Genomic DNA, 53,126 nt, shown 5'->3' on the forward strand with positions numbered 1-53,126 from the left:
CAAAGGATTTTCTACTGTTCGACAAGCATGGCGACATGCTCGACAACTTTTTCAAAAACTTCTTCCGGCAATGCAAGGAACCCAGCCGCTTCGGTTTCTACCGCATAGCGGCGGATCAGGTGGATTCACTTCTGGGAGTGATGAAGGACCTGCTGCAGCATCCCTATCAGAACAAGGACATCCTTGCCCCGCACAAGGTGGACACATTCCCCTATCAGATGCAGGCGGAAGAAGAGAAAACGGAAAAGAAAGAGGAACAGGGTGAAACCCAAAAACAGGAAAACATGGAACAGAAACAGGAAAAAACGCAGGAAAAGCCTCAGACCCGACAAGGCTACCAGCCCATTGACGAGAGTTCAATCAACTGGCAGGAACTGAAAGAGAAATGGGGCATCGACCGTGAGGAGCTTGAAAAGTCCGGTGACCTGCAGAAGATGCTCAACTACGGCAAGTCGGATCTGGTGAAAGTGTCCCCAAAGTTCGGGGAGGAAACCTTTGAACTGGATGCCCGCCTGTCATTCAGGAAAAACGAGGACGGCAGCATCGGTCTTGTACCGCATTTCATCCGCAAGGAACAGAAACTTGACGAATACAAAGGACACAAGTTCTCGGAATACGACAAAAGGAACCTGAAGGCTACCGGCAACATGGGGCGTGTGATTGACCTTGTGGACAAGGAAACCGGAGAGATTATCCCCTCGTACATCAGCATTGACCGCAAGACGAACGAAATCACCGATGTCCCTGCCAGCAAGGTACGCATACCGGAAAGAATCGGAAAGACGGAAATCACCAAACAGGAGCAGGAAATGCTCCGTGCGGGGCTGCCGGTAAAAGACAAGCTGGTGGAACGCAATGACGGAAGGAAGTTCGTAACGACCCTGCAGGTGAATGTGGAACAGCGCGGTGTCGAGTTCGTGCCGGGCACCGGAAAGTCCCCGCGTACCGTACAGAAACAGGACAACACGGAACTGCCGGAACTGGAACCGGACATGAACGACGCTGAAAAGCAGGATGCGAAGCAGCAGAAAAGGAACACATGGACGAACGAGGACGGCAGCATCCGCGGCATCACCAAATGGTGCGGCAAGCCCCTGACGGAACAGCAGCAGGCGGACTACAAGGCAGGCAAGACCATCAGACTGGAGAACGTGACGGACAAGCAGGGGCAGCACGCCATCATGTATGTCAAGTTCAATCCGGAAAAGGGACGCCCATACCGCTACGATGAAAATCCGGACAATGCCCAGAAAGTCGCCCCGTCGAACGAAAGCCGGACACAGGTGGCCGTAAACAGCGAGGGCAAGACGAACGAAGCGACCAAGAATATCAAAGAGCCGCTGCAGCAGGGACAGTCAGCCCCGAAGGATGACGCACAGAAGCAGCAGCAGGAAAAGCCCAAGAAAAACAAAGGCATGAAAGTATAGTCCCGCACACCACTAAATCCAAAAACATAAAAAACAGAATCAAAACAAATCAGTATGAAAACAATCATAGCAGAAAAGCCCAGTGTGGCACGTGAAATTGCCCGCATCGTGGGTGCCGGCAAGCGAGAGGAAGGTTATCTGACCGGAAACGGTTATAATGTGACATGGGCATTCGGACATCTTGTCCAGCCCGCCATGCCGGAAGAATACAACCTGCACGGCTTTGTACGCAGCAACCTGCCCATCATTCCCGAAACCTTCACGCTTGTTCCCCGACAGGTAAGGACGGAAAAAGGATACAAGGCGGACAGCAGCGTGGTCGCCCAGATAAAAATCATTACCAGACTGTTCAAGGACAGCGAGCAGATTATTGTGGCGACCGATGCCGGCCGCGAGGGTGAGCTGATATTCCGATACCTCTATCATTATATCGGCTGTACGGTCCCGTTCGTGCGTCTGTGGATAAGCAGCCTGACGGACAAGGCTATCCGTGAGGGACTGAAACATCTTGAAGACGGAAGCAAGTATGACAACCTTTACCATGCCGCCAAAGCCCGAAGTGAAGCCGACTGGCTGGTGGGGATAAACGGAACGCAGGCACTGTCCATCGCAGCCGGACGCGGAACCTACTCGGTGGGACGTGTCCAGACGCCGACACTGGCGATGATCTGTGAACGTTATTGGGAAAACCGCCGTTTCACCCCCGAAGCCTTCTGGCAGCTGCATATCTCGGCAAAGGTACAGGACAGTGACGGAGTTGTGAAAATGCCGTCGGTGGAGAAATGGAAGGACAAGGCAACCGCAACAGCCCTATATAATAATGTAAAGGAGAGCAACACGGCTACTGTCGTGAAAGTCGAACGAAAGGAGAAAATCGAAGAAACACCGCTTCTGTATGACCTGACCACACTCCAGAAGGATGCGAACACGAAGTACGGGTTCACGGCAGAGCAAACACTCGACATCACGCAGAAACTTTATGAGAAGAAACTCGTCACCTATCCCCGAACCGGCAGCCGATACATCCCGGAAGATGTCTTTGCGGAAATACCAAAACTGCTGGCTTTCATCGGCAGGCTCTCACAATGGAGCGGCAAAATCCCGCAAAAGCCGGAGCCTACCCGAAGAAGCGTTGATGACAGCAAGGTAACAGACCATCACGCACTGCTGGTTACGGGAGAAAAGCCCCTGTTCCTTTCCGAAGATGAAAGCAAGGTGTACCATCTGATAGCGGGACGCATGATAGAAGCCTTTTCGGAAAAATGCGTGAAGGACGTGACAGCCGTCACGGTGGAATGTTCCGGCGTGGTGTTCTCAGCCAAAGGTCATGTAGTGAAACAGGCCGGATGGCGTGTCGTCTGCAAGGAAGAACAGGAAGAGACGATACTTCCGGACTGGAAAGAAGGGGAACTGCTGCACCTCAGCGGCTGTTCCATGACCGAAGGAAAGACCAAGCCCAAGCCTCTCCATACGGAAGCCACCCTGCTCTCGGCGATGGAAACGGCCGGCAGGGAAATCGAGGACGAGGAACTGCGTCAGGCACTGAAGGACTGCGGTATCGGAACTCCCGCCACCCGTGCCTCCGTCATTGAAACGCTCTTTGCCCGCGAATATGTGACAAGGCAGAAGAAATGCCTTGTGCCCACAGAAAAAGGGCTTGCCCTCTATTCCATTGTCAAGACCATGCGCATTGCCGACGTAGCCATGACCGGCGAATGGGAAAAGGAACTGGCGTGTATCGAACGCGGAGAGATGCCTGTCGGAAAGTTCCGCAAGGAGATTGAGGAATATGCGACGTCCATCACCTCCGAACTGCTGTCGTGCGAAAAGCTGTTCGGGAAAAAGGATTCAGGCTGCACGTGTCCCAAGTGCGGAACGGGCAGGATGCAGTTCTTCGGCAAGGTGGTACGATGCGACAACACGGAATGCGGCCTGCCCATATTCAGGCTGAAAGCCAACAGGATGCTTACCGACGATGAAATCAGGGAACTGCTGACAAAGGGAAAGACGGGTGTCCTGAAGGGATTCAAGAACAAGCAGGGCAAGCGTTTCGATGCCGCCCTGGTCTTTGATGCCGACTTCAACACCGGTTTTGTCTTTCCGGAAAGAAAGGACGGTGCGGCATCCGCAAAAAAGAGAAAGTGAGGAATGGGAAGTAAGGGATAATCCGCCTTTCGGATGAATTATCAGCGGAAATTATTTCGTATTTCATCCGGATTGGACTACCTTTGCCACTGATTCAAGGTTCATAAATCATCATACTGATCAAGACTTTGGATTTAGTGGTGGCACTCGGAGGGATACCGGGTGCCTTTTTCTTCCCCTTCCCCGTATATCCGGACATTTGTCAAATCACTAAATCCATTGTAAAAATGAACAAGAAGAATCTTGAACAGACCGAACTTTCCTATTACGGTCTGTATCTGCTGAACTATCTCAAGGAAAACAAGTTTGAACAGGCTTCCGATGCCGCCTTCGTGAAGGCGCGTGCCGATGAAGCCGCAGAAGCCTATGAGCGTGCAAGGCTTGAGGGGTACACTCCCGACGGTGCGCAGGAGATTGCCATGTCCGCACTCGTCCACGGCCTGCACTATTCCCGATACGCCATCCTGCGTGAAGTCGTGGAAAGCGAGTTTCATGAAGAGATTCCGGAAGACGCGCGTGAGGGCTTTGTAGAGAAACTGCTGCCGCTTGTGGGCAACGTATTCTCCATTTACGACCTGTCAGACGACCAGTTCGCCCTGTCGTCCGACTATGACCTGCTCTATACGGAGCTGACGGGAGCCGTCGTCCTTTACCTGAGGGAGTATGGCATTTAACCGCAAGCAGAAACTGCGCGACAACATCGAGGCGATACGGACGGCATTCACACTGGAGAAGGAACAGCGCACGCCCACCGCGCGTGAACGTGTGCTGCTGGAAAGGTATTGCGGCTTCGGGGGACTGAAGTGCATACTGAATCCCGCCAGAGAACTGACGGATGCCGTCCATTGGGCGAAATCTGACCTCGACCTGTTTGCCCCGACCATCGAACTGCACCGGCTGATCCGTGAGAACAGCCGGGATGAAAGGGAATACAAAAGTTATGTGGACTCGCTGAAATCATCGGTATTGACAGCCTTCTATACGCCGGCGGAGGTTACGGGTGCAATAACGGAAGCCCTGTATGACCGCAAGGTGCGTCCCGACCACGTACTGGAACCGTCCGCCGGGACGGGCGCTTTCGTGGATGCGGTGCTGCAATACCAGCCGCAGGCGGATGTGATGGCTTTCGAGAAGGACCTGCTGACGGGCAAGCTGCTGGGCTGCCTTTACCCGGAACAGAAAATCCGCACGATGGGTTTCGAGAAAATCGAAAAGCCGTTTCTGAACCATTTTGACCTTGCCATCTCCAATATCCCTTTCGGGGATTTCGGAGTGTTCGATGCGGAGTTCAGCCGCAGCGCATCCTTTGGCAGACGTTCGGCACAGAAAGCCATCCATGACTATTTCTTCCTGAAAGGTCTGGATGCGGTGCGTGACGGCGGCATCGTGGCGTTCATCACCTCGCAGGGGGTATTGAACAGCTCGAAGGTATCCGTCAGGAACGAGATGTTCAGCAAGGCGAATCTGGTATCGGCAATCCGACTGCCCAACAACCTGTTTACCGACAATGCAGGCACGGAAGCCGGCAGCGACCTGATCATCCTGCAAAAAGACCTGCAAAAGAAAGAACTGACACAGGAAGAGAGGGTACTGACCATCATACAGACGGAACATAACGGCGGACTGACGGAGAACGCCTATTTTGCCTACCACACGGAACGTATCGTACATACCGATGCGAAGAGGGGTACCGACCCGTACGGAAAGCCCGCCATGATATATACGCACAGCGGAGGTGTGGAAGGTATCGCGACAGACCTGGGCAGGATGCTTGCGGAGGACTTGCGCAAACGTCTGGACATGGAACTTTATCATGGACGCAGGACAGCGGCGGAACAGACCGTACAATCCGCCATGAGCATCTCCATGCCGGAAACTGAAACAGTGAAGGCGGAAAGGGAGGTTCCCGAACCTGACCCCGTCCGGCAGCAACCGGAGAACAGGGATGCAGCGACAGAAGAAAAGGCACAACCGGTTACGGAAAGACAGGAGACCGGGACGCATGAGCCGGAACAGGCTCCAACCGTGCAGCTGACACTCTTTGACCTGTGGGAATATACTGAAGAGGAACGCAATCAGGCCCTTTCGGGCAAAAAGAAAAAGTCCGCAGCCAAGTCAAAGGAAAAGAACGGCAAGAAGCAGGCACAGGTTACGCCGAAGGTTACGGATAAACCGGCGGCTGCATCTGCCGTTTCCCCGCAAACGGAGACTGAAGACGAAAAGGCGGAAGATGTGAAAGATGTGAAAGCGGAAGATGTGGAAGCCAAAGAAACGGCAGTCCAAGCCCATCCGGACGACATATATGCGGATATAGACTGGGAGGAAAACCCGCCCATCAACGGTTTTTACGAAACCATGATGCACCTTACCCCCGAAGTGCGTATCCAGCTCAGGCATGAGGCGGAGAAACACAGACAGGAACTGCTTGCGAAGTCCGGCATGAAAGACACCCTCGACCCGGCGTTTGTGCCATCGTCGGATTCCCGGCCGGTGCAGCAGGCTGACATGACACACGGGTCAGAACAGGCACCGGAAGATGAAAGCCCATTGCCGGAAGGTATGACCGCTACGGCTGAGAATCCGTCCGTACAATCCGGACAGACGGGAACGACTTCCGCTTCGCTGTTCCCGGAATATGATACGGAACCTGCCAAGGAGGAAACTGCCGACCTGACACCGCACCCGTACAGCGGGATGGTGGAAGCCTATCACCGTGACGGCTCAATGGTGGCGGAAGGGACCACCGTCGGGTATCTGAGGGACATCACCCCCTATGGAGCCACCTTCCACCCGCTTGACCTGAAAGGCTACCAGAAGGAAAAGGCCCTGCTGTATATATCCATCCGTGACGCCTATGAACGCCTGTACCGGAATGAGGCGGAAAACCGGACGGAGGACAGCCGTCAGCGTGAATACCTGAACGTGTCCTATGACGAGTTCGTGATGCGTTACGGCAACCTGAACGCCAGACAGAATGCAAAACTTCTGATGATGGATGCCTCCGGGCGTGACGTCCTTGCACTGGAACGTGCCGAAGAGGGGAAATTCGTGAAGGCGGACATTTTCGAGCGTCCCGTTTCCTTTTCGGTGGAAACATACGTCAATGCCGGGTCGCCCGAAGAAGCCCTGTCCGCCTCGCTCAACAGATATGGCGGCATAGACCTCGACTTCATGCGTGCCATAACCGATAGTACGGAAGAGGAACTGCTCGGAGCCCTGCAGGAACGTATCTATTACAACCCGCTGGTTTCGGGCTATGAGATAAAGGACCGATTCATTGCCGGAAACGTGATAGAGAAGGCGGAGCTTGTGGAAGAATGGATAAACGACCATCCCGGACATGAGCGGCTTGCGGATGCGGAGCAGTCTCTTGAAGCCCTGAAAGCCGCCACGCCGCAGCGTATCGGTTTTGAGGAACTGGACTTCAATTTCGGCGAGCGATGGATTCCGACAGGCATCTATGCCGCCTACATGAGCCATCTGTTTGACACGGAAGTGAAAATCTCCTATTCGCCGAGCCTTGACGAGTTTTCGGTGGCATGTGCCTACAAGAACATGAAAATATGGGAGGAGTTCTGTGTAAAGGGCTATTACCGGAACTATGACGGCATGAGTCTGCTGAAACACGCTCTGCACAACACCTGCCCCGACATGATGAAGAAGGTCGGCGAGGACGAAAACGGAAACGACATCAAGGCACGCGACAGCGAGGGCATCCAACTCGCCAACGCAAAGATTGACGAAATCCGCAACGGCTTTACTGAGTGGCTGGAGGAACAGTCGCCACAGTTCAAGGAGCGTCTGACAACCATGTATAACCGGAAGTTCAACTGCTTCGTTCGACCGAAATATGACGGCTCGCACCAGACATTTCCCGACCTGAACATGAAGGGGCTGGAAAGCCGGGGTGTGAAAAGCATCTACCCATCGCAGAAGGATTGTGTCTGGATGCTGAAACAGAACGGAGGCGGGATCTGTGACCATGAGGTTGGAACCGGCAAGACGCTGATAATGTGCATCGCAGCACATGAAATGAAACGTCTCCGGCTTGCCCACAAACCGATGATTATCGGGCTGAAGGCGAATGTCTCCGAAATTGCGGCGACCTATCAGACAGCCTATCCGAACGCACGTATCCTGTATGCCTCGGAAAAGGACTTTTCAGCCGCTAACCGCGTTCGGTTCTTCAACAACATCAAGAACAATGACTATGACTGCATCATCATGTCGCACGACCAGTTCGGAAAAATCCCGCAGTCGCCGGAACTGCAACAACGCATCCTGCAGGCAGAGCTGGATACGGTGGAGGAAAATCTGGAAGTGCTGCGCTCGCAGGGCAAGGACGTGTCGCGTGCGATGCTGAGAGGACTGGAGAAACGCAAGTTCAACCTGCAAGCCAAGCTGGACAAGGTAGAACACGCGATAAAGTCGAGGACGGACGATGTGGTGGACTTCAGGCAGATGGGCATCGACCATATTTTCATAGACGAGTCGCACCAGTTCAAGAACCTGACGTTCAACACAAGGCATGACCGTGTGGCGGGTCTGGGAAACTCGGAAGGCAGCCAGAAGGCACTGAACCTGCTGTTTGCTATCCGCACCATTCAGGAGCGGACGGGAAAAGATCTGGGAGCGACGTTCCTGTCGGGCACGACCATCAGCAACTCGCTGACGGAGCTGTACCTGCTTTTCAAGTACCTGCGTCCGAAGGAGCTGGAAAGGCAGGACATCCGATGCTTTGACGCATGGGCGGCAATTTTCGCCAAAAAAACGACGGATTTCGAGTTCAATGTGACGAACAACATCGTGCAGAAGGAACGCTTCCGCTACTTCATCAAGGTGCCGGAGCTGGCGGCGTTCTACAACGAGATAACGGACTACCGTACAGCGGAGGATGTGGGCGTGGACCGTCCGCACAAGAACGAGATACTGCACAACATACCTCCCACGCCCGACCAGGAATATTTCATCAAACAGCTGATGGAATTTGCCAAGACGGGCGATGCCACACTGCTCGGCAGATTGCCGTTGTCGGAAACGGAGGAAAAGGCGAAGATGCTCATCGCCACGGACTACGCAAGGAAGATGGCACTGGACATGCGCATGATAGACCCGGAATATGAAGACCACCCGGACAACAAAGCGAGCCACTGCGCAAGGATGATAGCGGAGTACTACCGCAGGTATGAAGCACAGAAAGGAACGCAGTTCGTGTTTTCGGATCTGGGAACCTACCAGACGGGAGAAGGCTGGAACGTGTACAGCGAAATCAAGCGCAAATTAGTGGAGGACCACGGCATACCGGCACAGGAAATCCGGTTCATACAGGAGTGCAAGACGGAAAAGGCACGCAAGGCGGTGATTGCCGCCATGAATGAAGGTTCGGTACGTGTGCTGTTCGGCTCGACGAGTATGCTGGGTACGGGTGTGAACGCACAGAAACGATGTGTGGCCATCCATCATCTTGACACACCGTGGGTGCCCGTCCGACCTTGCACAGCGTGACGGGCGTGGCGTGCGTGCGGGAAACGAGATCGCCAAGCATTTTGCCGGCAACAATGTGGATGTCATCATCTATGCGGTGGAAAAGTCGCTGGACTCGTACAAGTTCAACCTGCTGCACTGCAAGCAGACGTTCATCAGTCAGCTGAAGAGCGGTGCAATGGGCGCAAGAACCATAGACGAGGGAGCGATGGACGAGAAATCCGGCATGAATTTTTCGGAATACATGGCGATACTGTCGGGGAACACCGACCTGCTGGACAAGGCGAAGCTGGAGAAGAAGATAGCCTCGCTGGAGGGTGAACGCAAATCGTTCAACAAGGGCAGACGCGAAACCGAACGGAAACTTGAATCCAAAACCGCCACATTGTCCGACTCGATAGAGAAAGCCAGGGGTATGACGGAAGACTGGGAAAAGTTTACGGCAGCGGTACAGACCGACATGGACGGCAACCGCCTGAATCCGATACGGGTGGACGGACTGGAACAGACGGATGAAAAATCCATCGGCAAACGCCTGCAGGAGATAGCGAAGAACGCCACGACCGGCGGACAGTACAAGCGTGTGGGCGAACTGTACGGCTTCCCCATCAAGGTGGTCAGCGAAAGGACGCTCAAAGAAGGTCTGGAGTTTATCGACAACCGCTTTGTCATAGAAGGCAATTACAAGTACACCTACAACAACGGGCATCTGGCAATGGCTGACACACATGCCGCCGCCACGAATTTCCTGAACGCACTGGAAAGGATACCGGGCATCATCGACCAGTACAAGGAAAAGATCGCCACGCTGGAGCGTGAAATCCCGCAGTTGCAGGAGATAGCCGGGAAGACATGGAAGAAAGAGGACGAGCTGAAACAGCTTAAATCAGAACTCGCCGCACTGGACCGCAAGATACAGCTGGAGCTGGCTCCGCCCAGCGAGAGTGTCCCCGACGGAGAAAAGCCGTCCTTGCCGGAAGGAACCGAGGCAAAACCAGTGCCTATGGAGCCGCAGCTGCAATCTGGCTATGTAATGGGTGATTTGCAAAAGGAAAGCAAACCGAAAGGTTTGAAACTGTAATTAAAAGACGGTTGTCATAAGGCAGCCGTCTTTTATTATGAGATTATTTGTTGCAATTGTAAAGAAATACATTCTTAAATGAATGAAAATTTCTTTCTTACCGTGTCTGTGTGATTTTGAAGTTCAAAAAATGGATGAAATCGCATCAAAATGTTTTGTAAAACGTGGTAACGGACCTAAATCTTATTTGTCTAATATTAAAGGCAGCAATGCCGTTTACAAAGAATTTAAGTCGTTCATAAAACGGTTTTCTTCCATAATGAGAAAGGTAGTTATTTACCCCAATTATAAATGCTTAAGATATGGAAGAGAAACTATCTTTGGTGATAACCTTGCCTGAAAGTCTGGCAGGATTGCCTATACGATTTGAAGTTAATTCGGGTTGTAGAAATATCGCATTGAACTTAGAATCATCAACCCCTATTAAGAAAAAGTATCTGCTGATATGGAACCAGACAGATTATTTGAAAGTGGATGACGAAGATATTCTATGGATTAAGGCTGACGGAAGTTACAGTTGCATCCATTTTAGGGATGGAAACAAAATGATGGTTTCAATCAATCTGGCCAATATCATGAAAGACCTCCCTCAGAAAAAGTTTATGAGGATACATCGTTCATATATTGTAAATGTCAGAAATGTTGAAAGTATCGCTGGAAACTGTGTAAGAATGAACGGCCAATATATTCCGATAGGTCGCGAATACCGCAAAGATTTCTTTGAGCATTTCTCTTTTATCGGTGTCAGAAAGAATCCGTTGTAATGTTGTTCATAAAGGATTCCGGCAGTTCGTAAAACAAATTTGCCCCACTTATATGCCTCCCGTAAATTTACCATCGTAAACCTACAGGTTACATTAAAACAATTTATTATTAACAATTAAAAAAAGGAGGTCATTATGGCAATTGACACCACCCCTTCGCAAGTAGCAACCAGTGCACTACAAGCGATTCCCTTCGGTTCCATTATCGGAGGTCCGTTGAAAGCTGCAATCGAAGCACAGGCTATGGCAGCCCAGACATCATGGCAGTTTATTCAGGAAGTAGGTCTGACGGTTAATCCGCAGACAAATCAGAAAGAAGCCGTGAACGTATCGTTCCAGTTCATGCAGGACGGACGCATGGTACAGCTGAATGTTCCGTTGCTGACCATTGTACCTATCCCGTACATTGCAATCCAGAACGTGGACATCAACTTCAAGGCCAACATTTCTGCATCATCTTCTTCGGTTCAGGAGAACACATCTTCTGAGGCGATAGATGCCGGGGCAAACATCAAAGCCAAAGCCGGCTGGGGACCTTTCAGCGTGGAAGCAGACATGAAAGCCAACTATTCATCCAAAAAGGACTCAAAGGCTACACAGGATTCACGTTACAGTGTGGAATACACAATGGACGTGGCGGTGAAGGCCGGACAGGACAGTATGCCGGCAGGTCTGGCAAAAGTGCTTGAACTGTTGGGCAGCGCGATGGATGTCAGCAATCCAAAAGGTACACTTGAAGTCAATGCTCGCAAGTTGACTCTTGACCCGAACGGCAATGCGACTTTGATTGTCACTTACAAGAACTGCAACGGTCTGTTCGAATCTGAAAAAGTCAAAGTAACAGATGGAAACGGAAATCCTTGCAACGCTACTGAAACCAATGCAGAGAGCGCAGTCTTTGAATTGAAGGCTATCGGTGATTACACTGTTGAAGTTACTGACAATGCCGACAAAAAGCTGAATGTGAAAGTAGAACAGTAATTCAGATCATTAAAACCTAAAAAAGAATCTTATGGCTCAATTAAGTACAATTATCAGTTCAATCCTCCGCGATATGGTATCGGCACAACATGAAGCCAACATGTATGCCGCATCGCTGGAAGAGATTTACAGACGGGACGGACGTCTGGAAAGGTTTCACCTGCCTGCCATTGCGCTCGGTGAACTCGAGCTGGGCATCCAATATGGAGTAAAGGACGATTCCGCCCAAAAGGAACAGTTTGAAATCAATTATCCGGCATTGCGGACACTCTCGAAAGAGATCAGTTCGCAGCTTGCCAATACCGTATTGGCCAGTGTGCTGAAAACATTTCAGGAAGCAATGCCCGCGAACAGCGCTGAAGGGGAGGACAACCCCGTACTCATGCTGAACAGCGCTCCGGATATGAAACGTGATTTTTGTGCCTATCTGAGTCGTAAGATTCTTAAATCATTCCGTGAGTCATTCCTCACACTTATCAACGACGACGGTACTGCCAACCGGGGGCAAATCATGAAATGCGTGATTTCGACCTGCGAGGAAGAAGTACTTAACAACAAGGATTTCAATTTTCATTTTGACCAGGCGGGCGGCACTTTACTCCGCGAAAAGGTAAGGCAGGACATCCGCCAGTCGGTCAAGACGGTGCTGGACGAGTCCCTGAAGGATTTGGACTTGAAACGCAAGAAATTCGTTCCTTCTCTTGATGTAACGGTTAATTCGGAAGAAATAGCGAAACTTCCTGACGAATGTGTCCACACACTCCATCTGAAACTTGACCCTCGCGACATCAGGCTATATCAGGATGAGAACAAATAAATTCAATCGTACAACATAAAACCCCATAATCATGGCAAGTGAGAATAACCAAAAGAACATCAGCAGCCAAGTGATGGAACTGAAAGACCTTATTTCCGGCCCGTTGGTTGCCACAATAGACGCGGATACCATTTCCGCCAGAAGGTATCTGAGCTACCTGATAGAACTGGCATTTGAAGAATACGACAAGGAAACGGGCAAGGGCGGCAAGTTACGGACACTTGATTTCACATTCACGAGCCAGGATGTGAATGGCACACATCTGCAAAGAATCAGCATTCCGCTGCTGACCCTTGTCCCGCTTCCTCTGTTGCAGGTAAAAGAAGCGGATTTCGATTTCGACATACAGGTCGTAGATGCGATCAGTGCGGACAAGGATGCCACATTTTCATTTAAGAAAGGTGAACCCCAATCGGAAGAAGACAGCAACGACGGTGTCAAACTGCGTGTATCTATGGCTCCAAGCAGTGCCAGCGGCAGTGTGAAGACGACAACGCAACAATCGCTGACAGCCAATATGAAGATAAAAGTCAAGATGCAGCAGGCTGACATGCCCGGTGGTGTGGCGAACCTGCTTCATCTGACAACCAACAATCTTCAGATAGAAGATATAAACGGTCCATCTTCAGAAAAAGAAAATAAGGAGGAAGAAGGAAATGGCAAACAATAATCAACAAGAACAACGTGTTCCGGGGTTTGCCTGTCCGCAATGCGGCAGATTCATTGCCACGAGTATAACAGAATTGCTTTCGGCTACCTATCTGCAATGTCCGTTTTGCCATTTGAGACTGAACATTGACCGCCGGCAGTCTTCCAAAGCATTGAACGCCCTTGCCAAAGTGGAGGCGGCACGTCTGAATGTGGAAAAAAAGAGCAAGTTCAACAGATAAAAAACGCTCATGGAAAAAAAAGGAACATGGAAACGGGTCAAGTCCACCATACACCGATGGTACGTTGCGTTTTTGCGCTCACTGGGACTCCGGAAAGAGGAACCCTATGAGAACAGGCATACCGATACCCCGCCGGATTCTCCCGGTGTACCTCCGGTTCCGATGCCGGACATTCCGCCCCTTTCTCCTGAAGGATTCCCCGAAAGCAGCATTTCTGCCGACATCATCTGCAAACGGCTGGAACATTTGAGCAAAAAACGGCTCTTTTCCGTACGGAAGAACGGCAACCGTGCGGAATGGAAGGTACGTCCGGCAAATTTTGTGGACGCCTATCTTTTCCTGCTCAGCATACCTCGTGTAGAAGTGTCGCGGTTGACAACCCGGCGTATAGGGGACAAGACCGTAATCAGTGTCTCGTTTCAAGACGGAGGAAAAATTGAACTGATCAACAAAAAAATACTCTCGGAGAAAAAGCTTTTCCTTCGTCTGACGAAAGGGAAAGAGTGTTTGTTAACCATATATTTTATCAACTCTTAAAAAATGTAATTTATGAATCCATTTGAAAAATGTCTGGACGGACAGTCCGAAATGCTGGTGGCTTGTGCAACCATGCTGGAAAAGTATGTGTCAAAGTATCCGCAGACAAAAGGTAATGTAAAGTTCAACGATGAAGACATGAAGCTGTGGAAAGAGAAGTTCTACCCGTCATTGGTGGAAAGCGGTCCGCAACTTCCCGACAACCTGTTTTTCGACCCTTCGGGAAAGAACAAGGACATCGGTATCGGTAAGGACGGCGAGTTCAGCGCAACTGAACTGTTCCAGTTCCTTTACCGGGTATATAAAGCCCTGTATGAGGTTACAGCTATGAACAAAGGATTGATATAATGCCGTTTCATATCGTCCTGAGGAGCGTGCGGAAAAAGCATTGAGGGGCTCGCCGCTCCTTTTCATTTTAACAACATAACCATTAAAAAAAAAGATTATGCAAACAATCAGATTAAATTCGACCGGTCCGGACGTGGAACTGCTCCAACAACTTCTCTGCAAGTGGGGATATAAGGTGAACGGAACAGGTGTTTTTGACGCGGAAACGGATGCTGCCGTCCGTAAATTCCAGCGTGACGGACGACTGGACGCCGACGGCATAGTCGGCAAATGTACCTGGGACTTGCTTCAGAACGAGGATGCCCGCGCCCTTTCTTCCTATCGCATCAATGATGCCGATTATGAGAGAGCAGCCGGTCTGCTCGGCGTGGAAGTGGCAGCGGTCAAAGCCGTTCTTGAAGTGGAAACTGGCAATAAGGGCGGTTTCCTTTCCCCCGGGCATCCTACCATACTTTTTGAAGGCCACATCTTCTGGAGCCAGTTGAAGGAAAGAGGTATCGACCCGGAGAAATACCGGAAAGGAAACGAGGATATTCTTTATCCGAAGTGGGACAAAAGCCACTATAAGGGCGGCATAAAGGAATATGACCGTCTGGAGAAAGCCCGTGCCATCCATCGTGAAGCCGCCGATTCTTCCGCAAGCTGGGGGCTGGCACAGATCATGGGATTCAATTACAAGGCTTGCGGCTGCAAGAATGTAAGCGAGTTCGTCGGTGACATGACGGAAAACGAGGGCAGGCAGCTGGATCTGTTCGTCCGCTTCCTGCAAGGGAACAAATGGGACAAGTATCTCCGTACACTTGACTGGAAAGAGTTTGCCCGTCATTACAACGGTCCGTCTTATGCCCAGAACCAATATGACATGAAATTGGAAAATGCGTACAAGAAGTATAAATAATCCGGTATGTTACGCCGTCCTGCGTATGTTTATCCTGATGTTGCTTGTTTTGTCGGCAGGCGACATCAGGTCATTTGCGTCTGAGCAAGGGGATTCCGACAGCATCCTTGCCGTCCTTTTCCCGAACGGCAAGGCCATCGGTCAGCCCTATACACGCAACTGCACGGACATCAGGATGGTTCGTGTGTTCAGCGAGGACGAAGCCTACGGCATTTTCAGGCGTCTGTGCGGGAAAGAGTATATTTTTCCGGTGAGTGACGGAAGGTATCATTACCATGCGTGCCTGCTTGCCAAGCCATATACCGGTTATCTGCTTTACAGTTTTCATGTGAAGCCCGACACTTATGAGGTCGGTGTCATTTATGTGCATTCACCCGAACTTCGTAAACTCGGGATAAAGGAGCTTCATTTAGTAAAAGCCATAAAAATAAAGAAATAATCCATTGTTCTTTGACATACATATGAAAAATAAGGGGGGTAGATGATAAAAAGCTCTGATTAGAGGCCTAATACGAACGGATTTTTGTAAATTCGCAAAATTTTTAGAAATCCGAAATGATAATACAAGGTCCTGAAATATATTATGCGGCATCCTGCCTGATACTGGTCGTTACGTCACTGTTTTGTGCGTTGGTGCGTTATTTCCACATGTGCCGTCCGTTTGACGAGGAAGAAACCTATTTTTATCCGGCCCGCAAGCTCATCACGATTGTCTATGCCTGTTTTGCCTTGCCTGTGGTATGGCTTTTCCGCATGGACAGCCCGGACGCATACTTCTTTATGCGTGTTTTTCTTATGCTGCTGTTGCCCGGTGCGGGCGTGTTGTCGTTCCGCCGGTTTTTCTTCAGCAAGACAAGACACCGCAGACTGATATTTGTATTGTCCGGTATCATTCCTCTTGTCATTATACTGGTCTGTTGGATATACGGCTGGATTGGTGGAGATACCCTCCACCGCCATCGTGATATGCTTCTTCTCCTTATCGGAGGATATTCCCTGCTGCTTACAGCCATGCTGTTGCATACCACAAGCTGGCTGTTGCGCCAGATTCGCCTACACATGCAGGAAGAATATTCCAACAGTGAAGATTTTCCGGTACGTTTTGCCGGTTTTGTCGTATTCATGCCGGTGCTGTATCTGGGAGCCGCATGGTGGCTGTTTATCACCGGCGACCATAATTATAACATGTGGTTCCAGCTGGTCATTTCTGTCATGCACATCGTACTTTTGATACGGATATTGCATCCGCAACGGAAAGAATACAGGGAAGTGGTGGAAGAAGCGGAAGAACTCATAGCGGAAAAAATAGAAACGGTACTGTCCGACCGGGGAAGCGGCAGCAGCCTGCTGTCTGTTGATGCCAAGGATGAACTGGAAGCGAAAATACGGGCAGCATTGACCGAGGACAGGCTTTACCTGAATCCGAACCTGAAAATCGGCGAACTGGCAGATGCGGTAAAGAGCAACCGGAAATATGTATCCATTGTCATGAAAGAACGTTTCGGTTCCTTTTATAAGGAACTGAACCGGCTCAGGATTGAGGCCGCTGTCCGATACCGGGAAGAACACCCTTCGGCAAGCCGTGAAGACATTGCCACACATTGCGGTTTTTCCAATGTAAGGACTTACAGCCGAAACCTGAAATCCGGGATGCAGGACAAGAATACAGAAGGACAATTTAAGGAAATTCCCTGAATTGTCCCTCATTATGAGCATTTTTCCTTGAATTGTCCTTCAAATTTTCTAAGATTGTCCTCTCACTTTCCGTTAAAATCCGCTAACTTTGCAAGCGGAATTTAATAATTGAATGACAATGTATTCCGATTTACAATCAGTTTTGGGAAATAGGGTAATGTGTTCAGGCAACATTCCGTTGTCCGCTGCATCGTGCATATACCTGTATTCAAAAAAGTGTCTTGTAAATTTGGATATGTGTGAGATTTGTGTAAACACACACACACACACACACACATTGCGACCGGCGTATCTTCGCGCGTTAATATACTTATTATCATCAATACATGCAAGGGTGGAAACTCCTTTTTACGGGAGCTTTCCGCCCTTTTCCGTATTCGTATGCCCCGTTTAACCCATTAAAACAAAAGTCGTATGAATACCGAAATAACCATTATAGCAAGTATATTCCTGTTGCTGGGCGGACTGGCAGCGTTTCCGTTTACGCTCGATTACAGCAATACTTCATGGATGCCCCGTTGGATAATAGACAAATTGACGTATATTAATTAACCATAATAAATAAAAAAATGCAAGACAATAAAAAAATAACAAGCCTTGAGAGCTACGAAGCTCCCAAATGTGAGATTATTGAAATACAGAATGAAGGCGTGCTGTGCGGCAGCGATTACAGTGCCACACACCGTGGTTTTGAAGACAGCGACGAAGTGATTTGGTAAATTCTGAACAAATAAATATAACAATGAAAGCAAAAAACATGACCATCGCCGCACTGGCCCTGCTGTTGGCAGCCTGCGGCAACGAAGAAATCATTGAGAACAACGAAAGCGGCAGCACGGGGAAGGTACACATGACCTTCACCGCCGGAATGCCGCAGACACGTACCTCGCTGGGCGAGGACGGCCATGCCGTCAACTGGACGCAGGGCGACCTGGTAGCCATCTACGACGGAACGGAAACCATCTGCAAGTTTGAAGCAACCGAAGTCAGCGGCAGCACCGCCACCCTGGAAGGTGAGGCCAAAGTGACCGATACCTACACCGCCTTCTATCCCTACACCGACGACGGGACGCTGACCCTCGACAACACTGCCATCACCTTCACCCTGCCCGCCACGCAGACAGCCACGGCAGGCGGCTTTGCCGAAGGGCTGAACCCCTCGTGGGCACAGGCGACGGACGGCAGCAAAAATCTGACGTTCCATAACCTCTGCGCCCTGGCCAAGTTCACCGTGGACGCAGAGGGTGTGACGGAAGTTACCCTGACCGCCAACCAAGAAAGCGACGCACTGTCAGGCGGGCTGACCTATACCATCGCCGATGGCACGCTGGCCGCCAACGACGGCGCTTCCCGGTCGGTAACGCTGACGGGAACCTTCACGAAAGGCGAGGAGTACTACTTCGTCGTGGCTCCCGGCATGCTGACGGGCGGCATTACCCTGAACTATATGGGTGAAGGCGGCAAGACATACGTCAAGACCACCCAAAAAGAGGTGACCTTCGCCGCCGGAAAGATTACCAACCTGGGCGTACTGGATATCGCCAATTTCACCGAGGCCCTCAATGCGGCGTTTGCCAATGCCGTGAAAGAATCCAACCCAAATATCGGCTGGAGGGCGAACCCCGATGGCACCGTATCCCTGGATGAGGATAACAAATTGCAAATAATAATGAATGGGGGAACTTTCTTGGATTTGCAAAATAAAAACATTACCAGCCTTGCCGGCATTGAGTACTTCACCGATCTGGAGCATTTGGATTGCATGGGTAATCAATTGACTACCCTTGATGTAACCAAGCTGACCAATCTGAAGAATTTATTCTGCAGCGATAATCAACTGACTACCCTTGATGTAACCAAGCTGACCGATCTGGAGACTTTGGATTGCAGGGGTAATCAATTGACTACCCTTGATGTAACCAAGCTGACCAAACTGATGTTTTTGATTTGCGCCGGTAATCAACTGACTACCCTTGATGTAACCGGGCTGACCAATCTGAAGAATTTATTCTGCAGCGATAATCAACTGACTACCCTTGATGTAACCGGGCTGACCAATCTGACGGATTTGGAGTGCAACGGTAATCAACTTGTCTCGTTGGATGTCAGTACTTTGGAAGAGCTTAAAATTTTGTGGTGTCATGGCAACAAGATGACGGCTCTCGATATAACCAATAACGCATATTTGGGGGATTTGAAGTGCGGGAACCAGCAAGATAATCAGCAACTGACCCTGACATTGTGGGACACCAAGAAGGAGTTTTGGGACAGGATGTTAGACAGGTATTCAGATGAAAACAGCAATGTCACAACCAATGTTATAGAGGCTCCTGTCAATGCCGATCACGACGGCTACGAAGAGGACGGCGGAGAACCCGTATTGCAGTAAAAACAAATTGTCAACAAGTATATGGAAACGACAAAAGAGCGCTATGAAGCGCCGCTCTGCGAGGTGTTGCAGATGGATGCCGTGCAGGTGATATGCACGAGCGGAATCCATGAAGGATTCGAGGACGGCGAAACGGTCGAATGGTAAAGGGCCGCTGATGCAACCCCCTGCCTTTCTGCCGTATTGTCCCGCACCCGATGAAAGGGTATAGGAAAAGGGCAATGCCCCGAAATACGAAAGGACATCAAACAGGAACTCCCGTTTCGGGCGGGAGCATTTGTGCCCGGCAACATCATACAGACACCGCAGCCCGCTACCGTAAGGTCAGTGGGCTGCATTTTAATAAGAAGAAAAGACACTGCTGTCCGGAGAAATTTTACCATAAAGTAAGTTGTACGACAGAACCCGTCTCCGGAACACTAACGGGGACTGTCGGCTGATTAGAAAGATCCCGGATGTCCGTCCTCTGGAAGAGGACCTGCCCGATTGAGTAATATCTCTCAGACCAGCTCTGTCTGTGAACTGAGCAAAGCTCATCACCATGAACTGGTCACGGCAATTGAACTTGATTGCGTGTCGGTCACCCTTGTGTTACTGAAGTTCTAATCGGAAAATCTTCTGATGCTTGCAAGTTATTGATATTTAATAAATAAAACCTTATCGGAGATTTTTTCTCCGGACACTAGTGTAATTCGACAAAAAAGTGCTCAAACGACAATTTCCATAAAACACTGTATTTTAACAGAAAAAGTTTTTGTAATATTTTGGGCGCTGAATGGCATTTATTACCTTTGGGGAAGACAAAGATAATAAATTCAAGTTTATATGAGCAGAAAAATCACTTTTCTTACCCTGTTTCTGTGGCTGACGGCAGTAACTTTTCCTGTCTTTGCGCAGCAGAAAGCAGACACGACCTACACCTTCCGCTTCGTGCCGCAGAAGGACATGTTCTATGTTCCCTGGAACGGCAATGACATGGAACTCGCCCGTCTGCTGGAGTGCATTGAAAGCAACAAGACGGACATTCTTGACGGCAAGTTGCCGCTTTATGTCGATGGCTACTGCAATTCCTTGAATGGCGAAAAAGAAAACCTCGCGATAGCCAAAATTCGCTCGAACCGTGTGAAATCCGAACTGATTATCCGTGCGGAAATCAAGGAAGAAAACTTTATCACCCGCAACCATGCGACAGAGGGAGACTTTGTCACTGTGCGCCTAACGATGCCGGTCAAGGAAACAGCCGCGACGGATGCGGAAGCGGAAGCACGACGCAAGGCGGAAGCCGAACGACTGGAAGCCGAGAAGCGTGCCGAACAGGAACGACTTGCCGAAGAGCAGCGCAAAGCGGAAGAAGCCCGACTTGCCGCTGAAAAGGCAGAGGCAGAGAAAGCCGCTCAACAAAACACACTTGCCGACATGCCGTCGGAAACCAAAATCACAAATGATTATCATCTCTCCCTGCGTGCCAACCTGCTGCGCTGGGCCACCCTGACACCCGATTTAGGACTTGAATGGCGCATCTGCCCGTCGTGGGGCATTGCCGTAAACGGCTCGTGGACTTCTTGGAGCTGGAGCGACAAAGACCGCCGCTATGCCCTCTGGGAAGTGGCTCCGGAAGTGCGTTACTACATGGGTGAGAAGAAAGCCTGGTATCTGGGTGCTATGTTCAAGGCCGGACAGTTCAACTACAAGCTCTCCGAAACAGGCAAGCAGGGCGACCTGATGGGTGGCGGCATCACTGCCGGCTACCGGCTGCGGCTGAACAAGGCATTAGATCTTGATTTCAACCTCGGCTTGGGCTACCTGAATGCCGACTATGAGAAATATGAAGTCATCGACGGTGTGCGCGTGCGCCGTGGCAACGAGACAAAGGACTGGTGGGGCCCCATCAATGCCGGTGTGACATTGGTATGGAAGTTATTCTAACTCGGAGGAATCGAATATGAAAGCAAGACAATATATAAATATGATGGGAATGGCAGCCGCCGTGCTGCTCTCTTCCTGCGTGAAGGACACGCTTTATGACACGCCGCATCCCGACTACGGGAAGATTGCGGTGACAGCCGACTGGTCGACCCGCGGTGAGGGCATCGACATACCTGCCACATGGACGGTCAACATGGGCGACTATACGGGTACGGAGACTTCCGCCACCCATACACCCGACCATCTGTTTGCTCCGGGCAACTACACCCTTGCGGTGTGGAACCCAGCTGAAGGAATCACGGTAAGCGGCACCACCGCCACCGTTGCCGCAGCCACGGGAAACCGGGCAGGCACGGATGCCTTTGTAAACAATACTCCGGGATGGTTCTTCACCTATACGGAACAGTTGAGCATCGAGAAAGACAAGGACTATCCGCTGACCGCCGCAATGAAGCAGCAGGTACGCGAGCTGACGCTTGTCGTCGAACCGACGGGTGATGCCGCCGGACGCATCACGGAGATTATTGCCCATCTGACGGGTGCAGCCGGAACACTCGACTTCGCAACCGATACCTACGGAGCCGCTTCGAGCGTCGTACTGCCCTTCACCAAGATAACCGAAGGTGATGATGCCGGCAAGTGGAAAGCCACGGTGCGGCTGCTGGGTGTGACCGGCACGGAACAGTTGCTGACGGGCGAAATCCGCTATGCTGACGGCAACCCGACCCCCACCACGTTGAAAAGCGACCTTACGGAAGCTCTCAAGGAGTTCAACACCGGAAAGGGCGAATCGCTGACCCTCGGCGGAACGCTGGTTGAGACTCCCGAAGGCATGGAAGTGGACGGAGCCGGAATTACCGGCTGGGAAGAAGTGAAAGGTGATGATGTAAATGCCGATTTGTAACTAATAAAATGACAGATATAATGAAGACAAGATTTTTTGCACTTGCGGCGCTCGCCCTCGCACTGGCAGCCTGCAATAACGACAACGAGATTCTGAACAATGACGGTCCCGTGGCCGCCCGGTTTATCGCCGACATCGCCCCTGCCACCCGTGCCAGCGGAACCACATGGACTGGCGGAGACCGCATCGGCGTCACCGACATCGGCAACGATACCCGGTACGGCAACGTGCCTTTCATCCTGAAGAACGGAACATTTGAGGCAGAAGAAAAGGTCATCTATATCGAAGATGTAAAGACCCATACTTTCCGCGCCTACTATCCGTACAACGCAGCGGGAGGCACCCTCGCAGCCACGACCGATGCCACGGCGCAGCAGAACCAGCCTGCCATCGACTTCCTCTTTGCTTCAGGAGCCACGGGAGACAAAAACAGCCCGGTGGTGAGCTTCACCGACAAAACCGACAAAGGCGGTGCAGACAACTCCTTCCACCACCGCATGAGCCGGATAACCCTTACCTTCGAGGCGGGCGACGGCGTGGATTTCAGTATGATCAAGCCTGAACGTTACACGCTGGACGGATTGATACTCACCGGTACGTTCAACACAGCCGACGGTATTGCCACCGCAGACGACGGGGCACAGACCGGAGAACTGACCATGGAGCTGGCAGACGGCAACCTCACGTCATCGGTCATCCTCTTCCCGCAGACAGCTGCCTCCCTGCCGTTGACTGTGAATTACAGAAGTCAGAATTATCATGCCACGCTCACCGTGCCCGAAGGCGCACTGCAGGCGGGAAACAACTATACCTATACCGTCAAGGTACGCAACAAAGGCCTTGAAGTCAGCGAAGCCACCATTGCAAAGTGGAACGATGTAGACGGCGGAGAAGTGGGCGCTGACCTGTAAGACATTACTAATTAAGAATGAAGAATTATGAGACATAGATTATTTATCCCCGCAGCCACCGCGCTGCTGCTCGGCCTTGCTGCCTGCACACAGGACGAACTGGCCGACGACAACCGTCTGCCCGAAGGCGAATATCCCGTAGTCATCCGTGCCACCGGATTGTCCGTAGAGGCAACGCCGCAGGCAGCCCCATCCACCCGTGCCACCGTGGACGGCGACTGGCAAGGTGTACAGACCGTGGCTCTCAAGATGGGCGACGCGGTAAAGGAATACACCGTAACGGCTACGGATGCCGACGGATACAAGAGCGCCACGCTCTCACGCACGGACGACCCGCACTACTGGACCAGCCGCGACCCGATTACCGTATCGGCATGGTGGCCTATCGACAAGGCTGACATCACACGGATGCCTGCCGTGAAGGTGGCCGAAGACCAAAGCAAGTTGGCAGACTTCCAGAACAGCGACTTCATCTCTGCTGAAAACCAGACGGTAAAATTTGACGACCCGAAACTCACCTTTACCCACCGCACGGCACGCGTGGCAATCGAACTGAAGCCCGGCACAGGATTCACGAGCGTGGACGGTGCCACAGTGAGCCTCGTGAGCCTGTCCACCGATAACGGCAACCCGACCGCCATCCAGACCTACCACGCAAGCGGCAACAGCTACGAGGCACTGACCGCCCCGCAGACCGTTGCGAAAGGCGAGCCGTTCATCCGCGTGGAACTTGGCGGCGGCAACTTCTACTTCCGCCCGCAGAACGACGTCGTGCTGGAGGCGGGCAACCGCTATACCTACACCGTCAAGGTGAACGCCACCGGCCTGACGCTGGAGGGCTGCACCATCGGCGGCTGGGAACCCGGCCAAGGCGAGAGCGGCGCAGCCGAGGATTTGGGCTACATCTACGACAACACCACCAAGACCTACACGGTCTATAACGCAGACGGCCTGCTGGCATGGAACGAAGCCGCGCAGAGCGACCTCAGCATCAACTGCACCCTCACAGCCGACATCGACCTGACTGACGAGACATGGACACCGATAGGCAGTGGGTTCGGTCCTGATAACGGTTATCAAGGCACCTTCGACGGGCAGGGACACAGCATCACAGGACTGACCATCACCACAAACACAACAGACGGCGAGAATGCCGCATTGTTTGACGGTATCGGGAGTGACGGAACGGTGAAGAACCTGCAAGTAGAGGTGAACTACACTGTGCAGCAAAACGGTGCGGCCGGCGGCATAGCATATGCCAACTACGGTACCATTACCGCCTGCTCCGTAAAGGGAGATATTACTGCAAATAGCGGTGCTGTCGGTGGCATTGCTGTTAGTAACCTCGACACCGGCATCATCACTGCCTGTTGGTATAACGGACAGTTGAAGGAGCGCAATATAGGAGGCATAGTCAGTAACAATAATAACACCGTCACCGCTTGCTACTGGGGCGGCAATGCCGGACAAGGAGTAAATAATAATATGGGAGGAACGGTAGATGCCACGAAGGTGGAGGATACGACCACTTGGCAGGACGCTGTCGATGGCATGAACGCCGCCCTCACCGGCAACGACTATCAATGGAAACTTGGCACGGACGGCCTGCCCGTACTGCAAAAGAAACAATAACAACCCCTAAACAACACGCATCATGAAACGAACAACCATCCATATATCCGCAGCCCTCGCCCTGCTGCTCGCCCTTGCCGCCTGTACGCGGGACGAAGCGGGCTTCCTGCCGGAAGGGGCGGAAGGCACACCCATCGTCTTCACCGCCACGGGGCTGAACCCCGACGCGACCGCCACCGCCGGTACCCGTGCCCCGGTGGACGGGAACTGGGAGGGCGTGCAGAGCGTGGCAGTCCTGATGGGCGGCACGGTGAAGGCGTACGACGTGACGCCCACCACCGCCGACAACACCGGCGCCACGCTGACCTCCACCGACCCGCACTACTGGACTAACCACGATGACATCACCGTCACGGCGTGGTGGCCCTACACCGAGGGCGAGACCACCCCGCCTGCCGTGGTGGTAAGAGCCGACCAAAGTTCGCCGACTGACTTCGAGGGAAGCGACTTTATTTCCGCCGAGAACCAGCCGGTGAGCTACGGCAACCCCACGCTCCGCTTCACCCACCGCACGGCGCGGGTGACCGTCGTCCTGACGGACTACACCGAGGGGCTGGCGTCCGTCAAGCTGACCGGCCTCTCCACCGAGAACGGCAACCCGGCCGTAATCGCCCCGTATGACAAGGGCGGCGACACCTACACCGCCCTCGTCGCCCCGCAAAGTGTGGCAACGGGCACGGCCTTCATCACCTGCGCCTTCACCAACGGCAAGGTCTTCGTCTATAAGATGAAGGAGGCTACCGACTGGCAGGCGGGCGAGGAATATACCTACACCGTCTCCCTCGCTGCGGCAAAAGACCCGGGATACACCGTATCTGAGGACGGCAAGACCTACGAGGTCTACAACGCCGAGGGACTGAAGAACATCGCCAAGCTGGTGAACGACGGAAATACCGGCATCGACATCACCCTGACCGGCAACATCGACCTGAAGGGCATCGACTGGACACCGATAGGCAAAGATGATAACAAAGCATACACCGGCACCTTCGACGGCAATGGCAAGACCATCACGGGGCTGACCGTTACGGGAAGTTATAAATATGCAGGCCTGTTCGGAGATATCGACGAGAACGGCACGGTGAAGAACGTGGTGCTGGAGGGCGTACAGATAACAAGCGACAACAGTTCGGGCTATGCCGGCGGCGTGGCAGGAGATAGCTGGGGTACCATTGAAAACTGCTCGGTGTCGGGCAGCGTCAGCGGCACAACGTTCGCAGGTGGCGTGGTGGGCTCTCAATGGGGCGGTTCCATCACCGGGTGCAACTCCTCGGCCACAGTGAAGGGCGTGATCTTTGCCGGCGGCATAGCGGGAGAAACGAATAGTGGGGCCTCCCTGACCGGCTGCTACGCCACGGATGACGTGACCGTTGAAAACGACGGTACGAACAACTCCCATGCCGGCGGCGTGGTGGGATACAACGGAGGTGGCACCCTGACCGCCTGCTATGCCACGGGCAACGTGATCGGCACAGGCACCGGAACCGACCCTATCTATGTAGGCGGCGTAACGGGGTCCAACGATCTTGGCACCCTGACCGCCTGCTATCACGCTGCGGAAACAGTCAGCGGCCCGGATGGTGCCACCACAGGCGGCGTAACGGGACGGAATTTCGAGGACGCTATATTAGGTAAAGGCACCCTGACCGCCTGCTACTGGGAGAACAACCAAAAACAAGGCATTGGTGACAATCATGCAGGCACTGGCGAAACCACGAAGGTGGAGGACGACTGGACGGAAGCTATGAATACCATGAACGCCGCATTGCAGAGTGCAGGTTCAGAGTGGCGTTACGAACTCACCGGAGCATTGCCTACCTTGAAGAAACAGTGAACCGTCGGGCGGGAAAAGTTCCGCCCGAAACGGAATATAACCGAAGTATAACCCCAATAAAGAAAGGAACTCCCATTCCGGGCGGGAGTATTGTGCCCGGTAACATCATACAGACACCGCAGCCCGCTACCGTAAGGTCAGTGGGCTGCATTTTAATAAGGAGAAAAGAATAATATAAAAAATGAGGTAACCCGCATGAAACAGAAAACAATAGCAACCAGACACCTGCGCACCAAGATAGCGGCAGGATATGTGCTGATACTATTCGTCATTTTCGGCATCGTCTATATTTGGCTCAACGAACAGCACAGACGACAGGAATTAGAGATTACAAGCCAAAAGATAAGATGTTTACGCAAGGACATACACGAGGTATATGTTAAAATGGTGGATTTATCCCTTATTGGTGAGACCGTGCTGGACTGGAATGAGGAAGATATGAATATATACCATAAGAAGCGTCTGGAGGTGGACAGTCTGCTCAGCCTGTTCAAGTCCAGCTATCGCAGCGAACGTATAGACAGCGTCTGCCGGCTGCTGGCTGAAAAGGAAAATCTGCTGAATAAAATCATGCTGGTACTCAACGAACAGGAAGAAATAAAAGACAAAATAGCCCGACGGGTTCCAGTAATAGCCCGCAAGAGTTCGCAGGAAGAGCCCCCAAAAAGAAAACGGACAGGTTTCTTAGGACTGTTCGGAAAAAAGGAAGAAGCGAAACCGACTGTTACGACTTCCATGCTCAATACGCTGAACAGTGACGTGATAGCCCGCCAGAAAGAACAAAGCGAGAGGTTGAGCCAATACACCGACAGCCTTTCTGTAAGAAACAGGAAACTGAACTGCCAGTTGCAAGGAATGATTAAGAAAATGGATGCGAGAATACGGACAGACCTGCAACAGCAAGAAACAGAGTTAGCCGCCATACGCAGGCAATCGTCGGTGCAAGTAGGCGGACTGACGGCAGTTGTAGCATTACTGCTGCTGCTCTCGTATTTTATCATCCACCGGAACGTAAAACGTATCAGTCAGTATAAGAAAGAGACAAACGAACTGATAGACAAACTGCAAAAGACGGTGGAACAGAACAAACAACTGCTTACCGCCCGCCGGAAAATCATGCTGACCGTCACGCATGAACTCCGCACACCGCTGACTGCCATCAACGGTTACGGGGAACTTCTGGCACAGACTGAAAATAAGAACAAAAGAATAGAATATACCCAAAACATAAGGCAGGCGGCAGGTAGAATGACGGATATGCTGAATACCCTGCTGAACTTTTTCCGGCTTGACAGCGGGAAAGAACAGGCAAACGCTGTCCCCTTCCGCCTGAAAAATGTGATTGAAATACTTCAGACAGAATTTGAACCACGGGCTGAAGCCAAAGACCTGACCCTGCGCATTACCGGATGCAGCGACATCATTCTGATGGGTGACCGCAACCGGCTGGTACAGATCGGCAACAATCTGCTGAGCAATGCCATCAAGTTTACGGAAAGCGGTACGGTAGGACTGGACATGGCTTATGAAGCCGGGAAACTTGTACTGACCGTGCAGGATACAGGCACAGGAATGAGCCATGAACAGAAGGAAAAGATATTTGAACCTTTTGAACGCCTGCCGAATGCTGCCGTCAAAGACGGTTTCGGACTGGGACTTCCGATAGTCAAGAACACAGTCACCCTGCTGGGAGGAACAGTAGATGTAGAAAGCGAGGAAGGCAAAGGCAGCCGGTTTACCGTAAAATTGCCGATGCCTCTTGCCGACAATATCATAGAGATAGAAAAGCGCAAGGCCGGAATTTCAGCCAGACGCCATGCGGCTTTTTACTCCGTTCTGGTTCTGGACAATGATGAAATGACACTGGCCATGACCAAAGAGATGTATGGCAGCTGCAATATACGCTGTGACACATGTGCCAATACATCGGACCTGATGGAAGCCATACGGGAACGGGACTATGATTTGCTGATAACAGACCTGCGAATGCCTGAAACAAACGGATATGACGTGCTGAAACTGTTGCGCTCGTCGAATGTGGGCAACTCACAGACCATTCCGGTAATCGTCACTACGGCCTGGGGCAACTGTGATGAACAGAGCCTGCTTGACTTCGGTTTTTCGGGCTGCCTCTTCAAGCCATTCTCATTGCCAGACCTGCTGCAAATATCCGAGAAATGTGTCGGTATAAAGGAACAGGAATACTCACCGGATTTATCCCCCCTGTTGGCATACGGCAACAAGGAGGAAATGCTGGATACACTGACCCAAGCTACGGAAAAAGAAATGCAGGGAGTGAAACAGGCCGGCATGATGAAAGACCTCAAGGCTCTGGACGAATGGGTACACCATCTGCGCAGCTCATGGAGCGTGATCCGAGCCGACAAGCCGCTTTGGAAACTGCACGGGCTGTTACACAAGGAAGGTGGCAGTACGGAAGATGAAATCAGCCGGGCTGTCGATGCGGTTGTCCGCATGGGGCAAAGTATCATAGAACAGGCAAAAAAAGAAAGGAGGATACAGGATGAAGGTTTTTGTGGTTGAGGACAATCCAGTCTATTGCAAATATGTATGCAACCTGCTTGCCAGAGAAGGATTTGAAACGGAAACCGCTTCATCGCTGTCAGCCGCCCGCAAGCTGGCGGACAAGATGAAAAGTGAGGACATCATACTTGCCGACCTTCGCCTGCCCGACGGTGAATGTACCGGACTGTTGCAGTGGATGCGCAATCAGGGCAAACGGCAACGCTTCATCGTCATGACCGACTACGCCGAGGTACATACGGCAGTGGAAAGCATGAAACTCGGCTCTGAGGACTATATCCCGAAACGGCTGATAGAAGAACGGCTGCTGCCACTTGTGCAGACCATAAGGAAAGAACAGGAACGCACACGACGTGCCCCCATATTCAGACGTACCAGCGAGGCGTATCTTTCCGCAAAGCATCGCGCCAAGATTGTCGCACCAACCAATCTGAGTGTGATGATTCTGGGCGAGAACGGAACCGGAAAGGAGCATTTCGCCCAGTATATCCACGAAAAAAGCAAACGGGCGGACAAGCCGTTTGTCGCAGTGGACTGCGGTTCGTTATCCCCGGCATTGGCACAGTCCGCCTTTTTCGGACATGTGAAAGGGGCGTTTACCGGTGCGGATGCCAACCGCAGCGGATTTTTTCAGGAAGCGGAAGGCGGCACGCTGTTTCTGGATGAGGTGGGAAACCTGACCCCTGACACCCAACAAATGCTGTTGCGTGCCATACAGGAACGGCGGTACCGACCCGTAGGCGGCAAGGAAGACAAGACAGCCGATGTGCGCATTATAGCAGCCACCAACGAGGATTTGCAGAAAGCCGTATCGGAGAAGCGTTTCCGTCAAGACCTGCTATACCGCTTGCAGGAATATGCAGTAACTGTACCACCACTCCGGGAAAGCAGTGATGACATCATGCCTCTCTCGGAATTTTTCCGTGAACAGGCAAATATGGAGCTGGAACGCAACGTGAAAGGCTTCGACCAGTCGGCACGCAAAGCCCTGCTCACCCATTCATGGCCGGGCAACGTGCGTGAACTGCGTCTGACGGTACAGGCTGCGGTATTACATACGGCAGGAGATATGGTGTCTGCAAAAGATTTGGAAATAACCGGTGAACATATCTGCACTTCTTGTTGCTTTACCTTAAAAGATGAGGAACTTGAAAAAGAACGTATCTTGCGTGCATTGGAACAAGCGGAAGGTAACCGGAACATGGCTTCACAGATATTGGGTATAGGTCGTACGACATTATACCGGAAAATGATGGAATATGGACTGAAATACGGCGATAAATAGCTCCAAAATGAATATTTCCGCTGTAAAATAACATATTATCCGCACAAATTCCTATCTTTGTGGAGAAGTTTAGGAATAAAACAGGCAGTCGGATCATGTCCGGCTGTCTGCTGATATAGACATAAGAACGCAAGGTGTCCAAGCGTAAATCTGGAAAATTGACACTGAAAGGTACAAATTGCGTGGTGCTTATGCTATGCTTTGTCATAGCGTGCATTCACGTATATAACCTTTCAAGGGCTTTCCAGAGCCTACGCTTGGTGTAGCGTGGATAGCACGCTACTTTTTTATTCCAAGCGAACCGGAAAGACCAAGAAATTCAGATTATGGCGAAAATACAATTGCTGGCAATACTTTCGATAGACGGCTGTCTGGCGAATATGGACACTGAAGGACGCTGGTGGCTCCGTCCAGATTGTCATGGCATCTCAGACATATATAACAAGGCAACCTTTGAACTTTCACCGGATTATTCAATGACCACATTGATAGCCGAACATGAGAAACAAGACGACAACACCGTTTATCTGATTGAAGCGACCCATCAGAATGCCGATTTTATCAATGCACTGCTGAATATGCGTATCGTTGATGAAATTATTATCTACACCGTACCGTTCATAGCAGGTACCGGTTTCTTTCTGTTTCAAAAAAAATTGCCAATATCCTATTGGAAACTGATCGAACAGAAAAGTATGCCGGGAGCCTTGCGACACATATACCGTAAGGTGGATGTGGAAGATAATTAGCCGTATCATGTTCCAAAATGGAACGTGAAATGCGGATTCAGTTGTTTCAAAATGAAACGCGGTTTCATCTTGAAACAGTTTTTTTGGCCGTTTATACAATGGCTGAAAAATATTTTATCTCTATTCTATTGTATAACAGCAGGATACAAAATCCTGCCGTTTTTTTTCTGTTTGCGGAAAAGCATTTGTACTCATAGTTCATGTGCGCACACTGATAATCAAAGTGTATCATTCAAACAGAAAAATATGAATTACCTTATATTGACAGAAACCGAATTTTTTGGTCTTATAAACGGAAATGATGAGACAATCAATCTGAATGCTGCCTATGGGTGTTTTGTCAAGGCGGTTGTCGAACTGCTGTCCGATAACGATACGGACGGTGTAAAGATTGCACTGGCGTATGCCGAGAACGAACTGGAATATCACAACACGCAGTATCTTGCAGGTGGGGTGAAAAGCCATACCGACCTATTTGTCCGCAAAGCCTTGTCTTTTGTCCGCAAGATGCAAAAGCAAATCTCCACAAGCCGCTTACAAGTGCCACCACTATCTCCTTCCTATCCAAGTCCTCCTTCTGCTGCCCATTCAGTTCCTACATTGAAATGGACCGGCAATGCCATTGACCTTGTGGAAATGATTTATGGCATCAGCGAGATGGGCTGCATCAATGACGGGGAAATTCCGTTGAAAGAACTTGCACCTGTCTTATACTCTTTTTTCGGCGTAAACTCCAAAGATTGCTACCGCTTCTATACGGACATCAAACGCAGAAAAAATGACAGCCGTACTTATTTTCTTGACCGTATGCAAAAGAAGCTGAATGAAAAAATGCAGCGGGATGACGAGCTGGAACGCATGAGGAGATAAACTCCGTTTCCAGAATGTTTTTAAGGGATTGCATCACGCAATCCTTTATTTTTTGCTGTCTGCAAAGAATTTCCGTCGTTCGCAAAACGGATTGGGAAGGCAGATAGGATGAATTTATCTTTGCCATGTAGGTTTACAACGGAGGGGCCGAAAATCCGAATATTAAATAGAGTAGGAAGAAAAAAATGATAAGAAATGAAAATATTGTCATGGAATGCTCAAGGCTATGATGGGCAGGCGAGAAAGCCCGAATTTATCAGGAATTTGTTAAATACCGGTGAATACGATTTAATATGCATACAAGAAGCGGGACATGCTTTAGGTAGTTTTGATCAAAAAAAACAGGACGGCAATCCTATGATATTGGAATGTAAACAGCCATCTCGCACAAGAGGGGTATCTCAATTACATAATTATTATGCGATATATTATGAATGGGGAAACACTAATTTCAGATGCAGTATGGTAACGTATGTAAAAAAGTGTTTGTATTCTAAAGACAATGTTTACATTCCGCCAATGACTCGTAATATTCGTGGCGGTCTTATTACAACGATCAATCCGGGTCATGGATTAGTAAATGTATGTAATATACATCTTCAATCTGGTGATCTAGACTTTGCATTGCAGCAATTTCAAGAAATCTTAGTGTATATGCGAGGAAAGACATATCCCTTTATAATCATTGGTGATTTTAATATAGATGCTATTAGAAATCAACCTCTTATATCTCCGCAAAATCATTTTTATCCTATAATAATAAACAATCAAATTATAATAACGCAGAAATCTGGTGGGTGCTTAGATTATGCATATTCTGAGATGTATCCTCCATTAGAATATGGAAGACTGGCATACCCCGAAGAATTGTCAGACCATGCACCTGTTGTTTATATTTTCTAAAAGCAAGTATAATCAGCTGTTTTTTTGTCCGACAAAACAAATGGGCGGAACAGGATTTAACTTGCTCCGCCCGTTTTCTTTTTCAGTTGCCAGCTATGGATTCGTCTGTATTGCAATCTCATAGTTTTCATTCATTTATTCTTGAAACTCACTTAAAAGCAGTACCTTTGCATGAAATTTGTGCAATAGGAACATGGAAATATATAACAAACCACCATTGACATACACGGAGCAAGTGGAATTGCTGAAGTCGAGAGGAATGACCGTTCCCGACGAAAAGCGTGCAGAGAGGTTGCTTGCCAACATCAGTTATTACCGGTTGAGCGCATATATGCTGCCATATAAGCTGCGTGAGAATGGAACGATTCTTGACGCATTCAAGGAAGGTACGACTTGGGATATGGTGTATGACCTGTACATATTCGACAGAAAGCTGCGACTGCTGGTCTTTGACGCGATTGAACGGCTGGAGGTGGCAATACGCGCCCAGATTATCTACCAGTTAAGCCACAAGTACGGGGCACATTGGCAGGATAGGCAGGATATTTTCAATCCCCCGGAAACAATAACGCTACGTGACGGTAGAACCGTCACCATAGACGTGTATGGTGACATCCAGAAACATATCAAGGAGCAACTGCATAACAACAAGGCGGAGGTGTTCATACAGCATTATCGGAACAAGTATGACACGCCGGAAAACCCACCCTCTTGGATGAGCGTTGAAATCATGTATTTCAATCACCTGTCACGGATATGTACAGGATTGAAACAACGTGCCGACATCAACGGCATAGCCTCCTATTTCGTGCTCCCGCCACGGACATTCTGCTCGTGGCTTCACACCGTAAACTATGTGCGCAACATCTGTGCGCATCATGCAAGGCTTTGGAACCGCGACCTGAACATCGTGCCGGAACGTCTTTCATTCTCCAAGCGGCTTGATTGGATAAGCCATCCCGAAACGGCGAAAAGAAGCAAGATATACTATTTCCTGTGTATGCTGAACTATATGTTGCAGACAGCCAACCCTACATCGCCACTCAAAAAACGCCTGAAAGGACTGTTGGATGAATACGCAGGGGTAATATCCCTGAATGCTATGGGCTTCCCACCCGATTGGGAAAGTGAAAAAATCTGGAAAGATGAAAAATAGTCCGTCCGAAGTATTGCGGATTGAGAAAAAAAACGTACCTTTGCAACATCTGAACAAGATAGTTTGTTAAACTCAAAGATAATAAGCCTTCCGGGCGCGTCGCAAGACAGCATACTTGGGAGGCGTTCTTCATTTTAAGAGGTGGCGGTTCTATGGATTCCGCCACCTCTTTTTGATTATTTCTGCTGCAACAAATGGCTCAGGTTCTCGTCACCCGCGATACGCTCCAGCTCGTCGGCGACAATCTTTTTCACCTCTTCCTTGATGCGGTTATAGTTTTCCTGCACCTTTTCCTGCATACAGTCATTGCCGTTCTCGTCGGTAAAATCCGTAATGACGGGAATAGGCTTGTAAGCCTTCGTTTCAGCCGCCACCTTCGCATTGTCCACGACAATCTCCGCATGGAAAATCTTCTGTTCGATACGTTCATTGAAATTGTCGGACACCGAACCGACAAACATGCCCTGCGTCAGGCCGGAAATCTTGCTCGGCGGGATAAGGCTGTCCATCTGCGTGTTAATGGAGGTGGAAACGTCCTGCCGGTTGATGGATATGGACTGACGCTTCTGCAAGACCTTTCCGAACCTCTCCGAAAGCGTCTTGGCGGTTTCGCCCACCACCTGACCGGAGAAGATGTTGCCGACAGTGTTCATCACCACCTTCGCTTCCTTGTCCCCATAGTCACGTACAAGCTGTGAGAAATCCTGAAATCCCAGACATACGGCGACCTTGTTGCTTCGTGCCGTGGCAATCAGGTTGTCCAGCCCCTTGAAATAGATGGTGGGTAGCTCGTCAATAATCACCGAAGACTTGAGCATACCCTTCTTGTTTATCAGCTTGACGATACGTGAGTTATACAAACCCAGTGCCGCACCGTAGATGTTCTGGCGGTCGGGATTGTTCCCGACACACAGGACTTTCGGCTCTTCAGGATTGTTGATGTCGAGCGTAAACTCGCTGTCGCTCATCACCCAGTACAGTTGCGGTGAAATCATGCGTGAAAGCGGGATTTTCGCCGATGCAATCTGACCCATCAGCTGCTCGGCAGCCCCTCCCAGCCATGCATCCATAAAGGGACTGAGGTAGTTCTCCAGCTCCGGATATGAGGTAAGGATGGGGAAAATATCCTCGTACCTGCGGTTCAGGAACTCAATGGCATGGGGAAAGGTACAGTATCTACCGTTCTGATAGATTTTGAGATACCATATAATCGCCGCAAAAAGGATGATTGGTGACTCCACAAAGAAGTCCCCCTGCTTCTGCACCCACGTTTTATTGAGGTTGAGCATGATGGTATATGCCGATTCATAAGCATCCGAGATGTCCGTCATGAAATCCGGGTGAATGGGATTGCAGCGATGGCTCCTTCGCGGGTCGTCAAAGTTTATCACATAGAACTTCGGCTTTACCTTGTATGCGTCAAGGTGGTTGAGCAGGTGGTTATAGGCAATCGTTGAAAGGTCAGGATACTTGAAATCATAGATATATTGACTATACCCCTTCTCAATCTGCTGCTTGATGAAGCTGTTTACCACGGCATAGGATTTTCCGGAACCCGGAGTACCCAGCACGATGGTTGCACGGAAGGGATTGACCACATTGATCCATCCCTGATGCCACTTCTTCCTGTAATAAAAACGGGTGGGCAGATTCACGGAATAGTCATTCTCCAGCAGACGGGTTTCCTGCATGAAACTCTCGTTCTCGTTGTTGAACACATCGTCCATGAGATTGTGCTTCAGCAGGCGTGACATCCACAGTCCGCCCATCAGCAGACAGATATATCCTGCCGAAAGGGTAAGGATATACAGAAAGGCGACCGTCGCGACATGAAACGGAAGCTCCAGTATCCACCAGTTCAGGAAAAACAGCACAAAGCCTGCGGCAAGAGCCGTCCATATCCTGCGCCAGGTGATTTTCTCACCTTTCACGCCCTTGGTTCCCAGACACGAGAGTGCCAGCAGAAGGACTGCGAACAGCTTCGTGTAAAGGACGGAACGGAACAGACCGGCGGTACGGTTGAAATTCACCAGTATCCTGTCCACCACGCCGATGTCAATCCCCCAGAGGCGTATGGCCTCATAGCAGAACCAATACACGTTCATGACCACTAAAATAATACTCACGGCACGAAGAAAATCCATGATTTTCGCAAGTGCCCTCAAATCATCTTCCTGTTGTGACATTTGATTGAAATTGTTTAACGGTTAAAAATCTGATTACATACCCAAGCCCCTGCGCTTCTTCTTTTTCTTCTTACGCTGCATGGCTCGGATAAAGGCTTCCTCTTCGGCATTGACCGCCGGACCTTCGGGAGTGAACAGCCCCATGCCGCCCGGATAATCTACACTATCGGAAGCATCGCGCGTATAAGCCGCCTCGCGTTCTTCCGCCGGAACGGAGAGCCGGATCGGCGGGAGTCCTGCATACGGCAGGGTGAAATGTTCCTGCAAGGCATTTGCGGAAAGTTCCTTGCCCATGCGTGAGCCGTTTAGCACACAGCCGGTGCGGTGGTCGATGAAGGTGGCTCCGTAGATGCGTCCTTCCTCCGTGTGGCGCAGCACGGTGTCGATGCCCTTCTCTTTGAGCCGGGAAATGAACTTCTCCTTGTCATACGTTTCTCCCAGTACGGCAAGTACGGTGCGTTTTGTCACGTCCGCCAGCTTCCTGTCCCTGATGTCCTGTCCGGAACAGGCGAACTTCTTCTGCACGGCATCATAGCCGACCGTCTTTCCGAAGAGCGAGGACTTGAACGGATTGCCGACCTTGTTCCCGTCGCCGTCCGTGGCGGAATAGACCAGTCCGCGGTACTCACGTCCGCGCACGTTTCCCTGAGTTTCCTCGACGGTCACATTATAAAGGGAAAGAAGGGCACGGTATTCGCCCATCGTCTGGAAACGGTATTGCCTGCATACCGCCTTCACGGTGTTGCCGACCTGCCTCTTGACATCACCGGCGGAAACGTCCACCCCGCGCAGCGGATTTTCAAGACGCTCGCTCCGGCATTCTGCCGGACGAAGCCCGTATTTCTCCTCCAGCTCCCGGCGTATGCGGTCACTGCGGCGAAAAAGGAAATCGCAGTTGAGCCGCCTGCCGTTCTCATCCACATTGACCGTCACGATATGCACATGGTGGCGGTCTATATCCTCGTGCTTATATATCATATAAGGCTGCTCCCCGAAACCGAGCTTCTCCAGATATTCCCTTGCGATGTTCTGCAGGTCCGTATCCGTGAGCCTGTCCTCCGGGTGCGGATTGAGCGATATATGCACCACCGGTTTCTCCACCCTTGTCTGTGAGGGCATGTAAAGCAGAAAGTCGTTCAACGCACGTCCGATGTCCACCGTGCCTGTACCGTCGTTATAGATCTTGTTGGTAGCAAGGAGCTTTCCCCTTGCCTCGTTGATTTTCTCCCCGTTGTAGGCAAGTGCGCCGTACAACGAGCTTCCCATGCTGATTTTTGCTACCATCACCCCTGATTTTTGTCGTTCTCCAATCCCGTTTCCATGACGGCATTCTTCGCCGCCCATTCTTTCAGTTCCTCAGAAAGCCCTACAATCTGACGGCTCAGCTTCACAAGTTCGATGGTGTCCTGCTCCAGCCGGAAGAGCAGCGCCATCGCCTTCTTCTCGGAAAAGTGCATCCTCAGTTCCTTGACCACCTGATTGTAATTGGTTCCCACTGCCCGGAACTGGGCATGAAAATCGGACAGTCTGGTGCAATATTCCACCAGTGTCTTGTCCACTTTCAGCACCTTGAACGGTCTTCCGAAGAAGTGTTCCTTGAGGAATACGGATCTGGCATAGACACCCGATTTCTCGAACATGGCGAGGAAACGGTTGTGCTCCACCTCGTTGAAACGGACGGTGTAGCGGTACACCGCCGGGTCGATTTTGGGATTTCTCCCGGTCTTTCCGCCCTTTTTCGGCGGACTGTTCTTCTTTTTCTCAATCATATTACTTAGGATTTAGCGGTTACACGGCACAAGCCCCGCCTTGGGGACATTCCACCGCAGGTTTTTCAGGCTTCCCGACTTCGGAGAGGAAGCCCGCCCCCTGCAAGGGCAAGTGCTTTTCAGGGATGCTCAAATCATTTTGAGCCGCTGAAAAGACATCTTGCTGTTGGCTGGAGCCAACAAAAATCCGTCGGGGACGGATTGGAAAGGAAACCTTCAGACCCACGGCTTCGCCCGTAGCGGGAAACCCTGCCGTTCGGGGGCAAAGTTACGGTGATAAACGGTTGTGGAATAGTATATTAAGTAAGCCAATCGCTGCCTATCGGCGCAACATGCTGCCAGTTGTCCGGGAAGTGATACAACTTCCATTATTTCCATGTTTATTTGCATCGTGATTCAAAAAAACAGTGATTTGAAGATATGAGAAATGACATCATCCAATACCCGAAAATTCAAACCGGCAAACATTTGCCGAAACGGTTATCCGGTTCAGCAGATAACTGCATATTCAATGATCCGGTGACTTACAGATTCAATGATTTCATGACGTACTGTCGTCAGTCACCAATTATCCGAAACATTGTTTCACCAATGAACCGGATACGTGATGAACCGCCTGTTTGCAGATTCATTGAAGCGGAAACGGAAATCACCGGTTCTGTATGGAAACAACAAATCATTTTATCAATAACTTAAATATCTATGACAATGAGTAATGAAATCTTCGTTGCATTCGCAACACAGAAAGGCGGTATCGGAAAATCCACCATTACGGCGCTTGCCGCCAACTATCTCCACAACGTGAAAGGTTACAATGTAGCCGTGATAGACTGCGATGCCCCGCAGCACAGCATCTACGGACTCCGTGAGCGCGAAACAAAACTGATTGACGAGAGCCGGTACTTCAAGGCACTCGCCTGCGAGCATTTCCGCAAGCTGAAAAGGAATGCCTATCCGGTCATTGCCAGCGATGCGGTGAACGCCCTTGATGACGCGGAAAAGCTGATAAGCGGGGAAGCGGTCAAGCCGGACATCGTGTTTTTTGACATGCCGGGAACGCTCAAAAGCAACGGCGTGGTGAAAACCCTGTCGCAAATGGACTATATCTTCGCCCCCATGAGTGCCGACCGCTTTGTCGTGGAAAGTACGCTGCAATTCGCCGCTATGTTCCGTAACAACCTCATGACGACGGGGCGGTCGAAAACCAAAGGACTGTACCTGTTCTGGACGATGGTGGACGGCAGGGAGAAGAACGGGCTGTATGATGTTTATGAGGACGTCATAGCGGACATGGGACTTTCGATACTCTCGACCCGCCTGCCGGACAGCAAGAAATTCCGACGCGACCTTTCGGAAGAACGAAAAAGCGTGTTCCGCTCGACCATATTCCCCACTGAGGCGTCACTCCTGAAAGGGAGCGGCATCCGCGAGTTTTCGGAAGAGATATGTAAAATCATTACCGGGCGTTGAGCATGGGCAGCAGGAAAGTGAATACGGAGGACATTGACGAGGAACTGTTGATCGCCTCTATCGGCAGACGCACGCAGGACGGCAACACACGGCCTGCACAGGAACCTCCTGCCGTTCCGGCCGAAGAAAGTACAGGCGGAACGGAACCGCCGGCGGCAAAGGAGAAAACGTCAAGGGAAAGCAGCCGACGGAAACGGCAGGAGGAAGACTATATGATGTTTCTGCGCCGCAATGAGCTGAAAACCCGCCAGTGTGTCTATATCAGCCGCGACGTACACAGCAAGATTCTGAAAATCGTGAATGACATTGCCGGACGTGAGATAACTGTCGGCGGCTACGTGGACACCGTACTGCGGCAACATCTGGAACAGCACAAGGAACAGATCAACGAACTGTACAAGAAACAAAGAGATGATTTAATCTAAAAATCAACGACAATGGAACATAAAAAAAGAAAAGCAAGACCGCATGACAGCGGCAAGGAAATGATTACCGTCGGGATACAGACGAACGTGGAAATCGTGTCGTCCTCACCGGCAAGGGGCAAATACAGCGAAAAGGAGTATGAACGGCTGTTCATCCGGGAGTCCGGGATGCGGGCACGCGACGGGAAAATGACATATATACGCCGTGAATACCATAACCGCATCAGGCGTATCATACGGGTCATCGGACATGACCGGCTCTCGATGTCGGCCTACATCGACCATGTGCTGACCCTGCATTTCGGGCAGTCCGACGAGGCAATAAAAAGCCTGTACGAGAAGAATTATGAAAAGGAATATCAACCATAAGAATGAAACGATGAAAAGAAGACAGGAAAACAGAAAATGCGCGAGTGAGAAACATAAGTCCAACATAAACGACGGAAAACGCCCATGAGCCTGACCACAATCCTATTGACCGTATCGGTCGCCTGCAACGTATGGTTCGTGTTCCTGCTCATGTATGACCGGATCATGGAAACGAGGCTGTTCCGCTTCTTCGGGAAACTGGCAGGCATCTGGAAGTCACTCCATGCAGAGGAAAAGGACAGCAGCCCGGAAGCGGATGCGTCCGCCACCGCCACGGCACCGGAAATCATCGGCAAGAGCCGTTTCAGAATGACGGTAACCCGGACAATGACTACCGTACCGAAGCCACAAGCTGCCACTTCGGATAAAGGCGAGGAAGTGCAGAGTGATGATGTTACCTTTGCCGACGAAGCCGAAAGGAAGACGGCACGGGTACCGGAAGAGAAGTTCGACGAAGTATTCAGCAACATACCTCCTGAAGAGGTTGAGTACGGCGAAGGTGAACCGGAAGAGGAAACCCCGGACAGACGTCAGGCTTCCGGCAGCAGCTTTGACGAGATTGAAAAGGCCGTCAAGACCGCCCGAAATCCAGATGCGACACGGACGGAACGTGAACAGGCTGCAAAGGTATTTGTCGAAATGGAGGGTACGGAGCTGTATGACATGCTTATGGAAGGTTCCACCGAAATGAGCGTCCGTATCAAGGGGCTGATTGAAATCCGGTTGAAAGAGCAGGAAGTCGAGTTTCTGGTACCCGACAACATCGACGAGTTTGACATCCGCAAATATGCAACGACAACCAAAAAGGAATGAAGAAAGAACAGTAGTACCGACCCCCGGAAAGCGGATACAAGGTAACCGCCTGCCGGAACGGACAATCCCAAGTCCGTGGAACCAAAAGGGAGACCACTAAACCAAAAACAAAATCAGTATGAACCGCCGGAAGAAGGACTATCCACCCTTTGACGGCACAAACAAAAAGTATTTATGAACAGAAACATCAAGAACAGCAAGAAAATCATCCTTTCGGCAGCACTTCTCATCGCTGCCGCATCATCCGCTTTCGCACAGGACAACGGACTGGCAGGCATCAACGAGGCCACTTCAATGGTCACTTCCTATTTTGACCCCGGAACGAAGCTGATATACGCCATCGGCGCCGTTGTCGGTCTGATAGGCGGCGTAAAGGTCTATGGCAAATTCTCGTCCGGTGATCCTGACACCAGCAAGACCGCCGCTTCGTGGTTCGGTGCGTGTATCTTCCTGATTGTGGCGGCGACAATCCTCCGTTCATTCTTCCTTTAATATACGGTATGGCTGAATATCCGATCAACAAGGGTATCGGCCGTTCGGTTGAGTTCAAGGGACTAAAGGCACAATACCTGTTCATCTTCGTGGGCGGGCTTCTGGCCCTCTTTGTCCTGTTCGTCATCCTCTATATGGTCGGAACCGACCAGTGGATATGTATCGGCATCGGTGCGGCAGGCGCCTCCGTCCTTGTATGGCAGACCTTCGCGCTGAATGCCCGGTACGGCGAACACGGGCTGATGAAGCTGGGTGCCGCAAGAAGCCATCCCCGTTACCTGACCAACCGTCGGCGCATTGCCCGGCTGCTTAAACGAAAAAGAAAGGAAGAGAAAATATGAGAAACGTATCAAGAATAACTACACTGGAAAACAAGTTCCCCCTGCTTGCAGTGGAACACGGCTGCATCGTATCAAAGGATGCCGACCTGACGGTCGCCTACGAAGTCGAACTGCCGGAGCTTTACACGGTCACGGGTGCGGAGTACGAGGCGATACACGGGTGCTGGTGCAAGGCCATCAAGGTGCTGCCGGACTTCTCCATCGTCCACAAGCAGGACTGGTTCATCCGTGAGACGTACAGACCGGAACTGCAAAAGGAGGACATGAGCTTCCTCTCGCGCAGCTTCGAGCGTCATTTCAACGAGCGACCCTATCTGCGCCACACCTGCTACCTGTACCTGACGAAAACGACCAGGGAACGCAACCGGATGCAGAGCAACTTCAGCACGCTGTGCAGGGGGCACATCATCCCGAAGGAACTGGACAGGGAAACATCGGAAAAGTTTCTGGAGGCAACAGAACAGTTCGCCCGTATCATGAACGACAGCGGCTTTGTCCGACTGCGCCGGCTCGGTACGAATGAGATAGTCGGCACAGACGACAGGAAGGGACTGTTGGAACGCTATTTTTCGCTGATGTCTGAAAACGACGTCGCCCTGCAGGACATCGACCTTTCGGCAAAGGGGATGCGTATCGGTGACAATTACCTGTGCCTGCACACGCTTTCCGACACGGAGGACCTGCCCGGCAAGGTGGCTACCGACAGCCGCTATGAGCGTCTTTCCACCGACCGCTCGGACTGCCGTCTTTCGTTTGCCAGTCCCGTGGGACTGCTGCTTCCATGCAACCATGCCTATAACCAGTATGTGATACTGGACAACAGCGAGGAGAACCTGCGTAAGTTCGAGAAGTCCGCCCGCAACATGCAATCCCTGTCCCGCTATTCAAGGAGCAACAGCATCAACCGTGAATGGATAGACCAGTACCTGAACGAAGCCCATTCCTACGGGCTGACCTCGGTACGCGCACATTTCAATGTCATGGCGTGGAGCGATGATGCGGAGGAACTCCGGCACATCAAAAATGACGTGGGCAGCCAGCTGGCAAGCATGGAGTGTATGCCCCGGCACAACACCGTTGACTGTCCGACCCTGTTCTGGGCGGCCATACCTGGCAATGCCGCCGATTTCCCTGCTGAAGAGAGCTTCTACACCTTCACCGAACAGGCGGTATGCTTCTTTACGGAAGAGACCAACTACCGCAGCTCGCTTTCGCCTTTCGGTATAAAGATGGTGGACCGTCTGACGGGAAAGCCGCTGCACATCGACATTTCCGACCTTCCGATGAAACGCGGCATCACGACCAACCGCAACAAGTTCGTGCTGGGACCGAGCGGCAGCGGCAAGTCGTTCTTCATGAACCATCTTGTCCGGCAGTATTATGAACAGGGAACGCACGTTGTCCTTGTGGATACCGGAAACTCGTATCAGGGATTGTGCGAAATGATCCGGCGCAAGACACACGGCGAAGACGGCGTATATTATACCTACACAGAGGAAAAGCCCATTTCGTTCAATCCGTTCTATACGGACGACTATGTGTTTGACGTGGAGAAGAAGGACAGCATCAAGACCCTGCTGCTGACCATCTGGAAATCGGAGGACGACAAAGTATCAAAGACCGAAAGCGGAGAGCTGGGCAGCGCCGTGAACGCCTACATAGAGCGTATCAAGGCAGACCGGAGCATCGTCCCCTCGTTCAACACCTTTTACGAATACATGCGCGATGACTACCGCCGTGAACTGGCCGGACGTGAAATCAAGGTAGAGAAGTCCGACTTCAACATTGACAACATGCTGACCACCATGAGGCAATACTACAGGGGCGGACGCTATGACTTCCTGCTGAACTCGGAGGAAAACATCGACCTGCTGAACAAGCGGTTCATCGTGTTCGAGATTGATTCCATAAAGGAAAACCGCGAACTGTTTCCGGTGGTGACCATCATCATCATGGAGGCGTTCATCAACAAGATGCGCCGCCTGAAGGGAGTGAGAAAACAGCTGATTGTGGAAGAAGCCTGGAAAGCACTCTCGTCGGCGAACATGGCGGAATATCTCCGCTACATGTACAAGACGGTGAGAAAGTATTTCGGCGAGGCGATTGTCGTCACGCAGGAAGTGGACGACATCATTTCCTCGCCCGTGGTCAAGGAGAGCATCATCAACAATTCCGACTGCAAGATACTGCTTGACCAGAGGAAGTACATGAACAAGTTCGACCAGATACAGACCCTGCTCGGACTGACGGAAAAGGAGAAGTCGCAGATTCTTTCCATCAACATGGCGAACAACCCGTCGCGGCTCTACAAGGAGGTGTGGATAGGGCTTGGCGGTACGCAGTCGGCAGTCTATGCCACGGAAGTGAGTCCGGAGGAATATCTGGCTTATACGACGGAAGAATCGGAAAAGACGGAGGTTTACCGCCTGGCGGAAAAACTGGGCGGTAACATAGAGGGAGCCATCCGGCAGCTTGCGGAAAGAAGGCGCGAAGAACGGAAAGGCTGAAAAATGAAAAAGATTCATGAATAAAAAAACTGACAATATGGATATGGACAACGCATACATGAGAGCCGAACAGAAAAGGCAGGAAACGGAAAGACATGCCACCCGGCTCAAGGAGTTCCTCATATACGGTGCCGACATACCGGAAGACATCCAGAAGCAGTACGGCTTTTCGGAAGACTACCGGCTGTATAAGGAACTTGAGGAAATGGACAGCAGGCAGTACAGCGAGAAAAGACAGAAAGGGGAAGTCCCGGATGCCGGAAAAGTCGGCGGAAGACTTACCCGTGCAGTGGAAAAGGCATACGAAAGCATCTGCGGCAGTCCTTCGAGAGTGTATATCGAAGGACTTTACAAGGAACTTCTGCTGCTCGGAGGCATGACCGTAAGGAAAGATTATGACGACCCGGTACATTACAACCCCGGCTTCTTTGACAAATACGGAATTGACCGCAAGGCTCCCCGCGAAACCATTCTCAGGCAGGTGGAACAGGCATACAGGGAACTGGACAGCCGCTTTTCGAGAATGACGGGCAGAAGGTCGGACGCGGACGAGCTGTTCGGCAAGCCGAAGGAGAAACAGGCGGTACAGCCAAGGAAGGAAAATCCGGACCGCCCTGCACCGGGTATCCGCCCTTGCAGGCCGAAAGGCAGGAGAATGGGCTTCTGAACCGGAGCAAATAACAAAGAAAACAACAGTAACATCAAAAAAAAGAAAAAGTATGGACATTCAGATTACAAAATCCCAGCTCAGACTGCTTTGCGGCGGTCTGATAGGACTTGCATCACTGGTGATGCAGGCATGTGACATGGAACAGGACAAGGACGTGCGCGAAAGCATCTGCGGTAACTGGGAAAGCGTGGAAAGCAAACCCGACCTGCTCATCTACAAGGAAGGAAATGCGTACAAGGTGACCGTATTCAAACGCAGCGGCATAAGCCGCAAGCTGAAGCCGGAAACCTATCTGCTGCAGATGGAAGACAACGGAAACCTGTTTATGAATACCGGATTCCGCATAGATGTGGCGTACAATGAGGAAACGGACATCCTGACCTTCTCGCCGAACGGGGACTATATAAGGGCCACTCCCGCAGCAGACAACGCGGAAGACAGACAATGAAACCGATAATGACCACTAAATCCAAAGAAAGAAAATGAGAATAAAAATTCTGACAATCTTCTGCCTGTGCCTGCTTTACGCAGGCAGGGCAAGCGCACAATGGGCGGTCATAGACCCGTCCAACATTGCGCAAAGCATCATAAACACCTCGAAGAATGTGGCGCATACCTCGACCACCGCAACGAATATGGTCAAGAACTTTCAGGAGACCGTCAAGATCTACGAGCAGGGAAAGAAGTATTATGACGCGCTGAAATCGGTGAACAATCTTGTAAAAGACGCCAGAAAGGTGCAGCAGACCATCCTGATGGTGGGCGACATCACGGACATCTATGTGAACAGTTTCCAGAAGATGATGCGTGACGAGAACTTCACCGTGGAGGAACTCGGAGCCATCGCGTTCGGATATACCAAACTGCTTGAGGAAAGCAATGACGTGCTGACGGAACTGAAGAACGTGGTGAACATCACCACACTCTCGATGACGGACAAGGAACGCATGGACGTGGTGGAACGCTGCTACTCGAAAATGAGAAGATACCGGAACCTTGTCGGCTATTATACCAACAAGAACATTTCGGTAAGCTATCTGCGTGCGAAAAAGAAAAACGACCTTGACCGCGTGCTGGGTCTTTACGGAAATGCAAACGAAAGATACTGGTAGCCTATGGACTTTGAAAACCTTCATCAGATACTCCGCTCGCTTTACGAGGAGATGATGCCCCTGTGCGAGGACATGGCCGGTGTCGCGAAAGGGATTGCCGGTCTGGGTGCGCTGTTCTATGTCGCCTACCGTGTGTGGCAGTCACTTGCCAGGGCGGAACCGATAGAGGTGTTCCCCATGCTGCGCCCCTTTGCGATAGGATTCTGCATCATGCTTTTCCCGTCGCTTGTTCTGGGAACGCTCAACGGGGTCATGTCGCCCATCGTTCAGGGAACGGCAAAGATACTGGAGGCGGAAACGCTGGACATGAACGAATACCGCAAGCAGAAAGACGAGCTTGAACATGAGGCGATGATGCGCAATCCGGAAACCGCCTATCTTGTCAGCAACGAGGAATTTGACAGGCAGCTGGACGAACTGGGCTGGTCGCCGGAGGACGTGGTGACCATGACGGGAATGTATATCGAACGTGGCATGTACAACATGAAAAAGTCCGTGCGTGACTTCTTCCGCGAGATACTCGAACTAATGTTCCAGGCTGCCGGTCTTGTCATAGACACCATACGCACGTTCTTTCTCGTGGTGCTGGCGATACTCGGTCCGATAGCCTTCGCCATATCGGTATGGGACGGTTTCCAGAGCACGCTGACGCAGTGGATCTGCCGCTATATACAGGTTTACCTGTGGCTTCCCGTATCGGACATGTTCAGTACGGTGCTGGCAAAGATACAGGTACTGATGCTGCAAAGCGACATCGAACGTATGCAGGCGGACCCGAACTTCTCTCTTGATTCGAGCGACGGCGTGTATATCGTATTCATGATAATCGGGATTATCGGATACTTTACCATTCCGACCGTATCGGGCTGGATCATTCAGGCCGGAGGCATGGGCAACTACGGACGCAACGTCAATCAGGTAGCCGGAAAATCCGCCGGATTCACAGGCAGTGTTGCCGGTGCCACCGCCGGAAACGTGACGGGACGTGTGGGCAAGCTGCTGAAATAAACCAACAGAACAACTAAAAACAGATAAAGTAATATGGAATTCAAGTCATTGAAGAATATTGAAACATCATTCAGGCAGATACGCCTGTTCGGTATCGTCTTCCTGTCACTGTGTACCGTGATAACGGTGTGGAGCGTATGGAGTTCCTACCGCTTTGCGGAGAAGCAGAGGGAAAAGATTTATGTGCTGGACAACGGCAAGAGCCTGATGCTGGCTCTCTCGCAGGACCTTTCACAGAACCGTCCTGCGGAAGCCCGCGAGCATGTACGTCGCTTTCACGAACTGTTCTTTACCCTGTCACCGGAGAAGAGCGCCATCGAGCACAATGTGAGACGTGCCCTGCTACTGGCAGACCGCAGCGTGTATAACTATTACTCGGACTTTGCGGAAAAGGGCTACTACAACCGCATCATTGCCGGCAATATCACGCAGGTGCTGAGAGTGGACAGCGTGGTGTGCGATTTCGAGCATTATCCCTACCGTGCGACCACCTATGCCACCCAGCAGATAATCCGTCAGAGCAACGTCACAGAGCGCAGCCTCGTGACGACCTGCCGCCTGCTGAACGCCTCGCGGTCTGACGACAATCCCAACGGATTCACGATAGAGGGGTTCACCATCATAGAGAACAAGGACCTGCAAACCGTCAAAAGATAATGGAATGAAAGAAAAAGCAATGAAACCGCTGCGGATGGCATATGAGAAAATCCGCGGTACAAGAGAGCGGATAGTTTCCGGACTGAAGGACTATCTGGACGGACTTCCGCAAAAGACAAGGAAAAGAATCATACTGGCTATGCTGGCCGTATTTGCCACGCTTGCCCTTTACACGTTCGGAAAGTCGCTGTACGATATAGGACGTGATGACGGACGGAAACTGAATATCGGACACGCCGGACAGCTCCCCGTAAAGGGAGAATGCGGCGGCAAGATTCATCACAATTTTATAAAACAGTATAAGGATGGAAAATAAGGAAACAAGAAAAGAGAACGGGGACAGCCCCGAAAAGAAGAACAGGGAACGTACACCACTGACGGAGGCGCAAAGGCTGAAACGTCAGAAGATGATAGTCCTGCCTGCAATGGTTCTGGTCTTCATCGGTGCCATGTGGCTGATATTCGCTCCCTCTTCCGACAAGGAGGAACAGCCGGGTGCGACGGGCTACAACACGGAGATACCGGATGCGGACAAGGACAACAGGAAGATTATCGGTGACAAGGTCAAAGCCTACGAGCAGGGAGAAATGGAGGAACGCAGGGCAAGCCGCAACCATGCCATGCAGGAACTCGGCAGCATGTTCGACCGGGAAGTTTCCGTGACCGGGGACAATCCGGACTTCGACCTTGCCAGTCCCGGTGGCGGAAGTGATACGGATACGGCATCATCGCCGGCTTCGCAGACAATCAGGTCATCGGCCACCGCCTACCGTGACCTGAACGCCACGCTCGGCAACTTCTATGAGCAGCCTTCGGGAAACAGTGCTGAAATGGAGGAGCTGATGGAGCGCATATCCTCGCTGGAAACGGAACTTGAAAGGGAGAAGGAAAAAGGTTCCTCGATGGACGAGCAGGTGGTGCTTATGGAAAAGTCGTATGAACTGGCATCCAAATACATGGGCGGTCAGAACGGACAACAGACAGCACAGGCATCGCCGGCACGGAAGGCGGAAGAGCATACGGCAATGCCGGTCAAGCAGGTTACCAGACAGGTGGTTTCCTCCCTTGCACAGCCTATGAGCAATGCGGAATTTGCCGCCATGTATGCACAGGAGCGCAACATGGGTTTCCATACGGCAGTGGGAAGCCGTACGGTATCGGACAAGAACACCATATCGGCATGTGTCTATGGGGCACAGAGCGTGACGGACGGGCAGGCTGTCCGGCTGCGGCTTCTGGAGCCGATGGCGGTTGCGGAGAAAATCATCCCACGCAATGCCGTACTTGTCGGAGCGGCAAGGATTCAGGGTGAACGTCTCGGCATAGCAGTCACTTCGCTGGAACATGAGGGGACGATCATTCCGGTTGAGCTTTCCGTTTACGACACGGACGGACAGGAAGGAATCTTCATCCCGAACTCGATGGAAATGAACGCAGTCCGTGAGGTAGCCGCCAATATGGGCGGATCGCTCGGCAGCAGCATCAACATCTCCACCGATGCGAAGGCACAGCTCGCCTCCGATCTGGGCAAGGGGCTGATACAGGGCACAAGCCAGTATATAGCCAAGAAGATGCGTACCGTCAAGGTACATCTGAAAGCCGGATACAAGGTCATGCTGTATCAGGACAGAAATTAACAACAAAAAATTATCAATTTATTATTACCACTAAATCCAAAGTAAAATGAAAAAAGTAATTATGATGTTCGCCCTGTTTATGGGCATCGTATCTGCCCAAGCGCAGGAAAACAAGACCGCCGAAGAAAACGGAAGTGACAGACCGGCTCAGGAAGTGAAGCAGGAAGAGGTTCAGAAACTCTCTCTGAGCAAAGAAATCTATCCGCAGAAAGAGGCGGACGGCGACCTGTATCACGGTCTGACCCGCAAGCTGACCTTTGACCGCATGATACCGCCGCACGGACTGGAAGTGACCTACAACAAAACCGTGCATATAATCTTTCCGTCAGAGGTGCGCTACGTGGACCTGGGCTCACCGAACCTTATTGCCGGAAAAGCGGACGGGGCTGAGAATGTGATAAGAGTGAAAGCTACGGTAAGAAATTTCCAGAACGAGACGAACATGAGCGTCATCACGGAGGACGGCGGCTTTTACACCTTCAACGTCAAATATGCGGAAGAGCCGCTGCTCCTCAATGTGGAGATGTGCGACTTCATCCACGACGGTGAAGCGGTGAACCGTCCGAACAACGCGATGGAGATTTACCTGAAGGAACTGGGGAATGAAAGTCCGATGCTGGTGCGTCTTATCATGAAGTCCATCCACAGACAGAACAAGCGTGAGGTGAAGCATATCGGCTGCAAGCGTTTCGGTATCCAGTATATCCTCAAAGGCATCTATACGCATAACGGACTTCTGTATTTCCATACGGAAATCAAGAACCAGAGCAACGTCCCGTTTGACGTGGACTATATCACATGGAAAATCGTGGACAAGAAGGTGGCAAAGCGTACAGCCGTGCAGGAACAGGTCATTCTTCCGCTCCGTGCGCAGAACTATGTGACCTGCGTGCCGGGAAAGAAAAAGGAACGTACCGTGTTCACGATGTCCAAGTTCACCATTCCGGACGACAAATGCCTCGTGGTGGAACTGCATGAGAAGAACGGAGGACGTCACCAGTCCTTTACCGTAGAGAACGAGGATCTGGTACGAGCCACAACGATTAACGAACTTCAGGTACGATGAACATGAGAAAGTACATGATAGCACTGGCAGCGTCGCTTGCCCTGTTCACGGGGCGGGCGAACGCCCAGCGATGCCTGCCGGGAATGCAGGGCATCGAGGTGAAGGCGGCAATGACGGACGGTTTCAGGATGGGCGGCAATGACGGAGGGCACAGTTTCGGGGCGCTTCTTTCGACCTATACGAAAAACGGCAACAAATGGTCGCTGGGCGGTGAATACCTGTTGAAAAACAGTCCGTACAATGATGTGAAGATACCGGTGGCACAGTTTACCGCCGAAGGCGGCTACCACTTCAAGGTGCTTTCCGATGCCCGCAAAATCGTGTTTCTCTATGCCGGCGTTTCCGCTCTTGCCGGATATGAAACGGTGAACTGGGGCGACAAGGTGCTGTATGACGGGGCGAGGCTCCACGACAGTGACGCTTTTGTCTATGGCGGTGCGGTGACGCTCGACATGGAGGTGTATGTGGCTGACCGTCTGGCTCTGCTTGCCAGCCTGCGCGAGCGTTGTCTTTGGGGAGGTGACACGAGAAAGCTCCACACGCAGTTTGGAATAGGTATCAAGTTCATCATAAATTAGGACGGGTATGGATATAGCTGAAATGAGGCAGATACCGATTGCGGACTTTCTCCGAAGGCTGGGACATGAACCGACAAGAAGAAGCGGAAACGAATTGTGGTATTCGGCACCTTACAGGAGCGAAAGGACACCGTCCTTCCGTGTGAATGTGGAAAAGAATGTCTGGTACGATTTCGGGCTGGGCATAGGCGGTGACATCTTCAATCTTGCCGGAGAGTTTATCCACAGCCGTGATTTTCTCGCACAGGTAAGGTTCATATCGGAAAGTGCCGGTGTGCCTATGGTGCAGCCGGATGCTTCCACCTTCAGGAAAAAGACTCCCGAACCGTCCTTTGAGGACGTGGAGGTCTTGCCCCTGCGGTATCAGGCTTTGAAGAAATATCTGGTGGAACGTGGCATATCTCCCGATACAGCGTCCTTTTACTGCTGCCAGTTGAACTACTACGTCCACAAGAAGAAATATTTCGCCGTCGGCTTCTCCAATGTGTCCGGCGGTTATGAACTCCGGAACCGGCTTTTCAAAGGGTGCATACCGCCCAAAGACGTATCCCTGATAAAGCGGAAGGACGGGCAGGCTGAAAGTTGCAGCCTTTATGAGGGCTTCATGGACTTCCTGTCCGCCGTGACGCTCGGCATGGCGGAGGACGGCGACAGCCTTGTCCTGAACTCGGTCGCCAATGTGGACAGGAGTTTCCGTTATCTGGACGGTTACGAAAGGATACGGTGCTACCTCGACAACGATGAAGCCGGACACCGGGCGGTGGAAAAACTGCGGATGCGGTACGGTGAGAAAGTGTCGGACTGCCGTGGGTTATACAAAGGCTGCAAGGACCTGAACGAGTATTTGCAGCAACGGATAAACAAACAGAATAACAACAAACTTAAAATCAGATAAGATGATGAAGATTATGAATAATAACAGCAACAGAGGCAAATCAATTTTCAAGGCAGTGGCAGTCTGCATGGCTGTCCTGGCTGCGGGACTTTTTGCGTCCTGCGATGACGATATGGACATACAGCAGAGCTACCCGTTTACGGTGGAAACCATGCCTGTCCCTCACGATGTGGCAAAGGGGCAGACCGTGGAAATCCGCTGTGAGATGAAGAAGGAGGGCAATTTTGCCAATACACTCTATACGATACGTTACTTCCAGTATGAAGGTAAAGGGACACTGAAGATGGACAACGGTACGGTATTCCTGCCGAACGACCGTTACCTGCTGGAGAACGAGAAGTTCCGTCTGTACTACACCTCGCAATGCGATGAAACACAGAATTTCATCGTGGTCGTGGAGGATAACTTCGGCAACTCCCATGAAATGGAGTTTGATTTCAACAACTCCAACACTTCAGAAACGGAAAGCGACAGTGTGCCAGCCGTCAGTCCGTCCACTTCCAAACAAATCCGTGAATGAGGTACAGGATGTTGTTACTGCTCTGTTTCCTTTCGTTGGGCTGCACTTTGTCGGCACAGGAACCTGAAAGGGAAACAGCCAAGGAAGCAAGGATTTTCAGGTTGCCGGAATTTGAGAGGGCATTTTTGTGTGTGCGCTATTTTGAGGGTTGGCACTCGGAAAAGAACCATCCTTATGTCGGCTGGGGGCATTGCCTCCAGCCGGGCGAGAAATACTCGGCACGCACCATGACAAGACAGCAGGCTGACGAGCTGCTGCGGAAAGACCTTCGGAAGTTTTGCGCCATGTTCCGGCATCTGGGAAAGGATTCGCTACTCCTGGGTACATTAGCTTATAATGTGGGACCGTTCCGGCTCTTGGGCAGCGGAAAGATACCCAAAAGCAAGCTGATCCGAAAGCTGGAAGCCGGTGACAGGGACATCTATAAGGAGTATATATCCT

The 53,126-nt window shown here is 51.1% G+C and carries 49 protein-coding genes and 4 pseudogenes; 49 read left to right on the forward strand and 4 right to left on the reverse strand.

The genetic code is table 11. The features are described from left to right. The 19 genes and pseudogenes from I6E24_RS02415 to I6E24_RS17190 form a co-directional block, all read left to right on the forward strand. Positions 1 to 1,427, forward strand: a 1,427-nt coding sequence (locus I6E24_RS02415) for a DUF3945 domain-containing protein (RefSeq protein ID WP_235325969.1), incomplete at its 5' end; no start/stop codon positions are given. A gap of 54 nt (positions 1,428 to 1,481) precedes the next feature. Beyond that, the gene (locus I6E24_RS02420; protein ID WP_235325971.1) at positions 1,482 to 3,572 is read left to right on the forward strand and encodes a type IA DNA topoisomerase; all 2,091 of its coding nucleotides are present in this window, start codon (positions 1,482 to 1,484) and stop codon (positions 3,570 to 3,572) included. A 227-nt stretch (positions 3,573 to 3,799) separates the two neighbouring features. Further along, positions 3,800 to 4,246 carry a DUF1896 domain-containing protein gene (locus I6E24_RS02425; protein WP_205096138.1) on the forward strand — a complete coding sequence of 149 codons (447 nt, stop codon included), beginning with the start codon at positions 3,800 to 3,802 and terminating at the stop codon, positions 4,244 to 4,246. Next, positions 4,236 to 5,390 (forward strand): annotated as a pseudogene (locus I6E24_RS17470) (N-6 DNA methylase); the annotation flags it as partial. The gene I6E24_RS02425 and the pseudogene I6E24_RS17470, both read left to right, overlap by 11 nt. Before the next feature lie 489 nt (positions 5,391 to 5,879). Next, positions 5,880 to 10,137, forward strand: a pseudogene (locus I6E24_RS02430) (helicase-related protein); the annotation flags it as partial. A gap of 302 nt (positions 10,138 to 10,439) precedes the next feature. Next, on the forward strand, positions 10,440 to 10,901 hold the full coding sequence (locus I6E24_RS02435; protein ID WP_235303599.1) for a LytR/AlgR family response regulator transcription factor: 462 nt from the start codon (positions 10,440 to 10,442) through the stop codon (positions 10,899 to 10,901). 135 nt (positions 10,902 to 11,036) lie between these two features. Continuing rightward, complete coding sequence (locus I6E24_RS02440) at positions 11,037 to 11,882, forward strand: DUF2589 domain-containing protein (RefSeq protein ID WP_235303303.1); 846 nt, start codon at positions 11,037 to 11,039, stop codon at positions 11,880 to 11,882. A 31-nt stretch (positions 11,883 to 11,913) separates the two neighbouring features. After that, positions 11,914 to 12,699, forward strand: a complete 786-nt coding sequence (locus tag I6E24_RS02445) for a hypothetical protein (protein ID WP_235303304.1) — start codon at positions 11,914 to 11,916, stop codon at positions 12,697 to 12,699. Positions 12,700 to 12,730: 31 nt separating this feature from the next. Next, on the forward strand, positions 12,731 to 13,369 hold the full coding sequence (locus I6E24_RS02450; RefSeq protein WP_235303305.1) for a DUF2589 domain-containing protein: 639 nt from the start codon (positions 12,731 to 12,733) through the stop codon (positions 13,367 to 13,369). After that, entirely contained in the window at positions 13,356 to 13,589 is a 234-nt protein-coding gene (locus tag I6E24_RS02455; RefSeq protein WP_177897438.1) for a hypothetical protein, read from the forward strand. Before I6E24_RS02450 ends, I6E24_RS02455 begins: the two co-directional genes overlap by 14 nt. A 9-nt stretch (positions 13,590 to 13,598) precedes the next feature. Further along, a complete protein-coding gene (locus tag I6E24_RS02460; protein WP_177897437.1) occupies positions 13,599 to 14,126 on the forward strand; it encodes a hypothetical protein in 528 nt (175 codons plus the stop codon). A 12-nt stretch (positions 14,127 to 14,138) separates the two neighbouring features. After that, on the forward strand, positions 14,139 to 14,474 hold the full coding sequence (locus I6E24_RS02465) for a hypothetical protein (RefSeq protein ID WP_177897435.1): 336 nt from the start codon (positions 14,139 to 14,141) through the stop codon (positions 14,472 to 14,474). A 97-nt stretch (positions 14,475 to 14,571) separates the two neighbouring features. Then, the gene (locus I6E24_RS02470; RefSeq protein ID WP_235303306.1) at positions 14,572 to 15,372 is read left to right on the forward strand and encodes an N-acetylmuramidase domain-containing protein; all 801 of its coding nucleotides are present in this window, start codon (positions 14,572 to 14,574) and stop codon (positions 15,370 to 15,372) included. Further along, positions 15,350 to 15,811 carry a hypothetical protein gene (locus I6E24_RS02475; protein WP_235303307.1) on the forward strand — a complete coding sequence of 154 codons (462 nt, stop codon included), beginning with the start codon at positions 15,350 to 15,352 and terminating at the stop codon, positions 15,809 to 15,811. The genes I6E24_RS02470 and I6E24_RS02475 overlap by 23 nt, the downstream gene beginning before the upstream one ends. A gap of 116 nt (positions 15,812 to 15,927) precedes the next feature. Beyond that, positions 15,928 to 17,067: a helix-turn-helix domain-containing protein gene (locus I6E24_RS02480; RefSeq protein WP_235303410.1), complete on the forward strand. Its 1,140-nt coding sequence runs from the start codon at positions 15,928 to 15,930 to the stop codon at positions 17,065 to 17,067. Positions 17,068 to 17,481: 414 nt separating this feature from the next. Next, the gene (locus I6E24_RS02485) at positions 17,482 to 17,619 is read left to right on the forward strand and encodes a hypothetical protein (RefSeq protein ID WP_022233797.1); all 138 of its coding nucleotides are present in this window, start codon (positions 17,482 to 17,484) and stop codon (positions 17,617 to 17,619) included. A gap of 17 nt (positions 17,620 to 17,636) precedes the next feature. Continuing rightward, the gene (locus tag I6E24_RS02490; protein WP_235325974.1) at positions 17,637 to 17,786 is read left to right on the forward strand and encodes a hypothetical protein; all 150 of its coding nucleotides are present in this window, start codon (positions 17,637 to 17,639) and stop codon (positions 17,784 to 17,786) included. 23 nt (positions 17,787 to 17,809) lie between these two features. Then, positions 17,810 to 19,456, forward strand: a complete 1,647-nt coding sequence (locus I6E24_RS02495) for a leucine-rich repeat domain-containing protein (protein ID WP_204403762.1) — start codon at positions 17,810 to 17,812, stop codon at positions 19,454 to 19,456. Between the two features lie 21 nt (positions 19,457 to 19,477). Then, positions 19,478 to 19,603: a hypothetical protein gene (locus tag I6E24_RS17190; protein WP_262897125.1), complete on the forward strand. Its 126-nt coding sequence runs from the start codon at positions 19,478 to 19,480 to the stop codon at positions 19,601 to 19,603. A 192-nt stretch (positions 19,604 to 19,795) separates the two neighbouring features. Here I6E24_RS17190 and I6E24_RS17475 read toward each other — a convergent pair. After that, positions 19,796 to 20,035: pseudogene (locus I6E24_RS17475) on the reverse strand (DUF4372 domain-containing protein); the annotation flags it as partial. Positions 20,036 to 20,281: 246 nt separating this feature from the next. Here I6E24_RS17475 and I6E24_RS02500 point away from each other — a divergent pair. The 11 genes from I6E24_RS02500 to I6E24_RS02550 all read left to right on the forward strand — a co-directional run bounded on the left by I6E24_RS02500 (position 20,282) and on the right by I6E24_RS02550 (position 34,170). Then, positions 20,282 to 21,382, forward strand: a complete 1,101-nt coding sequence (locus I6E24_RS02500) for a DUF3575 domain-containing protein (protein WP_235303022.1) — start codon at positions 20,282 to 20,284, stop codon at positions 21,380 to 21,382. A gap of 16 nt (positions 21,383 to 21,398) precedes the next feature. Then, a complete protein-coding gene (locus tag I6E24_RS02505; RefSeq protein ID WP_204428355.1) occupies positions 21,399 to 22,286 on the forward strand; it encodes a FimB/Mfa2 family fimbrial subunit in 888 nt (295 codons plus the stop codon). Between the two features lie 20 nt (positions 22,287 to 22,306). Further along, entirely contained in the window at positions 22,307 to 23,197 is an 891-nt protein-coding gene (locus tag I6E24_RS02510) for a fimbrillin family protein (protein ID WP_235303021.1), read from the forward strand. A 27-nt stretch (positions 23,198 to 23,224) separates the two neighbouring features. Then, on the forward strand, positions 23,225 to 24,829 hold the full coding sequence (locus tag I6E24_RS02515; RefSeq protein WP_235303020.1) for a fimbrillin family protein: 1,605 nt from the start codon (positions 23,225 to 23,227) through the stop codon (positions 24,827 to 24,829). A gap of 22 nt (positions 24,830 to 24,851) precedes the next feature. Further along, the gene (locus I6E24_RS02520; RefSeq protein WP_235303019.1) at positions 24,852 to 26,663 is read left to right on the forward strand and encodes a fimbrillin family protein; all 1,812 of its coding nucleotides are present in this window, start codon (positions 24,852 to 24,854) and stop codon (positions 26,661 to 26,663) included. 195 nt (positions 26,664 to 26,858) lie between these two features. Next, the gene (locus I6E24_RS02525) at positions 26,859 to 29,207 is read left to right on the forward strand and encodes a hybrid sensor histidine kinase/response regulator (protein ID WP_235303018.1); all 2,349 of its coding nucleotides are present in this window, start codon (positions 26,859 to 26,861) and stop codon (positions 29,205 to 29,207) included. Continuing rightward, entirely contained in the window at positions 29,188 to 30,492 is a 1,305-nt protein-coding gene (locus I6E24_RS02530) for a sigma-54-dependent transcriptional regulator (RefSeq protein WP_235303017.1), read from the forward strand. The genes I6E24_RS02525 and I6E24_RS02530 overlap by 20 nt, the downstream gene beginning before the upstream one ends. Before the next feature lie 326 nt (positions 30,493 to 30,818). Then, positions 30,819 to 31,241: a deaminase gene (locus I6E24_RS02535; protein WP_235325976.1), complete on the forward strand. Its 423-nt coding sequence runs from the start codon at positions 30,819 to 30,821 to the stop codon at positions 31,239 to 31,241. Between the two features lie 246 nt (positions 31,242 to 31,487). Further along, on the forward strand, positions 31,488 to 32,111 hold the full coding sequence (locus I6E24_RS02540; RefSeq protein WP_235325977.1) for an RteC domain-containing protein: 624 nt from the start codon (positions 31,488 to 31,490) through the stop codon (positions 32,109 to 32,111). Between the two features lie 195 nt (positions 32,112 to 32,306). Beyond that, positions 32,307 to 33,014 (forward strand): endonuclease/exonuclease/phosphatase family protein, encoded by a 708-nt coding sequence (locus I6E24_RS02545; RefSeq protein WP_235325979.1) that lies wholly within the window; start codon positions 32,307 to 32,309, stop codon positions 33,012 to 33,014. Between the two features lie 193 nt (positions 33,015 to 33,207). Further along, entirely contained in the window at positions 33,208 to 34,170 is a 963-nt protein-coding gene (locus I6E24_RS02550) for an Abi family protein (RefSeq protein WP_235325981.1), read from the forward strand. Between the two features lie 176 nt (positions 34,171 to 34,346). On the opposite strand, the gene mobC is transcribed toward I6E24_RS02550, so the two are convergent. From mobC to mobA, 3 genes are read right to left on the reverse strand one after another with little or no spacing between them, the layout of a single operon-like run. After that, positions 34,347 to 36,356: a conjugal transfer protein MobC gene (gene mobC / locus I6E24_RS02555; RefSeq protein ID WP_235325983.1), complete on the reverse strand. Its 2,010-nt coding sequence runs from the start codon at positions 36,354 to 36,356 to the stop codon at positions 34,347 to 34,349. A 33-nt stretch (positions 36,357 to 36,389) separates the two neighbouring features. Continuing rightward, a complete protein-coding gene (mobB, locus tag I6E24_RS02560; RefSeq protein ID WP_235325985.1) occupies positions 36,390 to 37,640 on the reverse strand; it encodes a conjugal transfer protein MobB in 1,251 nt (416 codons plus the stop codon). Beyond that, positions 37,640 to 38,125, reverse strand: a complete 486-nt coding sequence (gene mobA / locus I6E24_RS02565; RefSeq protein ID WP_204482205.1) for a conjugal transfer protein MobA — start codon at positions 38,123 to 38,125, stop codon at positions 37,640 to 37,642. Before mobA ends, mobB begins: the two co-directional genes overlap by 1 nt. Before the next feature lie 420 nt (positions 38,126 to 38,545). Here mobA and I6E24_RS02570 point away from each other — a divergent pair. The 19 genes and pseudogenes from I6E24_RS02570 to I6E24_RS02660 all read left to right on the forward strand — a co-directional run. Then, positions 38,546 to 39,595 (forward strand): annotated as a pseudogene (locus I6E24_RS02570) (ParA family protein). Positions 39,596 to 39,597: 2 nt separating this feature from the next. Further along, entirely contained in the window at positions 39,598 to 40,020 is a 423-nt protein-coding gene (locus I6E24_RS02575; RefSeq protein WP_235325988.1) for a DUF3408 domain-containing protein, read from the forward strand. Between the two features lie 60 nt (positions 40,021 to 40,080). Beyond that, positions 40,081 to 40,389 carry a DUF3408 domain-containing protein gene (locus I6E24_RS02580; RefSeq protein ID WP_235326003.1) on the forward strand — a complete coding sequence of 103 codons (309 nt, stop codon included), beginning with the start codon at positions 40,081 to 40,083 and terminating at the stop codon, positions 40,387 to 40,389. Positions 40,390 to 40,473: 84 nt separating this feature from the next. Continuing rightward, positions 40,474 to 41,202: a conjugal transfer protein TraD gene (locus I6E24_RS02585; RefSeq protein WP_217770914.1), complete on the forward strand. Its 729-nt coding sequence runs from the start codon at positions 40,474 to 40,476 to the stop codon at positions 41,200 to 41,202. Positions 41,203 to 41,376: 174 nt separating this feature from the next. Then, positions 41,377 to 41,694, forward strand: coding sequence for a DUF4134 domain-containing protein (locus tag I6E24_RS02590; protein WP_205096150.1), 318 nt, complete (start codon positions 41,377 to 41,379; stop codon positions 41,692 to 41,694). Positions 41,695 to 41,702: 8 nt separating this feature from the next. Continuing rightward, a complete protein-coding gene (locus I6E24_RS02595; RefSeq protein ID WP_235325990.1) occupies positions 41,703 to 42,035 on the forward strand; it encodes a DUF4133 domain-containing protein in 333 nt (110 codons plus the stop codon). Then, a complete protein-coding gene (locus tag I6E24_RS02600; protein ID WP_235325991.1) occupies positions 42,032 to 44,542 on the forward strand; it encodes a TraG family conjugative transposon ATPase in 2,511 nt (836 codons plus the stop codon). The genes I6E24_RS02595 and I6E24_RS02600 overlap by 4 nt, the downstream gene beginning before the upstream one ends. A gap of 16 nt (positions 44,543 to 44,558) precedes the next feature. Then, positions 44,559 to 45,209 (forward strand): hypothetical protein, encoded by a 651-nt coding sequence (locus tag I6E24_RS02605; protein WP_235325993.1) that lies wholly within the window; start codon positions 44,559 to 44,561, stop codon positions 45,207 to 45,209. A 52-nt stretch (positions 45,210 to 45,261) separates the two neighbouring features. Then, positions 45,262 to 45,660: a DUF3876 domain-containing protein gene (locus I6E24_RS02610; RefSeq protein ID WP_204482190.1), complete on the forward strand. Its 399-nt coding sequence runs from the start codon at positions 45,262 to 45,264 to the stop codon at positions 45,658 to 45,660. 34 nt (positions 45,661 to 45,694) lie between these two features. Beyond that, a complete protein-coding gene (locus I6E24_RS02615) occupies positions 45,695 to 46,324 on the forward strand; it encodes a DUF4141 domain-containing protein (protein WP_204482188.1) in 630 nt (209 codons plus the stop codon). A 3-nt stretch (positions 46,325 to 46,327) separates the two neighbouring features. After that, a complete protein-coding gene (gene traJ, locus I6E24_RS02620; RefSeq protein ID WP_204482186.1) occupies positions 46,328 to 47,332 on the forward strand; it encodes a conjugative transposon protein TraJ in 1,005 nt (334 codons plus the stop codon). A 33-nt stretch (positions 47,333 to 47,365) separates the two neighbouring features. Further along, on the forward strand, positions 47,366 to 47,989 hold the full coding sequence (traK, locus tag I6E24_RS02625; RefSeq protein ID WP_235325995.1) for a conjugative transposon protein TraK: 624 nt from the start codon (positions 47,366 to 47,368) through the stop codon (positions 47,987 to 47,989). Positions 47,990 to 47,993: 4 nt separating this feature from the next. Then, positions 47,994 to 48,305 carry a TraL conjugative transposon family protein gene (locus I6E24_RS02630; RefSeq protein ID WP_436835374.1) on the forward strand — a complete coding sequence of 104 codons (312 nt, stop codon included), beginning with the start codon at positions 47,994 to 47,996 and terminating at the stop codon, positions 48,303 to 48,305. Then, the gene (gene traM, locus I6E24_RS02635) at positions 48,295 to 49,626 is read left to right on the forward strand and encodes a conjugative transposon protein TraM (protein ID WP_235325997.1); all 1,332 of its coding nucleotides are present in this window, start codon (positions 48,295 to 48,297) and stop codon (positions 49,624 to 49,626) included. Before I6E24_RS02630 ends, traM begins: the two co-directional genes overlap by 11 nt. 46 nt (positions 49,627 to 49,672) lie before the next feature. Continuing rightward, positions 49,673 to 50,692: a conjugative transposon protein TraN gene (gene traN, locus I6E24_RS02640; RefSeq protein WP_235302268.1), complete on the forward strand. Its 1,020-nt coding sequence runs from the start codon at positions 49,673 to 49,675 to the stop codon at positions 50,690 to 50,692. A 2-nt stretch (positions 50,693 to 50,694) separates the two neighbouring features. Next, complete coding sequence (locus I6E24_RS02645) at positions 50,695 to 51,270, forward strand: conjugal transfer protein TraO (protein ID WP_204482233.1); 576 nt, start codon at positions 50,695 to 50,697, stop codon at positions 51,268 to 51,270. Positions 51,271 to 51,277: 7 nt separating this feature from the next. After that, positions 51,278 to 52,165, forward strand: a complete 888-nt coding sequence (locus I6E24_RS02650; RefSeq protein ID WP_235325999.1) for a toprim domain-containing protein — start codon at positions 51,278 to 51,280, stop codon at positions 52,163 to 52,165. A gap of 4 nt (positions 52,166 to 52,169) precedes the next feature. Beyond that, positions 52,170 to 52,685: a DUF3872 domain-containing protein gene (locus tag I6E24_RS02655; RefSeq protein WP_204482231.1), complete on the forward strand. Its 516-nt coding sequence runs from the start codon at positions 52,170 to 52,172 to the stop codon at positions 52,683 to 52,685. Continuing rightward, a partial coding sequence (locus I6E24_RS02660) for a glycoside hydrolase family protein (protein ID WP_235326001.1) occupies positions 52,682 to 53,126 on the forward strand: 445 nt, incomplete at its 3' end. The genes I6E24_RS02655 and I6E24_RS02660, both read left to right, overlap by 4 nt.

The sequence above is a fragment of the Bacteroides caecigallinarum genome, from assembly GCF_021530995.1.
Taxonomy (GTDB): domain Bacteria; phylum Bacteroidota; class Bacteroidia; order Bacteroidales; family Bacteroidaceae; genus Phocaeicola; species Phocaeicola faecigallinarum.

What these genes read in the sequence shown, in the direction of transcription:
- I6E24_RS02600 (WP_235325991.1), top strand. Translation starts at nt 42,032, where the DNA reads ATGAGAAACGTATCAAGAATAACTACACTGGAAAACAAGTTCCCCCTG.
- I6E24_RS02470 (WP_235303306.1), top strand. Translation starts at nt 14,572, where the DNA reads ATGCAAACAATCAGATTAAATTCGACCGGTCCGGACGTGGAACTGCTC.
- I6E24_RS02580 (WP_235326003.1), top strand. Translation starts at nt 40,081, where the DNA reads ATGATTACCGTCGGGATACAGACGAACGTGGAAATCGTGTCGTCCTCA.
- I6E24_RS02595 (WP_235325990.1), top strand. Translation starts at nt 41,703, where the DNA reads ATGGCTGAATATCCGATCAACAAGGGTATCGGCCGTTCGGTTGAGTTC.
- I6E24_RS02485 (WP_022233797.1), top strand. Translation starts at nt 17,482, where the DNA reads ATGAATACCGAAATAACCATTATAGCAAGTATATTCCTGTTGCTGGGC.
- I6E24_RS02540 (WP_235325977.1), top strand. Translation starts at nt 31,488, where the DNA reads ATGAATTACCTTATATTGACAGAAACCGAATTTTTTGGTCTTATAAAC.
- I6E24_RS02630 (WP_436835374.1), top strand. Translation starts at nt 47,994, where the DNA reads ATGAAAGAAAAAGCAATGAAACCGCTGCGGATGGCATATGAGAAAATC.
- I6E24_RS02520 (WP_235303019.1), top strand. Translation starts at nt 24,852, where the DNA reads ATGAAACGAACAACCATCCATATATCCGCAGCCCTCGCCCTGCTGCTC.
- I6E24_RS02460 (WP_177897437.1), top strand. Translation starts at nt 13,599, where the DNA reads ATGGAAAAAAAAGGAACATGGAAACGGGTCAAGTCCACCATACACCGA.
- I6E24_RS02590 (WP_205096150.1), top strand. Translation starts at nt 41,377, where the DNA reads ATGAACAGAAACATCAAGAACAGCAAGAAAATCATCCTTTCGGCAGCA.
- I6E24_RS02615 (WP_204482188.1), top strand. Translation starts at nt 45,695, where the DNA reads ATGAGAATAAAAATTCTGACAATCTTCTGCCTGTGCCTGCTTTACGCA.
- I6E24_RS02585 (WP_217770914.1), top strand. Translation starts at nt 40,474, where the DNA reads ATGAGCCTGACCACAATCCTATTGACCGTATCGGTCGCCTGCAACGTA.
- I6E24_RS02535 (WP_235325976.1), top strand. Translation starts at nt 30,819, where the DNA reads ATGGCGAAAATACAATTGCTGGCAATACTTTCGATAGACGGCTGTCTG.
- I6E24_RS02465 (WP_177897435.1), top strand. Translation starts at nt 14,139, where the DNA reads ATGAATCCATTTGAAAAATGTCTGGACGGACAGTCCGAAATGCTGGTG.
- I6E24_RS02545 (WP_235325979.1), top strand. Translation starts at nt 32,307, where the DNA reads ATGAAAATATTGTCATGGAATGCTCAAGGCTATGATGGGCAGGCGAGA.
- I6E24_RS02425 (WP_205096138.1), top strand. Translation starts at nt 3,800, where the DNA reads ATGAACAAGAAGAATCTTGAACAGACCGAACTTTCCTATTACGGTCTG.
- I6E24_RS02650 (WP_235325999.1), top strand. Translation starts at nt 51,278, where the DNA reads ATGGATATAGCTGAAATGAGGCAGATACCGATTGCGGACTTTCTCCGA.
- I6E24_RS02480 (WP_235303410.1), top strand. Translation starts at nt 15,928, where the DNA reads ATGATAATACAAGGTCCTGAAATATATTATGCGGCATCCTGCCTGATA.
- I6E24_RS02530 (WP_235303017.1), top strand. Translation starts at nt 29,188, where the DNA reads ATGAAGGTTTTTGTGGTTGAGGACAATCCAGTCTATTGCAAATATGTA.
- traM (WP_235325997.1), top strand. Translation starts at nt 48,295, where the DNA reads ATGGAAAATAAGGAAACAAGAAAAGAGAACGGGGACAGCCCCGAAAAG.
- I6E24_RS02500 (WP_235303022.1), top strand. Translation starts at nt 20,282, where the DNA reads ATGAGCAGAAAAATCACTTTTCTTACCCTGTTTCTGTGGCTGACGGCA.
- I6E24_RS02510 (WP_235303021.1), top strand. Translation starts at nt 22,307, where the DNA reads ATGAAGACAAGATTTTTTGCACTTGCGGCGCTCGCCCTCGCACTGGCA.
- I6E24_RS02435 (WP_235303599.1), top strand. Translation starts at nt 10,440, where the DNA reads ATGGAAGAGAAACTATCTTTGGTGATAACCTTGCCTGAAAGTCTGGCA.
- I6E24_RS02655 (WP_204482231.1), top strand. Translation starts at nt 52,170, where the DNA reads ATGAAGATTATGAATAATAACAGCAACAGAGGCAAATCAATTTTCAAG.
- I6E24_RS02495 (WP_204403762.1), top strand. Translation starts at nt 17,810, where the DNA reads ATGAAAGCAAAAAACATGACCATCGCCGCACTGGCCCTGCTGTTGGCA.
- traK (WP_235325995.1), top strand. Translation starts at nt 47,366, where the DNA reads ATGGAATTCAAGTCATTGAAGAATATTGAAACATCATTCAGGCAGATA.
- I6E24_RS02475 (WP_235303307.1), top strand. Translation starts at nt 15,350, where the DNA reads ATGCGTACAAGAAGTATAAATAATCCGGTATGTTACGCCGTCCTGCGT.
- I6E24_RS02490 (WP_235325974.1), top strand. Translation starts at nt 17,637, where the DNA reads ATGCAAGACAATAAAAAAATAACAAGCCTTGAGAGCTACGAAGCTCCC.
- I6E24_RS02575 (WP_235325988.1), top strand. Translation starts at nt 39,598, where the DNA reads ATGGGCAGCAGGAAAGTGAATACGGAGGACATTGACGAGGAACTGTTG.
- I6E24_RS02525 (WP_235303018.1), top strand. Translation starts at nt 26,859, where the DNA reads ATGAAACAGAAAACAATAGCAACCAGACACCTGCGCACCAAGATAGCG.
- I6E24_RS02450 (WP_235303305.1), top strand. Translation starts at nt 12,731, where the DNA reads ATGGCAAGTGAGAATAACCAAAAGAACATCAGCAGCCAAGTGATGGAA.
- I6E24_RS02455 (WP_177897438.1), top strand. Translation starts at nt 13,356, where the DNA reads ATGGCAAACAATAATCAACAAGAACAACGTGTTCCGGGGTTTGCCTGT.
- I6E24_RS02610 (WP_204482190.1), top strand. Translation starts at nt 45,262, where the DNA reads ATGGACATTCAGATTACAAAATCCCAGCTCAGACTGCTTTGCGGCGGT.
- I6E24_RS02440 (WP_235303303.1), top strand. Translation starts at nt 11,037, where the DNA reads ATGGCAATTGACACCACCCCTTCGCAAGTAGCAACCAGTGCACTACAA.
- I6E24_RS02515 (WP_235303020.1), top strand. Translation starts at nt 23,225, where the DNA reads ATGAGACATAGATTATTTATCCCCGCAGCCACCGCGCTGCTGCTCGGC.
- I6E24_RS02420 (WP_235325971.1), top strand. Translation starts at nt 1,482, where the DNA reads ATGAAAACAATCATAGCAGAAAAGCCCAGTGTGGCACGTGAAATTGCC.
- mobA (WP_204482205.1), bottom strand. Translation starts at nt 38,125, where the DNA reads ATGATTGAGAAAAAGAAGAACAGTCCGCCGAAAAAGGGCGGAAAGACC.
- traJ (WP_204482186.1), top strand. Translation starts at nt 46,328, where the DNA reads ATGGACTTTGAAAACCTTCATCAGATACTCCGCTCGCTTTACGAGGAG.
- I6E24_RS02505 (WP_204428355.1), top strand. Translation starts at nt 21,399, where the DNA reads ATGAAAGCAAGACAATATATAAATATGATGGGAATGGCAGCCGCCGTG.
- traN (WP_235302268.1), top strand. Translation starts at nt 49,673, where the DNA reads ATGAAAAAAGTAATTATGATGTTCGCCCTGTTTATGGGCATCGTATCT.
- I6E24_RS17190 (WP_262897125.1), top strand. Translation starts at nt 19,478, where the DNA reads ATGGAAACGACAAAAGAGCGCTATGAAGCGCCGCTCTGCGAGGTGTTG.
- I6E24_RS02605 (WP_235325993.1), top strand. Translation starts at nt 44,559, where the DNA reads ATGAATAAAAAAACTGACAATATGGATATGGACAACGCATACATGAGA.
- I6E24_RS02645 (WP_204482233.1), top strand. Translation starts at nt 50,695, where the DNA reads ATGAGAAAGTACATGATAGCACTGGCAGCGTCGCTTGCCCTGTTCACG.
- mobB (WP_235325985.1), bottom strand. Translation starts at nt 37,640, where the DNA reads ATGGTAGCAAAAATCAGCATGGGAAGCTCGTTGTACGGCGCACTTGCC.
- I6E24_RS02445 (WP_235303304.1), top strand. Translation starts at nt 11,914, where the DNA reads ATGGCTCAATTAAGTACAATTATCAGTTCAATCCTCCGCGATATGGTA.
- mobC (WP_235325983.1), bottom strand. Translation starts at nt 36,356, where the DNA reads ATGTCACAACAGGAAGATGATTTGAGGGCACTTGCGAAAATCATGGAT.
- I6E24_RS02550 (WP_235325981.1), top strand. Translation starts at nt 33,208, where the DNA reads ATGGAAATATATAACAAACCACCATTGACATACACGGAGCAAGTGGAA.